The following is a 57671-nucleotide window of genomic DNA, read 5'->3' on the forward strand; positions in this document are numbered from 1 at the left end:
GGAGTTAGATTCATCATACTGAAATCGCCACTTTCTGCCCCGTGTGAGCTGATTCTAGGCAGGCCAACGCACTTGCTAAAGACCATAAGCCGTCTTCGCCGCTGGCCGCAGGTTTGCCCGTGCCTTGGATGGCTGCGATAAAGCGCGCTACCCCTAGGCTATATACCTCATTGGCGGCGAGTTCTAAGCGTTGTTCGCTGTTGGCGGTACGCAGCAAAACTTCGGGTTGTGCAGCTGGATGCATCACATTTTTTGCAATTAATGAACCGTCTGTTCCATGCACCTCAAAGCCATTGCCTGCATAAGGCACGGTGAAGGCGGTATGGACTTGCGCAATCACGCCATTATCAAAACGAAACACGGCCATCGAACCGTCTTCAACACTACCCGCACTCATCCCAAACTGCTGGGATAAGCTAATCACTTCTGTCGGTTCGGCTTGGAGTACAAAGCGGAGGGTATCGACATCATGCACGACAATATCTAACACCACTCCGCCGCCAGCTTCAGGTTTATCTAAACGCCAACCTTGTAAGGATTCCCGCAAATAAACAGCATGAAACACCCGAGCGGCAATGGGTTTACCGATTGCTCCGTTGGCAATCAAGTCACGCATGGCCTGATGGGCATGGGCATTGCGCAGATGATGATTAGTGGCCAAAACTACCCCCGCTTCCCGACAGGCGTCAAGCATTGTTTGCGCTTCTAGCTGCGACATGGCCAGTGGTTTTTCGCAGAGCACATGCTTGCCTGCTTGAGCAGCTGCGAGAGTTTGTGCATGGTGTAATTCATTCGTGGTGCTGATATAGACCGCATGCACTGCTGGGTTAGCGAGTAAATCTTCCAGTGAGCTAGCTGCATGGGGAATCTGCGTTTCAGCGGCATAGGCACGCCCTCGTTCAAGATTACTGCTGTAAACGGAGACGACCTCACAATCGGGGGTATTACGAATCGCAGCCAGCATTTTGTGTTTGGCAATGTCACTAGCGCCAATAAAGCCGAAGCCAATTGTCATAACGAGATCCTTACTGTGGTGATAGGCAGGGCAGTTAAAACGCTTTGAACGTGAGGGTCGTTAATGAGCGCTCAATATGCTCAATATTCAAAATATGATCATTGATATACTTACCAATATCGTCTTCTTCAGGGATGTAGATTTTCATCAATAAATCCCATTCACCACTGGTGGAGTATAATTCTGAGACAATCTCACGCTCAAAAATTTCATCCGCAACCAGATAAGCTTTGCCGGGTTTGCAACGGACTTGAACGAAAACGCAGGTGGTTAAAGCAGTCATACAACAACTCTCTTGGCTAAATGAAGCCTTTAACTGTAGCAAGAATAGCGCTATTCGGAAATCTTCGATCTAATTTCAGGGTACTTAACATTATTTTTTCATCAGTACAATGCAGCCTCGCTGAGCGCATAACCTTTATTAAGCTGCTCTTGAATAGGTTTGATTGTTTTCAGGCGATGAAGCACTTAAGAGGGGTGGAATAGTTCCTATGATGATATGTTCTTTAGGTACACCTAATGATAGTAAACTATCTTCTAATAATTCTTCGGTATCGTTCCACTGAATCACTATCTTGTCATTGATGATGTCTATATGAATAGCGCATTCATGAATGCGTTTATGTCCATTCCAGCCAAGCCACAGAACTAAATAGTGTCCACGCTCATCATCAAATACTAACTATGTGGTTAGCTGCGCTGTTTGTAATAACGCATACTCATTGAGTATTTGTTTAATACAACGTTGATAAAATACTATTGAGGTTTCCATTGAAGCTGCTCCTCTTCCGTTAGAGAATAAACAACCACATTGACTTTTAGCCCTTCTATTGCTACCCGCCCCACCTCTCGGCTGAGAATGTTATCGAGTGCATGACGGGGTACAGCCAAGTAGAGTTGACGTTCAGGATCTTGCTGACGAAGGAAAAGCTGGTACAGTGCATATTGTCCAATCGCTTCTTCTAAATCAACAACTTGAGATGATCTCAGAAAACTCTTGACTTCAACTGCAATGCGTTCATAGCCGCGCTCAGCAGCCAATAACCGCTCTGCTCCTAAGTCGGTGGCTAGTTTAGGATCGGTTTAAAAAAAATACGGATCATGAGTAATCGTCCAACCTTCCTTGATAAGGGCTAGCTTGACAATATCATGCTATTTATCCCGTTTTGACATTCAATCCTCTATATTTGTATGAGTCTCAGTCTAAGTATATCAACAATGTCTTGAACGGTATTGGCTTATCACAAGTCATCATAAGTTTGGGCTTAAAGTGCTGATTAAAAGTCCTATTCATTGCACCCGCATGAATTGCTCAGAGCTAAGATCACGCAAAGACGCACACCCCATTAAAATCATATCGCGTTCAATTTCATCACGGAATAAAGTTAAAGCACGCTCTACACCGATTTGCCCCCCAGCGGCGAGTGGGAATAAATAGCTGCGGCCAATTGAACAAGCTTTGGCTCCTGCAGCGAGGGCTTTGAGTACATGCGAACCACGGCGAATACCGCCATCCAGAATAATTTCGAGCCGATCACCAACCGCATCAGCAATGCGCGGTAGCATGTCAAAAGGTGCTGCACAGCCATCTAATTGCCGTCCGCCGTGATTGGAAATCATAATCGCCGAAGCACCAATATCCGCCGCACGCTTAGCATCTTCCACCGACATAATACCTTTAATCGCGAAAGGTTGGTTCCATTGCGCAATAATCGCTTCGGCATCTTTCCATACCACTGTGCGGTCGAATTGGCTGTTCACATAATTCATCACAGATACCAAACTATCAGTGCCTGTGCTAATGCGATCAGCCACATTGGCCAGCTGAAATTTTTCACTGCGCAAATAGTGATAAGCCCAACGCGGATGCAAAGCAAAGCTGAGCATACTTTGCAGGGTAAGATGAGGTGGCATCACCAAACCAGTACGCCGATCCCGCTCACGATTGCCAGCCACCAGCGTATCAACGGTTAAGCATAAGGCATCAAATTGCGCTAGTTGACAGCGCTCGACCAATTCATGGGTTAGACCACGATCCTTATGAATATAAATCTGGAACATTTTCGGCTGATCGCTGACTTTGCCGATATTCTCAATGCTGACCGTCGAGAGGGTTGATAGGCTATACAGGGTACCTGCTTGAGCGGCTGCCCGTGCCACAGCATATTCACCCTCAGGATGAAATAAGCGTGTCATGCCGGTGGGTGCGCAAAACAGCGGCATAGCGAGCTTGCGCCCGAATAACGTGGTGCTTAAATCTAAATGAGACAAATCCGCTAAGGCATTGGGAATCAGGGCAACTGAGTTAAAAGCCTCGGTATTACGCTTAGCTGTCCATTCATCATCGGCTGCGCCATCAATATAATGAAACAGAGGAGCAGGTAACCGACGTTTAGCTAAGCGGCGAAAATCTTGAAAATTATAGCAATCTTGCATGCTCATCTTGATACTCCCAAACTAGCCTTCAGTGTAATGAAAGCGGGAGTCTTGAACTAGCTAACGGAAGTCAAGAACCTCCGTTAGTAGAGAATAACTTGCCTATAAACTGGCGCGTTATTTCTTTTTAGGCATAGCCTTTTTCTGCATCGCACATTGCTTGCAGTCAGTGATGACCTTAACCACAGGCGCTGGAGCTGGTGCTGGTTTAGCAGGTTCGGTTTTAGCACCACACTCACTGTAAGGGGTTTCATTAGCAGCCATAACACAGCCATAAGTTCCGTACAAAGGACCGCCGTTAGCGCCTACATAGAAAGTTCCTTCAGCAAAAGCACTAGAAGAGAACGCGAGTACCGACACAGATAAAGCCAAAACCATTTGACGGATTTTCATAGAATGCTTCCTTTGTTAACAGATTAATTGAGGGGTATGCACTGCTCTGCGAGCAAGAAGTAAGAGTCTCTCTATTCCGCAAATATTAACAGAAAGATCTTAGCTAGCTATAGTGTCTGTCCGGTTTTTTGTCAAGAACCCTGCCGATCGAGCGTCACTAAGCGACTATCAGGCGCTTATGCTTATATTATAATCACGGGAGCTGCGAGTTGGGTTAAGGTACCACGACCTCACGATCTTTCTACGATTACACCTCTAATTCAGGAGGTTTTCTAGCGTGTGGAGTAAACTTTGCTATAAGGTATAAGAAGATGCACCTCTTCATTGTTTATGTCTGATTGACTACTTTATTTTACTCATTTACTGACAGGGAGATTAGCGATGGCCAAGCCGCAAGAGTCCGAATTTGATGTACAGGCTGAGTTTGAAAAAATGAAATCACAGCTGGCTATGTTGTTAGAATCATTGCAAGAAAAGGGTGAAGCGCAAGCCGTTACTTTGAATAAAAAATTGACGAATGAACTAGAGGATTATAAAGAGGCTGCTTTGAAAAAGGCTCAACAAGTACAAGCGGTCGGCAGTGAAGGTGTTGAGCAAGTGACCCACTATATTAAAGCGAATCCTTTAGCTAGTTTGGGCATCGCGTTTAGCCTAGGGTTTGTGTTATCACGGTTACTCAGTGGCAAAAACAGCTAACTAACCTTAGGTAAGCAGCGTATGAAGGCAATAACAGAGGTGGTCATTAGTTTATTCGATTTGGTGGAGGCAGAAGGACGTCTATTAAGACAAAAGACTCTGAAAACAATTGCTATCTCTTTATTGATGACCGTAGCTGCTGTTTTATTCCTAACTAGCCTCGTGTTATTAATGGCCGCTTTGTATAATTTCTTGATTCAATATTGGAGCTTGCCAACGGTCTTATTAGTCACTGCGAGTGCAGGTTTAGTGCTAACAGGAGGCGTGACATGGTACGTTCGACACCTAAGCCAACGTCTGTAGAAGAAGCTAAAGCTCGTTTGCGAGCTAATGTCGCTAGCGTGGATTATTTAGAGCCATTGCGCCGCCGTCCTTTACCCATCGTTGCTTTAGGCTTAGTGGGTGGTTTCCTCGCTTTTCGTGTACTGAGGAAGGGCAAGGTCAATACCAATACAGCGACTGGCCTCTTTGAGTTGGGGATGGCAGTTGCACGTAAATTGCTCTAGCGTTTTAATAAACCATAGCCTAGCAGAGCCAGCCCTAGCAAAGCTACACTCCAGCTCAAAGCGCTCAAGGCTGGGTCTAAGCTTAAATCGGCGGAGCTAATCAGTAGACTCGCACCCACCATTAAACTTCCGCCCGCAATAATAAAGCGCAGCTGAGTTTGTGAGTGTTTTAACTCCTGTTGCAATTGTTCTAGTTGTTTGGATTCATATTGCAGTTTTAATTGTTGCTGAGTTGCTTGCTTGAGAACTTCATGCCATAGATTCGGCATATAGGGGAGGTTTTCCAAAAGTTTGGGTAGATTAACTTTTACACCATTCAACAGGGCGCGCACACCGACTTGCTCATCCATCCAGCGTTCAATAAAAGGTTTAGCCGTTGACCATAAGTCTAAATCAGGATAAAGCTGACGGCCTAGACCTTCAATATTCAAGAGGGTTTTTTGTAATAAGACTAATTGTGGCTGCACTTCCATATTGAAGCGTCTTGCGGTTTGGAATAAGCGCAGCAAAAAATTGCCGAAGGAAATATCTTTAATCGGTAAATTAAAAATCGGCTCACAAACAGAGCGAATCGCTGATTCAAATTCATCCACTCGAGTAGTCGGTGGCACCCAACCCGATTCCACATGTAGTTCAGCGACTCGCTTATAATCACGATTAAAAAAAGCGTAGAAATTTTCGGCCAAATAGCGCTTATCTTCAGGCGTTAAAGTGCCGACGATACCAAAGTCGACTGCCATATACTGTGGCTCATTCGGCTGTGTCGCATCCACAAAAATATTCCCGGGATGCATATCCGCATGGAAGAAATTATGGCGAAACACTTGCGTGAAAAAAATTTCCACTCCTAATTCACCAAGCCGCTTAAAGTTCACGCCTAGATCTTTTAAGCGTTGAATATCGCCGACGGGAATTCCATAAATCCGCTCCATCACCATGACATTGGTATGCGTGTAATCCCAGTAGATCTCTGGCACATACAACATCGGTTCTTGTTCAAAGTTGCGTCGTACTTGACTCGCGTTGGCGGCCTCGCGGATTAAATCCAGTTCATCGAAGATGGTTTTTTCATATTCGGCGACAATTTCTACTGGGCGTAAACGCCGCGCATCTTTCCAATAACGTTGGACTAATTCAGCCAATAAATACATGACGGCTATATCTTGGCGAATGGTTTTTTCAATCCCCGGCCGTAATACTTTCACCACGACTGCCTTGCCATTCCAAAGGGTAGCTGCATGGACCTGAGCGATGGAGGCCGAGGCCATTGGATCGGTTTCAAAATGCTGGAATACGTCTGTGACTGGGCGACCATAAGCTTTTTCGATCAATTGGCGGGCAGTTGCACTCGAAAAAGGTGGTACGCGATCTTGTAAGCGAGTGAGTTCGATGGCGATATCATCGGGCATTAGATCACGGCGGGTGGAGAGCATTTGCCCGAATTTAATGAAAATAGGCCCTAATTCTTCCAGCGAGAGACGAATCCGTTCACCGCGTGGCCCAAAGTCTTGACGTTGCCGCCGCCAATTCCACGGAAATAAATAATAAAGAAAAGCGACAGGGCGAAACAGCGGAATACTCAAGACAAGTTCATCCAGACCATGCCGGATAAAAACTCGTTGAATAGCCCAAAGGCGCAATAAGCGAGTGATGGATTTCATAGCTACCTTTGGAATAAATGGATGGGGACTTAACGATTTACCACATTAAGTCGTCAGGAATTTGATAAGCCGCGTAAGGATCATCTTCGGTGGGACTTGGGTTGCTATTGAGATTTAAAACGACGATAGCACTGGGATCACGCTGGGCAATTTTTTCAGCCACAACACGGGGTACCAATTCGTAACCCTCGCCAAAACGGACTACCGCTAACATGCCATAGGCTAAACGGTCTTGGAGCAGTTCAGTGATCATCAGGGTTTTGACTTTGTTCTGGTCGGCAAATTGATAACGCAACTCACCCTGTCGGCGATCCACCCGATTCATGGTAATTAATTGGCGAATCTGCGCTTGAATCGCTTTTTGCTCAGCTTGCTCGCGCTGTAGGCGGTTGAGTTCTTTAGAACGTTCGGCTTGCTCTTGGCGGGCTTGTTCAGCGAGCAACTTAGCTTCATCGACTTTGACCTCACCCGTGCGCTTGGCTTCTTTTTGTGCCTTGGCAGTTTTTTGATGCGCCGTTTTACGCTCTTCACGGTTAGCTTTTTCGGCTTTGGCTTGATCAATCAAACCGGCTTTAAGAAGTTGGTCTTTTAAGGAACTCATGTTTTCAGTATCCGCAGTGGCTGCAAGAGGGGGATAGTATAGCATTGCTTGGGCTGGGTCGGGAAAGACTACGTATTTGTATTGCAGTTAGTCTAAAGGCATGATGTGTGAAGATAGTTGTTCTCTACCAGAGAATTAAAATGTTAGCAGTAAAACTTTTATAGGAACGCTTGGTAGAAGAAATTCACCAGATTCCCGATACCAAACTTGTCCAAGTATTGGATTTCATTTATTTAGAATTTCTTGCCGTTATGATAATTGTAGCTAGAGATTAAGAGCAAAGAACGGAGTGCCTTGGTTTATAATGGTTCGCTTTTAGCGGGGCAACTGAAATATATCTTCCTACTTGTAATCAGGTCAAAAATAAGTAATCTGGCATAATTTATTGCAGATTTAATTCTTCATCAAGAAACTTAGATGCGCCGCCCCAAAGTTTTTATTAGCCATAGTAGTAAGACACCAGAAGGTATTACTTTTCTGGAGCAAGTCTATACTGCATTGGATCGGCATGGGGGTGGACAAAGCTTTGATGTTTTCCTTGATCGTGAGGAAATCCATACGGGGGAAGAATGGCACAAGAAAATCCTGCAAAACCTTTGTACCTGCGATGCGGTTGTCATTTTGTTATCGAAAGCTGCCTTGAATTCCCATTGGGTGAGGCAGGAAGCCGCGTTTTCTGCGATGCGCAGGTATGGCGACCTTGCGTTGAAGCTGGTGGTGGTGACATTGGACGATGTTACTGCCCAAGAAATTCAGGCTTGCCCCTATCTGGGCGGTGTTGCCCGGTTGCACGATCTCCAATTTGCGCCTAAACACAAAACACCAGAAGACATCATTGAGGAATTGGCTGGTTTAACCATTCGACCTTATTCCCCATTGGGTGACTTGTTGCTCAAAATGAGCGAAACGCTGGAGTACATCAAGCCCGCCACACTGGAACGTGCTATCAGGCTGCTGGACTGTGACTGTGTTGCCACACTCAACTGGAATACCCATCTTGCCCACACGCTGGCACTTTCGGTTGCCAGTGAACAGTACAAGGCACTGAAAAACCTGTCAGCCTTGATGAAAGACATCGGTCACGTCGTAGGGCAAGAGAAAGCCCGCACTCTGCTGCACATGGTCAAGCATTTGTGGGTTAATCCTGACGCTGCTACTCATCTTTCCAATGCGCATACCCAACGGATACCGATTACTGTCAATGGCTTTAACCCGGAAGATTTCACTGCTGGGAGTTATGCCGATAGGGCGTGGGGTAAAGGCAATCATTGGCTCGTACCTGTTGGTAATTGCCGTGATATGGGGTCGATTGAAGAAGTGATGCGGCAAAGTGTCGGTCTGCAAACCATGCCCCAGCGCTACAAAGATAAACTGCTGAAAACCACCTCTGAACCCATTTTACTGGTTTTCCCTGCACCCGATGAGGTTGCACCCGACATTGATCTTTTGCCTGACGAAAATTTGCTGAAAGACATCATGGGGAAATACCCGACGACAGTCATTTTTATTCCAGTCGGAGAAACTTCTCCCGATTGCAGACCAGATTTGCAACCCATTGAACCCGCCTTGGATGTGGCAATGGAAGATGAGCAGTACTTGAACTACTGTAAAGTGAAGCAATACATCGAGAGCATGTAAAGGACTAAAGCTATGAACAACATACTGAAAGATTTTAAATTTCCTGATACCAATGTCTGGCTAGGCAACACGGATGCAGGGATACCGCCGTATGTGCTATCCGATGAGATCAAAATTGCCCTGCAAGTTGCTTTGGTGACAAAACGCCCTTTATTGGTTTCCGGCCTACCGGGTAGTGGCAAGACTACGTTGGCAAAAGCGATTGCTGAATCCCAGGGTTGGAGTTATTTGAAACATACATTGACCTCCCGTAGCCGTTTGGAGGATTTGACAGGTGAAGTAGATCAGTTGCAACGCCTGCACGATGCTCATGTTGTGGTGGGGAACAACAACGGGCTGATGCCAGATTGGGCATATTTGAAACCGGGTTTGTTCTGGTGGGGATTCGACGCAGAATCAGCCTTAGCCAAAGGAAAATCAGAAAATGAAATCACCGTATTAGGCGATGGTTTCCGGCCACCCAGCAAACCTAAAACACTGAAAGATCAGGGTGCTGGTATCGTTATCTTGCTGGACGAAATCGACAAGGCAGAACCTGACTTGCCCAACGATTTATTGGAGCCGCTGGATCGGCGCAGTTTCCAGTTACCGGATGGTACAGAAATCAAAGCCACTGGTGATTTGCACATGTTGGTAATGATTACGACCAATGGCGAACGTGATTTGCCGCCCGCCTTCTTACGCCGTTGCATTCATCTGGAATTGCAAAGCCCGGATTCGAAAGCCTTACAACGCATTGCGACTTTTCATTTCAAGGAAGAATATAAGTATTCGGATAAAGCAGTGATATTTTCCGCTGTTGCAGACAAATTTGCTGGCTTGGTAGTGGATGCCAAAAACACAGACCGCCGTCCACCCGGTACGAGTGAATATCTGGACGCAGTGCGAGCTTGCTTGGAATTGGGCATTACCCCGGACAGCGAAGTATGGGGTCAGGTTGAGCAAGCCACCTTACGCAAACAAGCCAAGCAAGCAGAGGACGCATAATGGCAACCCGGCGGGCTGAAATTGGTTTAGGTGATTGGGTACGGGTCTTGGCAGAATTACCCACGATAACACCTACTGAGCAGGTGTTGGTTGCGCGTTGTTTAGGCTTGCAGGCAGACAAGCTGGAGAGCACACATAACGAACGCTCAACACGGGGAGCGTGGCAGCGTAGCCCACGTAAGCCGGAAGCTCGTGCAGACAAACCCGCCGATAAACCAATTACTACGCCCGACACAGAATCACAGCCTAAATTGCCGGATGAAATCTTGCCCATCCGCATAGAGAAGCTACCGAATACCTTGGAAGCGGGACTTGCGCCTCCTTTGCCAGCGGAAATTGCCAGCCAAAAGCCACTGGAGCTTGGCGCATCCAATCATCCACCTGTACCCCGCCACTCCCTGTTTCCGCAGCGCACGGCGCGGGGTTTGTTGGCAGCAAGTGTTGCCCAGCCTTCACGCGGGTATGATTTGGATATGCCTCGGCTGATTCGGGCTTCAGTACAACGCAAACCCTTACGAAGTTTGCCATTACTGCCACGTTTCAGTACCCAACAAGGTTGCCAATTATTGCTGGATTTCAGCGAGGCGTTAGTGCCGTGGTGGGACGACATGCGCGATCTGATCCAGCAATTTCATGCGGTGTTAGGGGAAACCGCTTGCCCAGTATATGAATTCACCGATAATCCACGCCACGCAGTCCGTTGGACAGAAACAGGTGAACAAACTTGGCAAGCAATTGCTGGAAAACCCGTGGTGATTGCCACTGATTTGGGGCAAGTCCGTACTGCCCGCCACGAATTACGCCCCGGTTTATCCGTCTGGCGTGATTTTGCCTTGCACTGCCGCCGCTGGCAGATTCCCGTGATTGCGTTGACGCCATTGGGGCATAAGCGTTGCCCTAAAGAATTGGCGCATCTTATGTCTATCATCGACTGGAATCCACACACCCGCGCTTCTGATGTCAAACGCCTGATCAACCACAAACAAGGCATCCGGCAATGAGTTGGTTGCAACCCACCCCCGAAAATAAGCAAGATATTCAGCAATTGCGGGAAGAACGACCTGAACTTTATGCGTATGCACAAGTGCTGGCCTTGGCTTTGCGGATAGATTCACGGTTGTTGCGGAACCTCCGTCTGCGCTTTCTCCCCAAAAGCAGCGTGGAACTGGAAACCGAACTTTGGTTTTCACCGTTAATCCATACCCGGAATGTACAGGCAGCAACGATGTACTCCGGCATTGCCCGTGCTTTGTGTGATGCTTTGAAAAATGAGAATTTGGAACGCTTTGCATCAGCCAAAACCGAGATTGGTAAACTGACACGTCACTGGCCTGAAACCGACCGGATCGAACAGGAAATGCGTTGGGCTGTGCTAGAAGGTGATGAGCAGGCATTAAAAAATAACGTGCAACGTATTTTGAAGACTTTAACAGTGGCAGAGGGAGATGTTGAAAAGCGGGAGTTGGCACGTTGGGTGAAAGGTACATTACCCATACTAAATGGGACAAAACAAGCTGATACCGGGCAACAATGGCTTTCGCAGTATGTGGTAGCATCTTTGGGATTGGCTGGTAATTGGTGGGCAGAAAATGCTGAATTACAGCCTTTGCCAGCAGTCTTGGTCAGTGCATTACCCACAGTAAAAAAGCAGAAAATAGGATTACGTCTGCGTCCCGGTATTTTAGAGGTATTGAATCCAGAGAAAGGGCTGGAGATGATTGAAATTTCCGTGCCATTGCCAACTACAGTAATACTTCGTCCCAGTGAAGACACCAAATACTCTGATATTGAATTATATCCATTCTGGATAGGTGAAAAAATTTACATACCTAGAAATATTAACAGTTTAGATCTGCAAATGATTGATGGCAGTTTATTTCAAATTATCCATACAACTACAGAAGAGTCATTGATTTACCGATGCAGGAAATGCCAACATATCCATACAGTGCTCAAATCTGATTTGATTTTAGATTATGAAGTGGTAGGTTCTGACCCTGATCGTGGTATGGGTACAGAGTATCAGTATCAAACCATTGAGTATGTTAACTGCCAGGCCTGTGATAATGGCATGACATTTATATTTAATGTTTGGGAGTATCCTATTGGAATAAAAAACCATGAAACGATTGAGTCTGAGGATGCGGATATAATTGAAAGTTTTTCTCAGAGTATTAACTTTTACGAGGAAGATGATTGGCATGACAGTTCTCAGGCTATTGATCCAATGAACGAAGAAAGAAATCTTTTAAGAAAATTTGAAGACAAGCTATTAAACACAAGCCAAAAAGACATCAATGATATTCTTCATCTCACCAAGAGTTTTATATCAGAAGTAATATTTGCTGATAATTTGTATATTGCTCTTTATGATGAAGGTAAAAATGAAATACATTTCCCTCTTATTTTAAAAGATGGAAGTCCATTGGAAATTAGCTCAAGGTTACTTGATGAGAAAAAAAGAGGAAAAACAGAGGAAATTATTTTAACAGGACACCCAATACTTCATAGAACATTGAAAGAGAGTTATGATTTTTATCAAAATCCTTATATGGAAGAGTTTATAGGAAATCCATTGGCGTCTTGGATTGGAGTTCCTATAAAATCACTTCAAAGACAAGTTATTGGTGTTATTGCAGCATATCATCCAGACAAAGAAAATATTTACTCAGAATCAGATCTGCTTTTCCTCGAGAAGGTTGCTGAAATTCTTTCCGCCAAAATGAGTGCGCTGTTTGAAGAAAAACGCTCTAATATTAAGCCTAATCTTCTCGTATTTGGAAAAGATTTTGATTTATTAAATTCAGTGATTGGACAAATAGGAAAATTATACAGATCAGTAACGCTTGATGTAACACATAATCTAGAAGAAATGCTGGATAAAATAGAAGTTAATGTTTTCGATGCAATTATTCTTATCGAAGAAAGATACTTGAGATACATCAGCAAAGAAAGTAAAAAGCCCATAATATTGATTCAGAATAATATGAGAAAAAAAGAAATTGAATACGATGAGGCAACACGAATATTTAGAGTCGATTTGTCTAAAATGGATTCAATCATTCCGATTTTATTAAATGCAATTTTAAGGCCGATGAAAATTGGTTTTAGCTATAGTGCAACAGAGTATAAAATAGAGGGGAAGGATATTTTTTTTCAGATCGAGAGCTTATTAATTCAGAAGCTCCCTTTTATATCGTTTGCAAATGATTTTAATAAACAATCATCATATTCTTCGCTCAATGAGTATATTGACATTTTATCAAAAACTGGTTTTTTAATTGTTTTTATAAGTCAAAAATTCCTTCATTCAATATACGGAATGTTAGAGTTAATTGAATTGACTAAAAGCGAAAATAAAGAAGTGTTTTTCATTATATTAAAATCCGCCATTGATTTTATTCACGATCCAAATAAACAGGATCTTTTAATTGAACACTGGAAATCTCAAGAAACCAAACTTAAAAAAGACCTAGAGCATTCATCATTAAGTCAACATGATGCTTTTATGTTATCAAAAAATCAAGAAATTATCACATCAATACCTCAGATTATTAAATTCATACGTTATGCTCATATTAGCATAACTGAAGAGATGATAGATGGTGACTTTATTGATCTAATTAAGGCCATTCACAATAATTTGAAAAAAAATCAGGATTATGAAGCTATATATAATATACTTGATGAACCATATTTTATATCGTGAGATTATATACATTTGCCATGATCATACAATTACTGGCTTCTATCAGTCAATTCCACTCCCCAACATCCCGCAACACAGCCTCCACCAAATTCTCAGCCATATAAATATTATTCGCCCGCAAATATTCAACATGAGGTCTTATCACGGCAATCAATCCCTGCTTTTTTGCCTTGCGCAAGATACCCAAAGTCCCTATACGCGGAATATGGAAACGTTCCGCCACCCGTCGAGCCTGAGAATCATCCAGTAGTACAATGCTATCGGCGATAGTTTGCGCCAGCGCGATAGCTTCTGCTTCACCCGGATCAACCAAAATAGATAGTGGCTGGAGTACTTGTTGTTCCGGTTTACGAATTTCCAGCCAAGATAATTGAGCAACAGCCTGAGCACCTGGCATCCCCAAACCTTTCACCGTCACCTCATGCCATACAGCAGGTGGAACTAAAACTCGCTGATACAACTGCCTTAATAAATCCAGTTGCCCAATAATGGCCAGTGAAATCAACGGGCCGCTGTCCGCAACGATAGCTGGTCTAATCATCCTGCAACTCGTCTGCAATCTGGTCATTCTGCAAATTAACCACTGGAACACCCAACCGCCCCAGTTCAAACATGAATTTCAGCTTCGCCATCCCGCAGAATTCCGCTGCCTTGCCTAGTGACAAGCGGTGCAGTTCAAACAACTTGAGAGCCAGTAAAAAGCGTAATTCTTCCTCTAACTCGCGTGGAGCCTTGCCGGATGTGACCAATAGGTCATCAGCGTAAGGTATTGATAAACAGTGCATGGTGCTATTCCTGATACAGTTGTGTTCATAACGTTTAGCCTAGACAACTCAGCTCAAATACCCAACCCACCCTATTTAGGCGGGTCAACCATCCGCTTTTCCGCAGAGGAAACGGGGGTTTCGGTGGGGTTGGCTTCATCGCCTAGCCATTTTGCCAAAGCAGGGGCAGTACGCAGGTGCAAATCCCGTTGTGGGAAGGGCATTTCAATATGGTGTAATCTTAAGGCTGTTTCGATCTCCCAGCAATAATGTGCGTGTACTGCGCCCGGGCGTTTGACTGCATCAGGAGTTAACCAAACCACTAAGTCAAAATTCAGTGCATTATCACCAAAGCCAGTCAGCCATACTTGTGGCTTACGGTTCGGCATAACAAGGGTGTAGGGAACTTTTTCTGCCGCTTCAATCAAAATGCGCCTGACTAGCTCTTTATCGGTACCGTAGGCGACACCAAAGGGGATGCGGATTCGGCGGTAGGCCTCACGCATTGTCCAGTTAACCACGCGCCCGCTAACAAATTCAGAGTTAGGCACCACAATATCGACATTATCATTCGTGGTAATAACAGTACTACGCACCCGCATTTGCCGCACTTCTCCGGTGACACCGGAAGCTAATTCGACAAAATCACCGATTTTTAAACTTTTCTCAAACAGCAAAATAATGCCAGAGACAAAGTTATTAATCATATTCTGCAAGCCAAAACCGATACCGATACTCAAAGCAGAGGCAATCAGGGCAAACTTGCTTACATCCACACCAATGAAAGACAGAGCTACCATAAAACCGATGATAATGATGAGGTAATGCAAGACCCGCCGGACAATAAATAAAGGACCATCATATTCACGTCCCCGCGCCCGGGCTAATTTACGCAAACCATTGCGCAATAACACTGACAGTAGCCAAGCCACCAGCAAAATAATCGCAAAGCGCAAGATACTTAAAGTGGTGATCGGGACTTGATTAATTTCAAACAGGGGTTTACGTAAGCTATCCAATGAAAACTCCACGACAGTACCTGCTGTATCGGTGACTGCTGATACGGCTGCCCTTGCCCCACCTTGCTCTTTAAGAATCTGACTATGCAGTAAATCCAGTAGCAGGGTATTAGCACTTAAGTTAGTTTCCAGCCGCACAACGGCAGCTAAAGCGGTATCACTGAGGCTGCGGTTTTCGGCTTGTAGGCTTTGGATTTGCTGAGGATCTGCGGTTTTATCGTAGACTTCAGGCTCTATAGAAGGGTCTGCCCGCTGATTGCTCAATTCAGTGCGCCATTGCCCTGCCGTTTCACCTAGGGTAACAGTGCTATCACGGGCTTCGCGCACAAACTCTCGCATCAATCCATAATCGGGATCAGATTGGGTCGTGGTTGCGAGTAGTTCATACAGGTATAAGCCGGTTTGTAGACGAATGACTTGAGCTTGTGCTTGAGCAAGATCCACTGCAAGTTGCCGACTTTGTAAGCTTTGTCCTTGCTGTTGCAATTTCCCCATTAGACTAGTGTCATCTAACACGTTCTTGGTCAAGTCTTGCTGTTCGACTTGGGTTTGTAGCTGAGTAAGGGTTTGTTGTGCTTGGGCTAAAGCATTGGCATTGATCGGATCATTGTCCGCTTGTGCTAAATGCTCTTGTGCATAGTTGAAGTCTTCGCGCAATTGGCGGGTGCGATCTTCCAATAAGTCACGAGTATGACTGATATGGCTAAGTTCCGCTGTCACGGTGGCTAAGCGCACTTGTTTATACAGCCAATCCAATACTAAATCAGTACGAGCAGGGTCATCTGGCTTAGTTTCTAAGTAACTCAGTTTTAAGTCAGCTAGTTCACTGTGTAAGCGGCTTTGGGTTTGGGTGGTTTCTTGTACCTGTTCAGTGCGAGCGGCTAGATCATTGCTACGCTCTGCTAGGCGTGCATGTAATTGTAAGAGCTCGGTGATACTGTAATAGGTTTGGCGAGGGGCTAAGGGCGGTAAATCTAAGGTGGTTTTGGTTTTTTGCTCCACCATAGTTTGCCAGCGTTCAAAAGCTTGCTCCACACGTTCGATGCTTGCTTGATGAGCCGGATTAGTTATTTTTTGGATTTGTTCTAGTAAGGTATTGACCCGTTCAGTGCGCTCAGCAGGGCTGGCTTGCTCGAAATAAGTCCACCAATCTGGGGCTAGCTCTTGCAAATCGGGAGCGCTAGCGGGTGTGGAAGCTTGATCAGCCGCCCTTGCCATACCCCATAGGCAGCAACACAAAAGACTAACTAAGCCCCAAGTGAATAATGCTCTGTAGCCCATTCGATCCCCTCGCTCAATTTGCCAGATACTGATTCTGATTAGCTACCTTAGGCTGCTAGCCTCCGCTCTGCAAGTTGACTCAAGAAATACTGGGTAGTTGATTTTCAACGATCTAACTCCTGACAGATAAACAGTCGCTTATTCAATGCTCGCTACCGGTCATGAGGCGAGTGCATGGCAGACTGACCCCTCCTTTTGTGTATATATCACTTCTTTTTACTATGCTTTTGGCTTTGAATTAACTGAATATCCTAGATTCAGGCTAGTTGCTTTTCTGGTTTTAACTCAAGGCAGCGCCCCTGTATGCTGCGATTATTCAGCATCATTAATTAGTATTATTAATCATAGTAAGGAGAAAACATGTTCAACTCTATCGAGATCCCTTTCGGCTGCTCCATGTTGTTCAATGTGGTTGACTTAAAACAGGGTGTTACTGTTGAGGATGTAGAGCTGTTATTAGGTGAAATGTGTAATGTTGTTAAAAATAATTATGGCGATGACAATGGAGGCTTTATTGGCGGACAGGTCTATCGCAATGCAGGTTTTATTTCGGAGGAGGGCAGTGTGCAACCAGAATATGAGGGCAAAAAGCGTATCAAACAAAACATGGGAGATCTTGTGATCGTCACCTATTGGAAATCTTTCGAGCAGCATGAAAAATCCCATGCTGATGCGCTTTTTAAAGAGAAATTCTCCAAATTAGCAGCCTATTGTGATAATACCTTTGAAGTGGGCTATGAAATGTTATGGCAGGGTGTACCCGAAAATCACTAAATTTACCCGATAAACTTAGGCTTTTAGTAGTTTTTGCACACTAACCTATAGGTTAGCGTTGGGCAGTGAGTCTCAAACTGCCCAGCCTTTTTTAGGGGCAAGTTGGGGCAATACAATAAGTCTCGCTGGCTGCTTAATATAGTGCGAAAAACTATAGCGCAGTATACTATCCTTCTTTGCAGGAAATAGGCTGATACCTACCTGTTCCGGTTTATTCGTTGTCCGCCTTGTTATCGGGAGTAACAGCCGCTGGCAGCACCGGTTCAAATTCAAACTAACACCCAATACGAACAGAAAACTGACCCAATGCTGTGAGGAATCATGCCGATACGCAATGGCTATGCGACTGCTTTCTGAATAAACTGCTTGAAGTAAACCCTTGAGATTTGTCTTAAATGTTGTCCTATGGATGCTAGCTTGTTTGCTATTAGCCATGCCTGCATTGGCTAAGCCAACGGTTATCTTGACTGATCAGCAAGCAGCCATTCGGGTGGATACTGGGCTAGATTTTTTGCATGATCCTGATGGAAGTCTGACGATCAACGAACTGACTTCAACGGCCTTCAGTCAGCAGTTTAGTAATACAGGTACAGCGGGATTCTATGTTGGCTTAACGGATGACACCTATTGGCTCAAGCAGCGCTTTGATTATCAATCCAATGTATTGGCTTGGTATTTACAAGTACTCGGCATGGATGAGGCTTGGGTTGAGGTCTATTTGCAGCCAGAGGGTGCAACCCCTATCAGGCTTGATCCAGAGCCGTATTTTCTGTATCACACCTATCCTTTAGCGGTGGCAGCACCAGGGCTATACACCCTGTATGTACGGGTACAAGACCGCAATGATGGTTTGGGCTTAGGCTTTCGTTTTACGCAGGCTGAGCAGCGCGTCAATATCCATCACATTATTTTCTATACCTTGATCAGCGGTGGTTTACTGGCCTTAGGCTTATATAACCTATTTTTATTTGCTAGTTTACGGCATGCGAGTTATGGCTGGTTGGGATTAGGCATTCTGGCGATTAATCTTGAAAATAGCCGTTACACCGGATTACTGCATCAGTATTTACCGGTATGGCCTGAATATGCTCAATTTTATGCAGCTTTTAGTTTTCTTGCCCTCTTAGGGTATATCGAGTTTTTTCGGGATTTGTTGGGAACACGCCATTATTTTCCTCTCCTTGATCAAGCCTTTCGAGTGTTATTTTGGCTGCTTGTGGGCGTGTTAATTAATTTAGCGTGGCTGCCATTTGCTGCCTTGTGCTATACGATATTAGCAGCCTTAGTTTTTACGCTTACCGCTTTCACGATGATTAGGTTGTTCTTTACCCCAATCAAGCTCAATAAAAAACTCAGTTGGGGTTTCGTAGTTTTTATTCTTGGTAGCTTACCTGCGTTGTTAAATGGGCTTTATATTCAATTGGGGTTTGTTTTTGGCTTGCCACTATTACTCCTGACTATTTTTCTGTTTGCCTTGTTGTTATCGCTGGCACAGACAGATCATGTCCGCCTGCTGCGTGAAGAGGCAGCTAGTGCTAAAGCAGCGAATCAGGCTAAGGGGGATTTTCTGACGACGATGAGTCACGAGTTGCGCACGCCGATGAATGCGGTAGTGGGAGCAGGTAGTTTATTACGAGATACAGGGCTTACGGTACAGCAACGCAGCTATGTGGATAAGCTGGAAATTGCTTCCCGTCACATGCTAGCGCTGATTGGTAATATTCTAGATGTGTCTCGGATTGAGCAGCAGGCTTTAAGTTTTGAGGAGATTCCCTTTGATCTCACAGTTATCGCTGCCGAATTGGAAGCTTTATTTGCGGGGCAAGCTAAAGACAAAGGTTTAGCTTTCAGTTTAAAAGCTCCTGCTGCTTCGCTTTGGTTGCAGGGTGATCCAACTCGCTTGAAACAAGTTTTAATGAATTTATTGAGTAATGCGATTAAATTTACTGAGCAAGGTCGGGTTGATTGTAGCTTGCTGGTGGAGGAAGAGCGTGAGGATCTGAGGGTGGTAAATTTTGCTGTCACTGATAGTGGCATTGGCATCACCCCAGAACAGCAAGCACACTTATTCCAGCCATTTTCACAAGCCGATAGCACAACCTCACGGCGTTATGGGGGCAGTGGCTTGGGGCTGGCGATTAGTGCGCAACTGGTGAAACAGATGGGAGGAAGTTTGCATTTAGAGAGTGCATTAGGACAAGGGAGTCGTCTTTGGTTTAGGTTGGAGTTTCCAATTGCCAAAACCCTAGCTACAACCCTAGCTACAGTACCCTCCGTGGTGGCTAGTCAGCGTTTAAACTTAACCGCAGCGGCTATTTTGTTGGTTGATGATGATGTGTTAAACCAGTTTTTCACTCAAGCGGTCTTAGAAAAATTGGGCATGCAAGTCACGATAGCAGGCAGTGGAGCAGCCGCTATTCAGCAAGTTCAACAGCAGAATTTTGCACTGGTATTGATGGATGTGAGCATGCCGGAAATGGATGGCTATGAGACGACTCGTCGCATCCGAGTCATGCCTAATTTAGCTGATTTACCGATTATTGCCTTGACGGCACATGCCATTGCTGGCGAGCGTGAACGTTGCCTAGCTGCTGGGATGAGTGATTTTTTGTGTAAACCCTATCAAATAGCAGATTTGCAGATGACCTTGCAGCGTTGGTTGCGTTGAGGCTGAAGCTTATCCAAATTTAACTCGATTTTGACTGAAAATACTGTCATTTTTTTCTATAGGCTCAGCTACACTCAGTAAATTAGAGTGTGAAGACTAAAAAACGATAATCAGAATGAAAAAGTATTGTTTATATCTGTATTTAGGCTGTCTTTGCCTAATACTGGCAGGTTGCGAGGTGCGTTCTGCAAGTCCTGTCACGGCGACTAAATTGGTTGGCGGTTTAGATCATCCGTGGAGTATGGCTTTTTTACCGAATGAAGAAATTCTCATTACAGAGCGCAGTGGGCAGTTACGTAGTGTGCAAAAAGGTAAGCTGTCTGCGCCTATTCAGGGCGTACCGCCTGTGTTCGCACAAGGGCAGGGTGGTTTATTAGGGGTTGCGGCTCATCCTAATTTTTCAGAAAACCGTTTAATTTATCTGGCTTATAGTGGAGCAGGTCAAGGTGGCGCAAGTACGGAACTCGTGCAAGCTCAATATCAAGAGGGTCAGCTGAATAACCTGCAAAAGCTTTTCGTTTCTTTACCCAAGTTCAAGACGAGTCACCATTTTGGCGGGCGTTTATTGTTTGACCAGCAAGGGTATCTCTATTTAACTTTGGGTGATCGTGGTCAGCAGGACTTAGCTCAGGATCTGAGTAATTCGATCGGTGGTGTTTTGCGTTTCAATGCAGAGGGTAGCGTGCCAGAGTCTAATCCTTTTAAAAATAATCCAGCAGCACTACCTGAGCTTTATACTTATGGACATCGTAATGTGCAAGGTATTGCTTTGAACCCAAGTAATGGTCAAGTTTGGACGCATGAGCATGGTCCACAAGGGGGCGATGAAATCAATCTGCTCAAAGCTGGGGCTAATTATGGCTGGCCCGTGATTACTTATGGTGAGCAATACGGTGGTGGACCGATCGGGCAAGGGAAAACTCAGCAAGCGGGCATGGAGCAACCCTTGCATTATTGGACTCCCTCGATAGCACCCTCAGGGATGACTTTTTACAATGGGGATAAATATTCTGGTTGGAATGGTAGCTTATTTGTTGGCTCATTGAAGTTCGCTAAATTAGTTCGCTTGACCCTCGTTGGTGGCAAAGTGGCGGCTGAAGAAAGCTTATTAGAAAATCAAATTGGGCGGATTCGTGATGTGCAGCAAGGCCCTGATGGTTATTTATATCTCCTCAATGATGAAGCGCAGGGCGGCCTATACCGATTAGAACCGAGCTAGTCACTCGCTAATCCGGCTCTAACCCCTGTTGACTGAGTTGATTTTGCGCTAGGATGCGGGCTTCATTATTTAGGATCTAATCATGCTGTTGATTCCCGCTATCGACCTGAAAGACGGTCAATGTGTACGCCTGCGTCAAGGGCGAATGGATGACTCGACTATCTTCTCCTCTAATCCGGTTGATGTCGCCCAGCGTTGGGTGGATGCCGGTGCACGACGTTTACATTTAGTGGATTTGAACGGCGCATTTGCAGGTAAACCCATGAATGCTGAGGTGGTGCGTGCTATCGCAGCACAGTTTCCGCAGTTACCCGTGCAGATTGGGGGTGGGATTCGTGATGCTGATACGATTGCAGCTTATTTAGAGGCTGGGGTACAGTTCTGTATTATCGGGACGAAAGCGGTCCAAGAACCTGCTTTCGTAGTCGATGTATGTCGGCAGTTTCCGGGGCAAATTATCGTCGGCATTGATGCAAAAAATGGCAAAGTCGCGACCGATGGTTGGGCAGAGGTATCTCAGGTCGATGCGATTGATTTAGCCAAGCAGTTTGAGCAAGCAGGTGTGACTGCCATTGTGTATACCGATATTGCCCGCGATGGCATGATGAACGGGGTGAATGTGAAGGAAACCGCTCGGCTAGCAGCGCATATTTCTATCCCAGTGATTGCTTCCGGTGGTGTCACTGATCTAGAGGATATTAAAGCCCTGCTCGCTGTTGAGGATCAAGGCGTGATGGGGGCTATTCTTGGGCGTTCGATTTATGAAGGTAGGATTGACCTAGCAGCCGCACAGCGCTTGGTGGATGGAGTCTAGTCATGGGGTTAGCTAAGCGCATTATTCCTTGTCTTGATGTAGACAATGGCCGTGTCGTTAAGGGAGTCAATTTTGTTGATATTCGTGATGCAGGCGATCCCGTAGAAATTGCCGCTCGCTATAATCGCGAAGGTGCAGATGAAATCACCTTTCTTGATATCACCGCAAGTTCCGATAATCGCGAAACGATGGTGCATGTAGTTGAAGCCGTTGCCTCTCAAGTGTTCATTCCCCTCACGGTCGGTGGAGGGATTCGTAAATTAGACGATGTACGCCGGATGTTGAATGCGGGTGCAGATAAGGTAGGGATTAATACCGCTGCGATCACTCATCCTGAATTAGTGCGCGAGGCGACAGATTATTTTGGTTCGCAATGTATTGTGGTGGCGATTGATGCTAAGCGCGTCAATGAGCCGGGTCAGCCTTTACGTTGGGAGGTGTTCACCCACGGTGGTCGTAAACGCACAGGCCTAGATGCAGTGGCTTGGGCAGAGAAAATGGCGGCGTATGGTGCGGGTGAGCTTTTAGTCACGAGTATGGATCGAGATGGGACAAAAAGTGGTTTTGATTTAGACCTAATGGCGGCGATTAATCAGCGCGTTTCTGTACCCCTAATTGCTTCGGGTGGGGTAGGTAATTTGCAGGATTTAGCGGATGGCGTATTAAAAGGTGGCGCTGATGCGGTATTAGCGGCTAGTATTTTCCACTTTGGTGAATATACTGTGGGCGAGGCCAAAGCATTTATGGCCGCGCAAGGTATTGAGATGCGTTTATAAAGAATGATGAAGGAGTCTGCATGCTGCAAGTTGATAAACAGTTAATTGCCGAAAGAAAAGAACAATTAGAGTTAGTCCGGCAAGCACTTAAGCAGCATTTTATCGGTATTGATAAAATCATTGATGATTTAATTGGTTATATTCAAGTCTGGTATTTAATGCCAGAGTTGTTGCAGCGCCCCGTCATTGTCAATCTGTGGGGAATGACAGGTGTAGGGAAAACCGATTTAGTTCGTAAATTAGTGCGTGCTTTAGGTTTTCAGGAGCGCTTTGCAGAAATCGAATTATCCAATATTGATCAAACCTTTTGGCATTCATCGGTTTCGTCGATTTTAGACAAGCGTGAGCTACATGATAGTCGGCCTTGTATCTTATTATTTGATGAAATTCAACGGTTTAATACTATTGATTTAGAAGGTAAACCGCTAGCACAATCGCGGTTTATGGATTTCTGGAGTTTATTATCAGACGGTTATCTCACCCGTTATGATCAAGAAGTCAATGATATTGACAATTTCTTAGGGCGGTATTTCTGGGAACGTAAACGCAAGAAAAAGCGCTTGGAGGCGGGTGAAGAGCCAGAGTCCTATGATCATTATGAGCCGTATATTAGTTCTTATGATTTATTGTCGTTCAAAAAAACGCTGAATTTAGATATTGATTTAGAGTCTTTATTTGATTTGCCTGAAAATGAGCTGGTCAACTTGTTGCTGAACGCTAAAAAGAAAAAGACGCTGTATGAACCGATTAATCATGCTCAAACCTTGATTATTGTGTCGGGTAATTTAGATGAGGCTTTTTCAGTAGCACGAGATGCCGCTGAAGCCGATGTGGATGCGGATATTTTTCATGCGATTAGTAGCAAAGTCACCTTAATGGATGTGAAAAATGCGTTGCTACGCAAGTTCCGCCCAGAACAAGTTGCGCGCTTTGGTAATATTCACCTGATTTATCCCAGTTTGCGTAAGCAAGATTTCCAAGCGCTGATTGCACGTGAAGTGCGGCGAATTCAGCAAGAAACAGCGACACGTACAGGCATTCAGCTGAGCGTTGATCCTAGTATGGAGGCTTTGATTTATCGGAATGGTGTTTTTCCTGCTCAAGGTGTGCGGCCGGTATTTTCTAGCGTGACGGATATTTTAGAAGTCAATTTATCGAATTTTCTCTTGCAAGCTTTAACGACGGAGGCGGATAAGGTTGCTTTGAGTTATGATAGTACGCATAAGCAGATCATTGCGGAGGTCGGTGAGCAGCCAGTCAAGCTGGCATTTGAAGGGCGAATTGATCAGATTCGGGCGAGCAATCAAGCCGCAGTGACCGCCAATATCAGTGTGCATGAAGCCGGGCATGCAGTACTTTATATGGTGCTGTTTAATTTAGTACCTATGCAGCTACAAAGTCGGATTGCGAACAGCTATGCGGGGGGCTTCACTTTTCCTCATCAAATTTATCGGACTAAACAAACTATCTTGGATATGATCAAGATTTTCCTAGCCGGTGGTTTAGCGGAGGAGTTGCTCTTTGGAGTCAGCGAAGCCTCGATCGGCCGTTCACAGGATCGTGAAGAGGCAACGATTTTAGCGATTGATTATATGCGCCGCTATGGTTTTGGTGATGCTTTTCAAGCGAACTACGTGATGGAAGATCATGCCCATCGAATGAAAAAAGAAATTACCGACACTGAAGTTGAACATATGATTGCCGCTCAAGTTGAGCTAGCACGCGGCTTATTACAAAAGCATGAGGTCCTACTGATTGAGTTGGCGCAGAAATTATCCCTGACAGGCAAGTTAGAAGTGCAAATGATTGCTGATTTAGCCAAGCTACATGGCTTGGTGGTGAGTGTACAGAATGAGCACTATCTCCATGTGCCAGCTTACGATACGCAATTAGATTCTGCTAATTTATCTGTAGGCAATTGTTCTTAAGCCGTTTCTTCCCGCATAATGCGCGCATGATGAATGAGCAGATACTTTCACAATTAGCGTTGGTGCTAGAAGAACGTAAGCAAGCCCCACCAGAGAGTTCTTACGTGGCTAAGTTGTATAGCCAAGGCTTGGATACCATTTTGAAGAAAATTGGTGAAGAGGCCACTGAAACAGTGATTGCCGCTAAAGATGGTGACAAAGAACAAATTGTCTATGAGCTGGCTGATTTATGGTTTCATAGCTTAGTGTTATTAGCCCAGCAAAATTTACAGCCGCAAGACGTACTTAACGAATTAGGTCGTCGTTTCGGCTTATCAGGCTTGGCAGAGAAAGCCAGTCGACCCTCTTAAACGATAGGATGATGAACTACGATGCATTTTAGTCCTTTACAATTAGTCCTGATCTTAGTGATTGTCATTCTCCTGTTTGGCACTAAAAAGCTACGCAGCATGGGTGGTGATTTGGGTGAAGCCTTCAAAAATTTCAGAAAAGCTGTGAAAGATGGCGATGAAGCCACCGCTCCAGAGGCTGAAAAAACCGCTCAGCAGATTCCACCTGCGAATAGCAATCCTATACAAGGCAATGTGATAGATGTGCAAGCCAAGGAAAAAGATAAAGTTTAAGCTTAGGCACTCGCATGTTTGAAACTAGCTTTCTGGAAATGTTGGTGATTGGGATCGTTGCTTTATTAGTGATCGGTCCTGAGCGCTTGCCTACGGTCGCCCGCACTATTGGTTTGTGGGTAGGTAAAGCACGCCGTTTAATCGCTCATACCCGTGCTGATATTGAAAGAGAGCTAGGCACTGAAGAGTTACGCTCGATGCTGTATAAGCAAGAAGAAGAATTGCGTAATTTGCGGGTCATGATGAATGACCAAGTTGATACGGTGAAAAAGGATATTGAAACGCATGTTAAATCAGAGTAAAGGGGCTGAAAGTGCCGGTGAAAAGGCATTTTTAGAGCATCTGATTGAGCTGCGTGATCGTCTACTGCGCATTGTGATGGTCTTAGGCTTCGTGTTTATTTGCCTGACGCCCTTTGCACAAGATTTGTATAATTGGCTCTCTGATCCCTTGGTTCGCAATTTGCCAGAAGGTGAAAAACTGATTGCGATTGGGGTGGCTTCGCCGTTTATTGTACCTTTTAAGTTGGCGTTGATGGTTGCCTTCTTATTGACCCTCCCTTATACCTTCTATCAAGTCTGGGGGTTTGTTGCGCCCGGTTTGTATCAGCATGAAAAGAAAATGGTGACTCCACTCCTGTTATCGAGTGTAGGGCTATTTTATGTGGGGATGGCCTTTGCCTATTTTTTCGTTATTCCCATGATTTCAAAAGCAGCGGTAGCCTTTGCACCCGCTAATGTTAATCCGACACCAGATATAGCCACGTATTTAGATTTTACCGTGGCGATGTTTTTGGCTTTTGGTTTAAGTTTTGAAACACCTGTGGCCACTATTCTCTTGATTCGGATGGGCATAGTCAGTGTTGAATCGCTGGCCAAAGCTCGTCCCTATATTATTGTTGGTGCTTTCACGATTGCGATGTTTTTGACTCCACCTGATGTGGTTTCACAAATTATGATGGCTGTACCGATTTGGTTATTATTTGAGGTTGGCTTATTTTTAGGCCGAACTGTGGCTAAGAAAAGACCCGATGCAGAGGCCTTTGATGCTGATGTGTTCGGTTCAAATGCTCTAGTGCCTGCTGCCGCCGTGGGTACGGCCAGTGTTTTCCAAGCGGGTGAAGATATTGAAAGTTTAGATCCAGCAGAATCCTCATCCAACTCTGCAGAGCATTGGCAAGACGAGCATTATAGTTTTAAAGAAATGGATGATGAATTTCGTCCTTTGACGGATGAAGAATTAGAAGCCGAGCTAGATAAAGCTGCCAAAGAACAAGCTGCCTTGGATGAACAAGGTCGTTATGCAGCAGGCGAAACCATTCAACCGAGTGATGAGCCAATACCACCCAAAGATTAATGGGCAAGCTTTGCTGCCCGCCTAGATGTATTAAGTGATCATGACACCAACCACCACCGTATTGCCACCGCGTCGCAAAACTATTCTGATTATTTTGGATGGCTTTGGCGTGAATCCCAGCAAAAAATATAATGCTGTTTATGAGGCGGAGACGCCTCGCCTTGATGAGTATTTTGGGCGCTATCCGCATACCACCTTAATGGCCTCAGGGCGGGCAGTCGGCTTGCCAGATGGACAAATGGGCAATTCTGAAGTCGGGCATTTGACGATTGGCTGTGGTGCGATTTTAAAGCAAGATTTAGTCCGCTTAGATGATGCCGTGGCTGATGGCAGTTTAGCGACTAATCCAGCCTTACTCGCGGCCTTGCAAGCCGCCAAGCTCGCCAATCGACCTTTACATTTAATTGGCCTTGTGTCGGATGGCGGGGTACATAGTCATTTAAATCATTTGGAAGGTTTATTGCGTGCTTGCGAACAGCATGGAGTCACCCCTGTGGTGCATGCCATCACGGATGGGCGTGATACCGCGCCCCGCGCCGCCAAAACCTTTATTGCACGGGTTCAAGCCATTTTAGCGGAAACAGGTGGGCAAATTGCAACGATTTGTGGGCGCTTTTATGCGATGGATCGAGATAAGCGTTGGGAGCGTACACAGTTGGCTTGGAATGCTTATATACGGGGGATAGGAACTGCGGCGACTGATCCTTTATCGGCTATTGATGATGCTTATGCCGCCGATCAAGGCGATGAGTTTATTACACCGCGCTTGATGCCACAGGCCGAACTCATCCACGCAGGTGATCAAGTACTCTTTTTCAATTTCCGTAATGATCGTCCCCGGCAAATGTCTGAAGCCTTAGCTTTAAATGATTTCTACGGTTTTGAGCGTGGTGATTTTACGCCAATCGCACTCACTACCTTGACTGAGTATGACGAAAAATACCCTATGCCGGTCATGTTTGCACCCGAGCGACCTAGTACTAATATCGCTGAGGTTGTGAGTGCTGGGGGGTGTAAACAGTTTCATTGCTCAGAAACAGAAAAATATGCACATGTGACCTTTTTCTTTAATAGCGGTCGTGAGCAACCTTATCAGGGGGAAGAACGTTTGGTGATTCCGTCACCGAAAGTAGAAACCTATGATTTAAAGCCAGAAATGAGTGCAGCTGAAGTCGCGGATGCAGTGGTTGCCGCGCTGAATAAGAATGAGTATGGTTTTATCGTAGTGAATTTCGCTAATGGGGATATGGTGGGGCATACAGCGGTTCCGGGGGCTGTGGTCAAAGCTGTAGAGGCCTTAGATCGGGAGGTGGGGCGAGTATTAGATGCAGCGGTTGCCAATAATTATTCGGTGTTATTAACGGCTGACCACGGTAATTGTGATGAGTATATTGACCCTTTAACCGGTGAGCCTAATACCCAACATACGGTTTATCCTGTGCCATGTTTGTTAATTGATCAGGTGAATTGGCGTTTAAGTAGTGGTGGCGGTTTAAGTAATATTGCTGCTACTTTATTGCAATTGATGGGCTTACCCAAACCGCCTGCTATGACCGGAACTAGTTTATTGCTGGAGCAGATTTAAACGGCTGTAGAGCGATTTAAATCAACGAATTAATCACAAAACCAGAGGCCTAATTGGTAAAACTTAGACTTTAGTTGGTTTATCCGTGCGGCAATTTAGTATAATCCTAGTATCTAAAAGCTAATTTATAAGGATACAGCTATGCGCTCTAGCGGACGAACCCCGGATCAAATGCGCCCCGTGCGATTTACTCGACATTATACTTGCCATGCAGAAGGCTCAGTATTAGTCGAGTTTGGTAATACTAAGGTACTGTGTACGGCCACTGTTGAGGATCGAGTACCGCCCTTTTTAAAAGGTAAAGGGCAAGGTTGGGTAACGGCTGAATACGGTATGTTGCCACGCTCTACCAATACCCGTGTGCAGCGAGAGGCAGCTAAAGGTAAACAATCTGGGCGGACGATGGAGATCCAGCGCTTAATCGGACGTGCCTTGCGAGCAGTGGTGGATTTAGAGGCTTTAGGTGAAAAGCAAATTACTTTAGATTGTGATGTGATTCAAGCGGATGGTGGTACACGCACGGCGTCGATCAGTGGTGCGTATGTGGCTTTGCAAGATGCGATGACGAGTTTGATTAAACAAGGCAAACTGAAAAAAAATCCCATCTATGGTCAAGTTGCTTCGGTTTCGGTCGGTATTTACCAAGGTGCACCGGTCTTAGATTTGGATTATGTGGAAGATTCCAGTGCAGAAACTGATATGAATATTATCATGAATGATGCAGGGCAGTTTATTGAGCTGCAAGGAACAGCGGAAGGGCATGCATTTCGCCGTGAAGAGCTAGATGCTATGTTGCTGTTAGCGAATAAGGGGATCATTGAAATTATGGAAGCCCAAAATAGAGCCTTAGCCGAATGAATCAGCGCCTCGTTTTAGCGAGCAGTAATGCGGGTAAATTACGTGAGTTTAATCGCTTATTGGTGGATTTTGGTTTTGAGGTTGTGCCTCAAGCCGCTTTAGGGGTAGTGGATGCTGAAGAAACCGGTTTAAGTTTTGTCGAGAATGCTTTGCTAAAAGCTCGGCATGCTTCTCAAATCACTGGACTGGCAGCTTTAGCAGACGACTCTGGCCTAGTGGTTGATGCCTTAGGTGGGCAACCGGGGATTTATTCAGCGCGTTTTGCCGGGCAACCGACCGATGATGCGGCCAATAATGCTAAATTACTCGCTGCGCTGCAGGATCTACCGGCTGAGCAACGCACAGCGCATTTTTATTGTTGTATTGTTTTGCTGCGCTATCCGACTGATCCAGTGCCAGTGATTGCCGAGGCGCGCTGGGATGGTGTTATTTTAACAACGCCCCAAGGTCAGCAGGGTTTCGGTTATGATCCTTTGTTTTATCTACCTACGCAGGGTTGTACTGCTGCTGAGTTAGCCGCGAGTGAAAAAAATCGCTTGAGTCATCGTGGTCAAGCGTTCCAGCGTTTGCGTGCTTTGTTAGTGGCCTAGTTCAGTCTACTGGGTCTCATTTATCATCGTTTAGGGTTGAGGAGAACGGCTTGAGTATTTTAAAGCTATGGCTGGGTTTGCGAGCCACGGTATTTTGGCTTGGCTTTCTGGTCAGTACTTTAGCCTATGGCTTGATAACTCCTTTGTTAGCGTTGCTAGCCTATGAGCCGCGTTATCAAATTCTCGTTGGCTGGTGTCGGTTTAATGTTTGGTGGTTGGGTGTCACTTGCGGTGTACATTATGAAATCAAGGGCTTAGAGAATATTCCGACTGAACATGCGGCGATTTTAATGGCTAATCATCAATCGACTTGGGAGACTTTGGCCTTTGCGACTATTTTTCCGCCACTAACTTGGGTATTAAAACAAGAGCTGATGAAGATTCCTTTTTTTGGTTGGGGGTTAAGGCTGATCAAGCCTGTTGCGATTGATCGTTCAGCAGGGCGGAGTGCAGTCGATCAAGTGCGTAACCAAGGCAAGGAACGCTTAGATGAAGGTATTTGGCTGGTGGTTTTTCCTGAGGGGACACGTGTATTACCCGGAGTGAAGGCAAAGTATAAAATTGGTGGGGCAGTGATGGCGGTGGCGAGTGAATATCCTGTCGTTCCTGTTGCGCATAATGCAGGGGCTAGTTGGCCAAGACATTCGTATATTAAAAAGCCGGGTACGATTACGGTTAGCATTGGTGAACCGATTCCTAGTCTAGGTAAAGCGCCGGAAGTCTTAATGCAAGAAGTTGAAACTTGGATTGAAACTGAAAAAGCTAAATTGGTTTTTCATTAAGATAAACTGAAAAAATATGATAAGCCAATCATGAGCTAACCATGAATCCATGATAGCGCAGTGATTGGCTCACCATTTAAGGCTTATAAAAAGCTAAAATTCACTCCAGCAGAAATGACATCCACATCGGTTTCTAAGGTATTAATCTTAGCAGCGCTGCCATCTGCGTCGTATTCTAAAATTTCATTTTTTTCACCCACATCGTAATAACGCTCCCAGCCGGCACGCAAGCTAACATTATTATTCATATCATATTGCAAACCAGCACCGAGCATCGGTGAATAGCCCTCTTCCGTAATGGCTAGACCATGAATAGCCGGGTTATCGCTAGCAACACGGGTCTCTGTGCTCCAACGGACTACACCCGCTTTCCCATAGGCTGAAACGGGTGAGGATTTGCTCAAACGCTGTTTGGCCACACCGCTTAAGGTAACCGCTGTGGTTTGTTGCTGAATCTTAATTGGGTCTGAATAGTGGTAATTTGCGGTGTCACCCATATTGACATAACCAAGCTCTACACCTAAACCCTCGCTAATTTGGAGGCCGCCATAGAGATGGCCGACTTGATCGCCCTCTTCACTGCTACAAGTTTGATTATGTGCTGCGGCGCTTTTACAAATATCGAGATTGTCCATTTGCTCAGCTGAATTATCATAATAACTCACGCCATAACTGCCGCCCACATAAACGGGTGCACTCGTGCCACCTGCGAGCGCATTCGCAGCGATGAGCGAGCCAAGCAGGATGCTTGCCGATTGAGATACTTTTTTCATTGCCCATTCCTTAAGTAAATAAAAGATCCAACAGATAGTCAGATCATGAGCAGAGTCACGCAGAGAAGCCGTTGAAAAAAGATTAATGGATTTTATTTTTCGATAATTGATTTAAAAGGCTTAGGCATCTTCTCGATTGCGCATATGATCTGCTGTGCGGGCAAAAGCCATTTTCAAAGCGCGATTGAGAGGTAAATCTGTGATTTGCTCGTCAATTGCTTGATTCATACACATCAACCATTGATCGCGCATGTTAGAATCAATAGGGAAGGGCAGATGGCGGGCGCGTAGGCGTGGATGGCCGTAAATATTTTCATAGAGAGGTGGGCCACCTAGCCAACCTGATAAGAACATAAATAGCTTATTCCGTGAGCTTTGTAGATCCTGTGGATGCAGTTTGCGCAACTCCCAAGTTTCCGGTTGGGTGTCCATCAGATCGTAAAAGCGATCAACTAACTGGCGTAAACCCGTTTCGCCGCCGATTAAATCGTAATGTGGATTGATTAAGTCAGTCATAGCTCAGTTAAACTTGTGGATATGAAAAAAATCATGAATTTAACACATGCTATCGGTATAATCCGCATCCTTAATTTTCTTTGAGTATAGAAGTTGTGATCCAAAATCTCCGCAATATAGCGATTATTGCGCATGTTGACCACGGCAAGACAACGCTGGTGGACAAATTGCTGCAACAATCGGGTACGCTCGATGCGCGTGCTGAAGTTTCCGAACGTATGATGGACTCTAATGCGTTGGAAAAAGAACGCGGGATCACCATTCTTGCGAAAAACACCGCGATCCGCTGGACCAATCCTAAAGATGGCGTGACTTATCGGATTAATATCGTTGATACCCCCGGGCATGCTGACTTCGGTGGCGAAGTCGAGCGCGTGCTGTCGATGGTGGACTCGGTACTCCTGCTGGTCGATGCAGTCGATGGCCCAATGCCACAAACCCGCTTTGTGACGCAGAAGGCCTTCTCACATGGCTTACGCCCGATTTTAGTCGTGAATAAAATTGACCGTCCGGGTGCACGACCACATTGGGTGATGGATCAAGTCTTCGAGCTATTTGATAATTTAGGGGCTAGCAATGAGCAATTAGATTTCCCCGTCGTTTATGCTTCCGCTTTACATGGTTTTGCAGGTTTAGATGAAAGCGTCAATAGTGGTGATATGGCTCCACTGTTTGAAACGATTTTAAATCATGTGCTGGCTCCAGATGTGGATATTGAAGCACCTTTTCAATTACAAGTCAGTCAGCTGGATTATAACCCTTACATGGGTATTATCGGTATCGGTCGGATTACGCAAGGCAAGATTAAAACCAATACCCAAATTAAGGCGATTGATATTAATGGTAATATCCGTAGTGGGCGTATTTTAAAGATTCTGGGTTTTAATGGCTTAGAGCGGGTTGAAGTTCCAGAAGCGCAAGCAGGCGATATTATTGCTTTCTCGGGGATGGATGAGCTGTATATCTCGGATACTTTGTGTGACCCGAATAATGTTTCGGCACTGCCACCGTTAAAAGTGGATGAGCCAACTATTAGCATGATTTTCCAAGTTAATGATTCGCCATTTGCGGGCAGAGAAGTGAAAACGGGTACTTCTTCACGTCGCTTAAAGGAGCGTTTAGAGCAAGAACTGCTGCATAACGTTGCCTTGCGGGTTGAGCCAACCGATGACCCTGAAAAGTTTAAAGTATCGGGTCGGGGTGAACTGCATTTAGGTATTTTGTTGGAAAATATGCGGCGTGAAGGTTATGAATTAGCCGTTTCTCGCCCACAGGTGATTATTCGTGAAATTGAGGGTGAGAAATTAGAGCCTTATGAAACCGTCACGGTTGACCTTGAAGAACAACATCAAGGTAAAATCATGGAGGCTTTAGGGCTGCGTCGCGCTGACCTAAAAGATATGTCACCAGACGGTAAAGGTCGGGTACGTTTACAATATATCGTGCCTTCGCGTGGTTTGATCGGCTTCCAAAGTGATTTCATGACCCTGACTTCTGGCACAGGCTTGATGTATCACACCTTTGATCATTATGGCCCGTATAAACCGGGGTCTATTGGTCAACGGATTAATGGTGTTTTGATTTCAAATGCGACTGGTAAAGCCTTAGCCTATGCCATCTTCAACTTGCAAGAGCGTGGACGTATGTTTATTGGGCATGCGGAAGAGGTTTACGAAGGCATGGTGATTGGGATTCATAGTCGTGATAATGATTTGATTGTGAATCCGCTCAAGGCTAAGCAATTAACGAATATTCGTGCTGCGGGTACGGATGAAAACTTGATTTTGACTCCGCCGATTCGCATGACCTTAGAACAAGCCCTCGAATTTATTGACGATGATGAATTAGTCGAGATTACCCCGCAAAGTATTCGGGTGCGTAAACGCCATTTATTAGAGCATGACCGGAAGCGTGCGAATAAATCGGTAGAAGTAGCGTAAACTGCTCCATTTGAACCGGTTTGGAAAAGCCTGCTGTTGCAGGCTTTTTGTTTGGGGCGAGTGTAGATAAGTTGAAGCAGTACTTGCGATAAGCCGGATTTTTATTCTGATCAGATAGCAAGTACTTGTTCGCTAGGAAGCTCACTCAAAGCATTGAGTGCTAGAGCTTTTATTTCCCTACCTATATTAAAATCATGATCTGCTATTCATTGCTAGTTGTTTAATCGTTGTCAAAATTAATGGAACACGCTCTTGACTGACGGTATCTGTCGGCATGTGTCCTGAAATGGCTTCGATAAACTGTCTATCCTGCAACAAATGACTAAAACGAGTTGCCAATTCATTGGCAAGCACCAACGATGCACTCTTTACTTCCGCTACGATAGTCGGTCGGCCATCCAATACGGCAATAATGTCTTCAATATCATGGCTCATGAGATAATCACCATAGCCACGACCATCAAATGCTTCTAGTTTCGTTACCAGAAAATAAGGTGCAGATACGATACGAATGTATTTGCCTGATGATAGCTGAATAGCATTAGCATGCTCGCTGGCAGCCGCATACCACCGATTACCAAAGCCTAATATTTTCGGGTCTGTTGGCATAATATCTAAGACAAGCTCTCCACTTATCCAGCGACAAATAGGCGCATCTGTGCGGTTATCCTCTCTAAAGCCACGTATCCTTAACTGCTGTTCTAACTGATGATAATCCCCAAGTGATAGCACTTGTACGATAGCATCGACATCCCGTGTCATTCGAATTGGTGGTGCTGCTGGGTCAGTGATCAGTAAGCCTGTCGCACACCCCCCCAAAAACACCATGACATCGGTTAAATCCTCCAGTTGCTCCACTGCAAGAGTCAATAATTCAAGATTAGGGTTTTGTATTTTGGGCATAAGCTTCTAATCGTTGGGTTAATTCTTTGGTAGCAAAGCTACGCTCTCTAGCACGCCCACCACGAATCGCATCTACTAATACCAATAATTCATACAGGATAGGATCAGCCAGAGCTGCTTTAGGGGCAGAGGCATACAAGGGCGAAAAAGACATGCCTCGTACTAAGCCTTGTGAGTCAGGCCATACAGGGGGAGGATCTCCATCAGACAAAAACACACTGCTTAACGGTGGTGCAGCATGGCTCGTAGGTATTCCACGAATGATGCCGCCATGTTCTGGTATAAAAACAAACCGTAAGCCATGTACGATAAACTCTTGCAAGTTACGTATGTAAGGGATGCTCTTATCGCCTTGGGGAATAGCTAAGTTGGCAAATACAGCTCTTTTAATCGCAGCGTGTACTTCTGCTGCACTCATGCCAAGATCAATTGCCAGACTGTGGTAAGACCAATTGTTTCGACTAATGGCTACCAGCTTTAGTAATACCAAAATATCTTGTGGCTTCAGTATCATCATATATTCTTTATTCGTGATTCGCGAATAAAGAATATCAAAATTTAACTAAGAGTCAAATTTGTGTCGATCTGGTCTTTTGAGCTTGTTGACTTATTTGCGGTTGAGTTGTGCGCTCAGCTGCTTAATATCATGCTCAGATAAGGTTCCCGCTGATTGGCGTAATTGTAGGGTACTCAATAAATAATTATAACGGGCATTGGCATAATCACGCCGTGCTGCAAAGACATCCCGCAAGGCAGTTAGTACATCAACGGCGGTGCGTGTCCCTACTTCAAAGCCCAGTTTAGTCGCTTCTGCGGCAGTTTCAGAGGCAGCCAAGGCACGTTGCTGAGCTTTCACTTGGCTAATCGCCGATTCAATACTCAAATAAGCACTACGCACTTGTTGCTCGATTAAGCGCTCTTGATAATCATATTCTTGCTGAGCTTGACGGAATTGATGTTGAGCTTGGCGAATTTTTGAGGTTTCAGCTCCCCCTTGATACAGCGGAATATTCAGTTCAACGCCTACATTAGCGCCTAGAGTACGGGGATCGAGAGCTGAACTACTGCTTTCAGTGAGGCTGCCAGTATGCCGTGCATATAAATTCACGACAGGGTTGCGGGCACTGGTGCGCTGGATTTCAATGTCTTTTTGAGCGACCTCAATCGCTTGGCGCACTGCTTGCAGTGATTTGCTAGAGCGCTTAGCCATTGCTACCCAAGCTTCCATATTCTGGGGCTGGGGAATGGTTAAAGGTAGATTAGTTTGAGCACCGAATAAATTTTGATAAGACTTGCCCGTTAATACTCGCAAATTCTCACGGGCAATATCTAGGTTTTCTTTGGCTGCTATTTCACTGGCTAGGGCTAAGTTATAACGTGAATCGACCTCTTTTACATCGGTGATTGCTGAGCGCCCTACATCAAAGAAGGCTTGCGCTTGAGCAAGTTGGCGTTTGATGGCATTTTTTTCGGTAGTCGCGACTTGCAAATTTTCTTTTGCCAGTAAATAGGAGAAATAAGGTTGGGCGACCCGCAAAATTAAAGCTTGGCGTTGGGCATCTAATTGCATGCCTGCTTGCACAATTTGCGAGTCAACCTTATCAACTTGGGCATCTAAAGCACGATTATATAAAGATTTAGTAAGGCCTAAAGTATAAGTTGCTGTCAGTCCATTGCTATTTTTACTGAGGCCATCATAAGGAGTGTATTGCTCACTAAAATTTGCGTTAGCATTAAAAGTCACTTGAGGCTTTTTTGCGGATAGCACTTGTGGCTTATTTTCTAAGATGGCTAAGTAGCTGCTTTCTTGTGATTTAAGCTGGGCATCATAGGTTTTAGCTTGTTGATAGACTTGAAGGAGTGTCTCCGCTTGAGCAGCAGATGCCATCCCTAACAAGCTGGCTGCTATAGTTGTTGTCAAAAATACTCTGTTCATGGTCCTTCCAATCTTAAATAGGCTGACATAGATAGCCAAATGGCTCAGCATTATAAGGATTATAGGGTTTTAGCACGGGTTTGTTTTAGTCTTTAATAAATGGGTAGGGACGGGTCGACTTCACGCGCCCAACGGTCGATACCCCCGGTCAGATTAATCGCCTGAAAACCTAAGCGCTCCAATAAATAACACGCATGTGCACTACGAATTCCATGATGACAAATCACGACGACTGGCAAAGCTTTATTCAGGTTATTTAAACCATAAGTCAATTGACTTAAAGGCACTAAATGTGAGTTTTCAAGGTGAACCAGCCGATATTCCCAAGGCTCACGTACATCCAACAGCTGAATCGCCTCAGGTGCGGTCGACAGTTGCTTAGATAAATCTTGGGGTAGCCAGTTTTGCATGATTAAACCGGATTAAAAATGAAATTGAGTTGGGGGTTCAGCACCTTCTAGGGGTTTGATCACAGTCTCGAATAAGACTTGGTGACTAAACTGATGATGATCTTCACGTGTGATTAGCATGGCATGCATGGTCGGTGCTTGTCCAACCACCACAAATAAACGCCCACCCACGGTTAAACGCTGTTCAAAGGCAGGATTATATTCAGGGATTGAACCAGTGACTGCGATCACATCATACTGTTTGCCAGCATTTCCCTCCCATCCGTAACTTGCATCATCGACATAAAGATTAAAATTGTTAATATCAATGGTATGTAAGTGTTTTTCCGCCTGTTGGGAGAGATCAGTATAGAGGTCGACACTATCGACATGCTGACCGAGATGTGCAAGGCAAGCGGTGACAAAACCACTGCCAGTGCCAATTTCAAGGCATTCATCATGAGGTTGAACCGCTAAATCTTGTAGCATCCGTGCCTCAACCCGTGGAAACATCATGGTTTCACCGTGGCCTAGCGGAATCTCCGTATCGGCGAAGGCAAGGCTCTGCCACTGCGCGGGAACAAATTTTTCGCGAGGAAGAAACCTGAAGGTATTTAACACAGTCTGATTTAACACAGCCCAGGGACGAATCTGCTGCTCCACCATGTTATTGCGTGCTCGGTCCAGATTCAGATTCATTATAAACTCCCTAATGATGGAAATAATGAGCCGTTTAGAGTACGTGTTCCCTGTTGAGGCTGCAAGTAATCAATGTACGAAAAAATGTACGAAAAGAGTAATGCTTTAGCGAGGTGAATCATGAATGGGGTTAGCTCTGGGGGGGTAGGCCTATTATTGGGCTTATTTTTGAGCATCAGTACAGCGGATGAGCCATTATTTGTTCCTAAGATCCCTACAGTATTAGTGACTAAGGCAAACTTTGTAACTTGTAAAGAACCACGTCCAGAAATTTGTTATGAGGTGTATGCACCTGTCTGTGCAGTGCGCAAGCGGTCGGTTCAATGTAGGTTAGCACCTTGCCTGAACACAGAGCAGCAGACTTATACTAACGATTGCGAAGCTTGCTCCGACCACAAAGTACTTGGCTTTGTAACCGGAGGTGAATGTGCGTAGTGGCAAAGTCAGTTGCTTGCGCGATAGTCATCGAGACTAAGGTCGTGCTGCATTCAGTAGTTGTCGTTCCGCTTCGGTTTGTAGCTGACGTAAATGAGCTAGTGTCACAGGCGAAGTATTAGGTAATGCCAAAGCTTGTTCAGCCGTTGCGAGGGCATGCTTATATTCACCTAGACGTAAGCTACGAGAGGCATTATAGAAACTGGCTTCGGCGGCTTGCTTGGCTTGTTGAGCGAGCTGTTGTGCTGCTTCGAAGAACTCTAAACTGGTCGTTTCGGTTAGACGCAATTTAGCTAAGGTTTGTAAACCCAGTGCAGTTTTATTTTGACCGAGTTGGCTGGTAGCAAGGGCTAAATTGAAAGCTGCTTGAGTGCTGATTTGCTGAGCAAAACCGTGTAGGCGTTGCTCAGCTTCTGCATAACGCTTTAACTCATTCAAGGCTTGGGCTTGCAGAATTGCGAGTATCGGGGTATTTGCGTTTAAACGGGTAGCCGGTGTTGGATTGCCGGAGCGTAAAGCTTGATAAGCCTGTGCATACTGTTGGGCAGTAGGTTTCAGTTGAGTAGCCATTAAGGTGGCTGCGTTTTGTCCGGTCATCAACCGGAGCTTTTCGCGGGCAACGACATAAGCTAGATCATCTTGAGGTTTGCGCTTAGGTAGCTGAGTGACCAAGCTGCGAGTATCGCTGAGGCGGTCAATTGACATCGGGTGAGTGTAGAGATATTTGGTGAGATCACCATAAGCATTGGTTTCACTGCGCTCAAGTTTTTCTAAAAAATACGGCATGGCTTCGGTATTAAAGCCCGTGTTGGCCAGAATCCGTAGGCCTACACGATCAGCTTCGGCTTCCGCCCGCTGCGTAAAAACAATCTGTTGATGTGCCTGCATTGCCAGTGTACCCGTCACAATCGCTTGAGCCGCATCTGGGCTTTGACTGGCCACCGCAGCACCTGCGAGCACGCCTAAACCCGTCATGAGTGGGCTATTTTTACCCGCTTCTTGCATCCGAGCTAAATGGCGCTGTGAGACATGGGCAATTTCATGGGCGATCACCGCCGCTAATTCGCTTTCGGATTGAGTGTTTAAAATTAAACCCGAATTGATCACGATTACGCCTCCAGTCAAGGTGTAGGCGTTGACGAGATGATTCTTCTCAATCATAAAATACAGAGGGTTGCGATTAGGGCTGCGGCTACCTAAGCGTTGACCTAGCTGATTAATCCAATCCACTAACTCGGGGTCTTCAATCATAGGACGGCGCCGACGTAGCTCACGCAGTAAGGCTAAACCCGCCTGTTGCTCTTGGGCGGTGCCTAGGCTACTTGCATTAGCCATCACTTCAGGCAGCTCAATATCAGGAAGATTTAAATTAAGATCCGTCGCATAGCTCAAAGGAGCCGTCAACGTAGTCAGGCTCGTCATCAAAAATAGCGCAAGAAACAGCGCGAATTGGTTAAGCATAGCGTTTTTTACCTAAGTAACGAGAGCCGATGGTCTAACTATAGATGAAATTTAAGAGATTTAGTTGCAAATCCTGAACTTAGCCAGAGGCCTTAACTTGACAAAAAAGACCGATTATTAGAATATTATTATAGTTTAATGTTTTGTTTTTAGAGAGACACCATGTACGGAATCAATGAAGTTGATGCATCAGAACTAAAGAGCATGCTGAGCAGCGGTGAAAAGCTGCGCTTAGTGGATGTGCGCTCTGAGGCTGAATTTCAACAGGGGATTATCGAAGGTGCAGAGTTTTTGCCCTTGCATGTTTTGCCGCTGCGGATGAGCGAGTTTGCAAGTGATGAAAAAATTGTACTGTATTGCCGCAGTGGTGCCCGTTCAGCACAAGCCTGTATGTATTTAAAGCAAAATACGGGTATTGATGCGATTAATTTACGCGGTGGCATTATTGGCTGGTATCAGTCGGGTTATCAGATTGTACGTCCTGCCGCTTAAAACCTTGGGTTTTAATGGGTAGCTTTGGAGAGGTGGGTTTCCGCAGTTAGCAGACACGGAAGCTCAAGGTGGAAATGGAAAGGAACAGGTTATGGCAAAGAAATTAGCAATTATTGCAACTAAGGGTACTTTGGATTGGGGTTATCCACCCTTTATTCTGGCTTCAACTGCGGCTGCCCTCGATTATGATGTAAAAATTTTCTTCACTTTCTATGGCTTACAGCTTTTGAAGAAAGATATGAAATTAGCGGTGACTTCATTAGGTAACCCGGCTATGCCGATGCCTTTTCCAGTGCCGGTTCTACTGCAAGCCCTACCTGGCATGCAGGGCATGATGACCAGTATGATGAAAAAGCAAATGGCAGGCAAAGGGGTCGCTGATTTAGGTGACCTGCGTGATTTATGTTTAGAGGCGGATGTAAAATTTATCGCCTGCCAGATGACCGTTGATTTATTTGATATGGAGCACTCTGAGTTTATTGATAATGTCGAATATGCAGGTGCGGCCTCTTTCCTAGAATTTGCAGGTGATTCAGATATTTGCTTATTTATTTAAATCGCTAATTATTGAGTTCTGATGTGAAAATGAGAAGCCGGGCATTATGTCCGGTTTTTCTTTTTCAATGAGCTCCCTGCTAAAATATTTAACAAGTTTCAGTCAAGGGTTCTGTATGCAATTCACGATCATCAGTGGCAGTCACCGCCATAACTCCCAAAGCGAAAAAGTTGCCAACTATGTACAAACTGTCTTAAGCGCACAGGGTACTAAAGCGGATATTTTTAGTTTGGCAGGCAATCCTTTGCCACTTTGGGATGAATCCATTTGGGAGGGTAACCCTAAGTGGCAGCAATTACTTGATCCGTTATCCGCGCAACTAGCCGCTAGTCAGGGGTTTGTGATTGTCACACCAGAGTGGCATGGCCAAGTTCCTTCAGGCTTGAAGAATTTTTTCTTAATGTGGGGGCGAAACGAGCTAGCGCATAAGCCAGCATTAATTATTGCTGTGTCATCCTCAACCGGTGGAGCTTATCCAGTGGCTGAATTACGCATGAGCAGTTACAAAAATAATCGTATTTGTTATCTTCCAGAGCATATTATTATCCGTGAGGTGACTCAGGTATTAAACGAAGACGCCACTATGAATACTCCAGAGGCTGATCGTTATTATCGTCAGCGGATTCAATGGGCATTAGGTATTTTAGAGCGTTATGCGCAAGCCTTAGCACCCCTTAGAGCAGGCGACGGTTTATTTAATGAAGAATTTCGCAATGGAATGTAAGCCATTGATTCAAGAGGTCTAGTTATGCTTAAAGCGGGTAAAACCCCTCAAAAAATGCTCAATCAAATTGGCAAGTTTGATTATTTCAATGACGAGCACCATGCTGTGCGGCGCAATGAAATCCGTTGGCTGGTTGAGGAGTTTACAGAAATCCCGATTGCCCATTTGCCACCCTCAATAGAGGGTTTCACAATCGTGCAATTGACGGATCTGCATTTACGCCCGTTTACGCAATTAGAGCATATTGAGCGGGCAGTGGCGCGCACGAATTTATTAAAGCCTGATTTAATCGTCTTAACGGGTGATTATGTCTGGCATGATGAGCAAGATATTCTGGATTTAGCCCCCGCCTTAGCTAAGTTAAATGCGCGGTTTGGTTTATTCGCGGTCTTAGGCAATCATGATATTAAAGCGAATGCAGCTTTGATCACCCAAGCCTTTGAGCGTCATGGCATTAAGGTGCTATGTAATCAAGGTTTGGATATTCAAGTGGGGCATTATTGCCTGCATCTAGCGGGCATTGATGATGGTTGGCTTGGAAAACCGGATATTAAGGCCACGTTAGCCGGGCATCGGGGTAATATACCGGTCGTATTGTTGGCTCATGAGCCGGATATGATTGATTGGTATGCGGATGATACGCGGATTTCTCTGCAGCTATCAGGGCATACCCACGGGGGGCAAGTTCAAGTAAAACCGGGTAAACCGTTTATTCGGCCTTACTTGGGGAAAAAATATGTCCAAGGCTTGCATCGTGTGAATCAGTCTTGGGTCTATACCAGTCGTGGAATAGGAACAACGGGGCTGCCGATTAGACGCAATTGTGCGCCAGAAATAACGCATCTTACTTTAGTGAGTGCATTGACAGCGACCATCCAGACTGCAGCTTGATGCGCTTGTCCGAAGAATCTTTGTGAGTGACAGGGGTTTCTTTAGACTGAGTATCAGCTTTAATGGTTATGATGCGAGTCAGTCAGTATCTGTCAGTAGATAGGCCTTTTGCAAGTTAGAGGCTTGCTGACATGATCAGCTGACCTTTAAAAAACATAAATAAAAATACATAAAGAGCGACGCGCGTGAATACGTCAGATCCAAACCAAGTTACTCCAGGTCGAGACCTGTCAGGCCTGAAGGTACTCATTATTGATGACAGCAAAACGATTCTGCGTACAGCAGAGGCCTTGTTATCCGAATATCAATGTTGGGTAACGACCGCTTCCGATGGTTTTGAGGCTTTGCCTATCATTGCCACGTTCAAACCAGATGTCGTATTCGTGGATATTATGATGCCCCGTTTGGATGGTTATCAGACATGTGCGCTGATTAAAGCCAACCGTAATTATCGAGACATTCCTGTGATTATGTTGTCGAGCAAAGATGGTTTGTTCGATTTAGCACGGGGGCGTTTAGCGGGTTCAGATAAGTATCTGACTAAGCCGTTTACTCGTCAAGATTTACTGTCAACGATTTATAGCCATGTTTTGCCACATCTCCAAGCGACACATGAAAGAGTCGGAGATGGTGCAGCTGTCGCTCGGGAGTAGTGAACTGTGGCTAAGCATGTGCTGATTATTGATGATTCTTTAACAGAGACGCGGATATTTAAATCTCTGTTAGAGCATCATGGCTATAAAGTCAGCATTGCATGTAACGGGCAAGAAGGTATTGAAGTGGCGCGTGTTTGTAAACCCGATTTGATTCTAATGGATGTGGTGATGCCATTAGTCAATGGGTTTCAGGCGACACGTGATTTAAGTCGTAATCCAGATACTCGGCATATCCCCATTATTGTTTGCAGCTCCAAATCAACGGAGACTGATCGTTTGTGGGCAATGCGCCAAGGTGCGAAAGAGTATTTGATTAAGCCGGTTAAATTACCCGAGCTTTTAGGTGTAATCAGCAAGTATGCGCCGGGGGGATAAAACATGGCCAGCCCTTATGAACTGCTGGTCGGTTTAGCTCTGCTAAGAGAGAGAAAACGTCAGCTTGAGGCAGAACAACATCAAGGACCGATCGAAGCGTGGTCTGCTTTGGTGGTAAAAATTGGTACTTGGCGTTGTGTACTGCGTCAAGACGAGGTGGATGAAGTGATTGCACCCGGTAAATTAACCAAAGTACTCGGTGCACCCAACTGGATGTTAGGCCTTACTTATTTTCGCAATCAGTTATTGAATGTTTTAGATGGGCGTCAGCTGTTTTTAGGGCAATCGAGTGGTTCGATTAATCAATTGTCAGCGCGGATTCTAGTCGTACAAGGGCAAGAGGAATGGTTCGGTATTAAAGTGGATGAATTAATTGGGATTCGTCACATTTGGTCAGATAGTGCTGAAATTAAAGTTTTAAGTGATAGTCTGGCCGTCTGGCGCTCATATGCCACACAATGCATTGTAATGAATGGTGAGGTAATGCCAATCTTGCAAGCGAGAAACTTAATGCGTGGTTTAGAGTTACAGCGTTCTGTGCTCTCGACTTCAACAGTTTAATGAGCGAGCTTGAATAAAAGAATAAAAAAAAATGGATAATTCAACGCAACTCTCAAACAGTTTTTTTACTGGCAAAATGATCTGGATACCGATCGGCTTGTTGCTATTTAGCATCATGGGCATGATCATCCTGTTTGTCATTGGGTCAGCGTGGCTTGATTATCAACAGGCTATGCATATTGGCATGTTAGGCTGTTTTGTGATGCTCTTGAATGTACTTTGGGTGACTTATCTATTTTATCGTTTTTATACCCAACAAACGGCTTGGAGTAAGGTGGAGTCAGAGCAGCAAGAGTCGATTATGTGTTTGTTGGATGAAATGAGTACCCTAGCCGAAGGGGATTTAACCATCCGAGCGACGGTTTCGGAAAATATTACCGGCACGATTGCGGATTCGGTGAATTATGCGGTCGATGCTTTGCGCGAATTAGTCATTAAAATTGATGATACTTCAGGACGTTTAACACGTTTTGCACAGATTGCAGATAAACGCATTACCCAACTCTCACAAGCCAGTACTCGCCAATCGGAAGAAATTTCAATGGCCTCCTCAGCGATTGCGGCCATGACCCATTCGATTCACAAAGTTTCCCGCAATGCGGCAGCATCAACTGAGGTTGCCCGTAAATCTTTAGAAATTTCTCAAGCAGGTGCACATACGGTTCGCAGTGCAATGGCAGATATGGTGACCGTGCGCGAACAGATTCAATCAACCTCAAAACGGATTAAACGCTTAGGTGAAACCTCGCAAGAGGTAGGGGATATTGTGCGCCTCATGAATGATATTGCTGAGCAAACCAATATCTTAGCCTTGAATGCTTCCATTCAAACTTCATCAATCGCTGGAGGTGGGCGGAGCTTTGAGCGTGTCACGGATGAAGTGCAACAATTAGCTCAACGTTCTGCAGAGGCAAGTCGCAAGATTGATTTATTAGTACGTGCAATTCAAACCGATACCCAAGAAGCGATTGCCTCGATGGAGCAAACCACGGCTAGAGTCGTGACTAGCTCGCGTAATGCAGATTCAGCGGGTGCAGCCTTAGATGAAGTTGAAGAGGTTTCGACCAGTTTAGCCCGCTTGATCGCTAATATTTCCGATGCTTCTTTTAAGCAAGCAGATATGGCAACCCGAGTGACTAGTACGATGCAATCCATTCAAGAAGGCACGCTACAAACTGAGCAGTTCAGTAAAGAAACTACGGAACTGGTTTCCAACTTGAACGAAACAGCGAGTGAATTGCGGCGCTCGATTGCCGATTTTACTTTGAATAAGACAGCGCCGATCAAGTAGAAGGCAGAAAATGATGAATAATAATGATTATAAAAAAGTGAACAGACGTATGGGGGCACAAGTCGCATGATTTCCGATAAATCGAGTCTAGCTAGTCGTCTGGGATGGGTGCTTGGGGAAACTGAAAAGTTATTAGCTGAAACCCGCCAATCATTTTCTCAGTATGTAGGCGACACAGCTTTAAGTCATTTAGAGCTAGCCATTGGTAAAGCCCGGCACGCGCTTGGGGTGTTGGACATCTTGGATACCGAAGGCGCTTATATGTTAGGGCGCGAGGTTGTCCTATTAATGGATGCCATTCGCCAAGAGAAGGTGAAAAACTGGCAAGAAGCCTGCACGGTGACAGCGGATGGTTTATTACAATTATCCGAATATTTGAAGCATTTACGGGATGGCTATGCTGATTTACCCGTCATTGTGTTGCCGATGCTGAATAATTTACGTGCCGCCCGTGAGGCCGAACTATTATCTGAGCATTTGGTCTTTTTGCCGGCTGAGGGTGTAGTGACTAATGAGCAAATCGGTACGGATAAATATATCGCTTTGCCGGCGGATAAATTGGATCAAGCCACCAAGCGTCTGCGCTTCTATATGCAAAAAGCCCTCTTAGGTTGGTATAACAATGACCGCCCGGCTTTCCACTTGCAAGCGGCTCGTAAGGTCGCGGCTAATATGCTGACCCTGCATGAAAAAGAGCGTTTACGCGCCTTATGGTGGGTGACGGGTGGGTTATTACAAGCTTTAGAAGAAAATAAATTAGAAGATAGCGCGGCCGTTAAATTGTTGATGGGGCGGATGGAGCGTGAAATTCGGCGGTTTGGGGATTTACAAGAAACGGCTTATAACGAGTCCTTGCCTGATGAGCTATTGAAAAACTTACTGTATTACGTGGGTTTAGCCGAGGAAAGTGAGGGTACTTTAGGCGCGGTTAAAGAGGCTTATCATTTAGATTTGTATCTGCCTAAAGGCGGTACTTTGCAAGAGTTACGTACTTATTATACCAAGCCCGGACGTGAACTATGGCAGGCGGTTTCTTCGCAGTTGCAAGATGAATTAACCTTATTAATGTCGCAGGTTGAAAGCCTCGGTCAGCGTGAACATCCTGCTCCGGTATTAGGTGAGGTTGCTAAACGGACGGGGAGTTTAGCACAAACTTTGGGGATGTTAGGCTTAGGTACGGCTGCTGAGCTGACGGATCAAATTGCTACAGAGCAGCAAGCTTCGGTGGCTGCTAATCTACAGCTAAGCCCTGATCTGTTAGAGCGTATGAGTGAGCACTATTTAAAATTAGAAACCGTGCTACATGAGTATGCTGAAACCGGCTATGACCGTACTCAAGAAATTTTCTTTGGGGAGGGGCAAAGCGGGAGTGAATTAAGTGCAGTGCGTGAAGCGGTGCGTACTTCCTTAACGGCTTTGGCAAAAGCACAAACCGAATTAGCGGCCTTCCATCAAGAGGCAGGTAATTTCACTCATTTGGAGGAAATTACCAAGATTCTGCGGGGTATTTCTGGGGCTTTAGATGTTTTAGGCCACCAAGAAATTCAGCCCTTAGCTCAAGGTGTGAAAGCGTATCTAAGTAAAGACTTACAAGTTTCCAAACGTAAACCAGCCTTAGAAGAGATTTATTGTGTTGCCGATATTATGACTTTGCTGGAGGCAGCCTTGTCATGTATTAGTAATAATGAAGATCACTTACCCTTAGTACCCGTGGGTTTTGAGAAGCTGCGTGAGCTAGACGATTATACCAAGGTGGATTTGTTAGACGAGGCCAATCTTGCTCAAGGGCAGGCTGAGCTGGAGCATAAAAAAAAAGCCAAACAGCAAACACCGCAGAGCCTTTTTGTGAAGTTACGCAATCAGCGTCTACTCACGGAAGCTTAAGCCCACCGATCCTAGCGGTCACTGCTCCAGCTGCCGTTCTTGAAACGAGTAGCTTGAGCAGTTCGAGCAGTCTAAATACAGAGACTTATGATTCGTCAGCTTTACGTGAGAAAGTTGGCGATGACATCTACGAAATCTTCGTGGAAGAAATCACCGAAATCCAAGCCAATTTCCAAGAGTGGATTCCACAATGGTTGCAACAGCAACAGTATTCTGAGCTGCTGAAAGACATTCGCCGTGGCTACCATACCTGCAAGGGCAGTGGGCGGATGGCAGGTGCTTTAGCCCTTGGTGATTATGCTTGGGCGCATGAATGCATGCTCAACCGCGTGTTAGAAAAAACCTTACCGATTAATGAGCGCTGTTGTGAACTCTTAAATCAATCAACCCAGTATCTGACTAAGCGCTTGGATTTTTTCCTGACTGCCACGCAAACTGATGCGGATGCTAAAGCCGAAATTAAAAAGGTTGAAGATTTTATTCGTGATCCGAATATCGTAGTGAGCGCTGAGCCTGATTTGCTCTTGTTTGATTCGATTATTCAATTAGAAGCCAAAGCGCCTGCGAGTGCTGTAGAAGAGCCAAGCCCTGAGCTGGCTAATGCTGCGTTTATTATCACGGATGCCGAGATTATTGATGAAACTCTACCTAGTTTCTCCGCGAAGCTAGACTACACTGATGACTTCCTAAGCCCTAGCTTAGATGATGGTTCTAGTGATAGTTTCTTGATGGCAACGGATGTCTTTGAGTCAAGTTTACCTGAATTGACTCAGGCAGCCGAGATGTCCAGCACCATTAAACCTGAACCTCAACCTGAATCAGAATTAACGCTATCAGCTGCTCCTATTGAAGAATTGACATGGTTGGCAGCACATCAACCCGAAGCTGAATCCGAACCTGAGCTTGCAGCTAACGAGGTAAATCAGCGGACTGAAGATCCAGTTCCTTTGGAAACACCCACTAGTCTGCCACCGAAATTTGATGATCAAACTGAAAATCAATTGGTATGGACCATGTTCCGTGAGGAGCTGCCCGATCAGTTGCGGAGTATGGATCATTGGATGCAAGCCCTGAATGCTAAGCCAGCCGATTGGGAGATTAGACGTTCTTTAGAGCGGGAGCTACATACCTTAAAGGGTGGAGCACGCATGGCACGCTTAACCGATTTAGGCGACCTAGCCCATCAAGCGGAAACTTTGTTAGAAAAATTGGGGCGGCATGCTAGCCCGCAAGAGGTAGCGACTAAGCTACGCTTGCTCCAAAGTCTAGTGGATCAGATTAATAGCCTAGCAGAAACTTATCTGCATTTAGAGCAAGCACCCGCATTAGAGGCGCTTGTGCCTGAAGGTGAACCTAAATCTAAACCAGTTATTCAACCGTCAGTGCCTACTGAGTCGCAGCAACAAGCAGTAAGCACTAGCCTTGGTACTTATTTGAATGCACCGAGCATTCATACACCGGTTAAAACGTATGATAGTTTATTAGAGCGTTTGCTAGCAGAAAAAGCACTCTCCTTGCCGGACAGCTCCGTATTAATAGAGAAAAAACCTGAAACTAAACAAGTTACGCCTAGCCTGAGTGACGAGGCAAGTGCTGCCTTAGCACAAGAGCAAATTCGTTTACCTGCCGTTTTCTTAGATAAGATGATTGACCGCGCCGGTAGCTTGAATATGCAACAAAATACTTTAAGTGAACGTCTGCAACTCATGACGGATGATGTGGGTGAGTTTAGTCGCACCGCGTCCCGCTTAAAGCAACTACTGCGCTCTTTAGAGCTAGAAACCGAAGCGCAAATTCATGCAGGTTATCGCCAATCAGCAGCGGCTCAGAATAAAGGCGCTGATTTTGATCCACTCGAGATGGATCAGTATTCTGAATTACAGCGCCTTTCAAGAGCCTTGGCTGAAAGTTTAAATGACTTGGTGAATATCGAAGCCGATTTAGGGGTGCAGTTACGCAATAGTAATGCTGTACTAAAAGATGCCCTTAGCTCAAGTCGTTATTTGCATCAAGATTTACTAGAAACGCGCTTAGTTGAAGCAATGGTGATTGTGCCACGCTTAAAGCGGATTGTGCGTCAAACCTCGTCTGAATTAGGGCGTGAGGTGAATCTTGAGGTCGAGGGTGAATCGTTTAGGCTCGATCGGCATTTATTGCAACGGATGACAGCCCCCATTGAGCATTTATTGCGGAATGCAGTGTCACATGGAATTGAGCCTCCACAAGAGCGGCTGATTCTCGGTAAGGCTGCTCAGGGGATGCTGAGTTTAAAAGTATTCCGTGAAGACACCGAAATTGTTTTCCAAGTACAAGATGATGGCCGTGGTCTGCATCGCAAGCGCTTGCTGGCTAAGGCTGAGGAGTTAGGGCTGATTCGTGCGCAAGAGTCTTTATCGGATCAGGAAGTTCTGCGCTTGATTTTACGGCCGGGGTTTTCTACCGCGCATACCCTTAGCCAAATCTCGGGGCGGGGTGTTGGCATGGATGTGGTCAGCTCAGAGGTGAAAGCCTTGGGCGGGCATCTGCAAATTAGCTCGGTCGAAGGACAGGGCACACTGTTTACCATGCGCTTACCGTTTGCAATGGCGGCTAACCCAGTTTTGTTTGTCGGCACACAGAGCCAAACTTATGCCTTACCTTTAGGTTATGTGCAGGGTTTGGCACGCTTAGATTTGAATAAAGTGCGAGAGCATCTGGATCAGACCGATAAATTCATTGCCTTTAGTGGCCATGATTATGTAGTGCGTTATTTAGGTGCTCTGTTAGAGCCGGGTAGCCAATTAGTGTTACAGGATGAGCATGTCTATCCGGTGGTTTTTGTTCGTACCAGTGGTGGGCATTGTATTGCTTGGATCGTTGATAAGATCTTTGGCCGACGTGAGGTGGTCTTACAGTCTTTGGGGAGTTTATTTAAAGAAAGTCGCTTCTATTCATCTGCGACGATTACCAGTGATGGTGAGGTCGTATTGCTCCCAGATATGGCTGATCTGGCTTTGCGCGTGAGTGGAACAAGCAGTAGTAAGAGCAGTGTTGAGGCAACCGATAAAACATTTGCGATGAAGTCGTCCGAGCAGCACGAGCGTCCGCATATTTTAGTGGTGGATGATTCAATTACTGTGCGTAAGGTCACAGAAAAGCTTTTGATCAGCGAAAATATGTTAGTAGGCACCGCTAAAGATGGGTTAGAGGCTTTGGAGATGTTGGATAAATTCGATCCTGATTTAATTTTAATGGATATTGAAATGCCCCGGATGGACGGTTTTGAAGTGTTAGAAACTGTGCGCCAAAATCCAGACTGGAATCATGTGCCGATTATTATGATTAGCTCACGTACTGCAGACAAGCATCAACAAAGAGCCGAGCAATTGGGAGCGAATAGTTTCTTAGGTAAACCTTATCAAAACCAAGAACTCATGGCTTTAATCCGGCGTTATTTAGCTTTGAATCCAGACTGGGCTGAGGAGATGGCTGTATGAATCCTATCAAACCAATGATTAAATGTGCCGTCTTACGCTTACAACATGGTAGTTTGATTGTACCGTTTAATTTAATTGCTGAATTAGTGACTGCCGAACATTTAGCATCCTCGGAGCTACCGGGGATTCTTGGTTGGCTGAGTTGGTTAAATCGCCCTGTGCCAGTGGTCTCTCTTGAATCCTTATGTATGCTCGGTGAGGGTAATATCGAAACCGCAAGTAACTGTTTAATTTTACATACGGTTTCTGATTGTGATGATCTGCCGTTTATTGCCTTACAGGTGCAAGGTGGTTTGCAGACGGTCGAAATTAGTGAAGATACTTTACGCGATGACTATAGTGGCAACACTCAACGTTGCCCTTATGTGGCGCGGCAAGTAAGGATTTCACAGCTGGTATGTTTGATCCCCGATTTGCCAGCTTTGGAGGCTTCGGTGGCAGAAATTCTGGTTCACGCCTGATTGACCATCAGCACAGACATCACTAAAGCCAGTACAATAACAATTACAAAGGCAGATTTTACCGGGCTAGTTTTAGCTTGTTGCTCCATATAAGCAACGCGCTCGGCCGCATTACGCATAATCTCCACTCGGGATTTGACGTGAAAAGTCTCTGCTTTCTCAAACACTGCATGACCCCCGCGCAAATTAATCAGTGGAATCAGAATATTGATATTGATATGTGCCATGATGGCATTTTGCGTGGGGCTATCGAAATTAACCAGCATCGGTGGTTTGAACATAAACATCTGATCAATGACCGCTGCTTTCATTTGTTCTTGAGCTTGCCCAATTAGCCCACGATTGTGTTTCAGTGCTCGTTCGAGCTCTTCTAAGCTAGCACTCATCGGCGGAGTACTAGTTTGTACATAATAATCTTTGCCTAAGATATTGACTTTAACAGTGCCCAAATAGGTTGTTGGTTGGGGCACATTATCCTTTTTCTCGTCGCTCATAATCGTGACAAGCCTGCCCAATACGATTTTTAGTATCAATATTTAACGCAGTTAAATGGCCGCCCCATACACAGCCAGTATCTAGCGCTATTATATTATGCTCCCGATGATACCCTAAAGTAGACCAATGCCCAAACAGTATTGTATAAGGAATAGGCAAACGTTTGGGATGGCGAAACCAAGGGATCAGTTCTGCTTGAGACTGACTAACGGCGATTGGGTTCAATTTTTGCTGAAATTCCAAGCTTGCATCAGGATAGCAGAAGCGCATGCGGGTGAAGGCATTTAAGCTATAACGATCTTGATCGGCTGGGGTTTGGCAGTTGTGCCAAGCTGCGGGTTGATTTCCATAAGCGGTGGCTAACCAAGTTTCTGGATGCGCTTGGCGCAAGGCCTGCTCAAGTCGAGTGGCTTGTTGTTGTGCTAGGGCTAAATCCCATTCAGGCGAAATGCCTGCATGGACTAGGATCATTTGCTGGTCAGGGTCGACGTGTAAACAAGGGCATTGACGTAGCCACTCGACTAATTCAAATAAATCAGGTGCATCCAGCAATTTACGCAGACTTTTATGTGGCTCTATCAGGCCATAAGCGGCGGCAATTAAGCTGATGTCATGATTACCCAAAACGCTCAGTGCAGCATGGTCTAAGGATAAAGATCGCACGAAGCGCAAAGTTTCTAAGGAATGTTTACCGCGACTGACTAAATCACCTGTAAACCACAATTGATCATAGCGGGGATCAAAACGTATTTGATCCAATAAACGCCGTAAGGGTTCATAGCAGCCTTGAATATCACCTATTGCATAAATGCTCATAGATTAATCCTCATAGATTAAGGTTTTATCCAGTAGTTGATTAACTAACTGATGCACTATTTTTATTAGCCAGTAAAAATAAAAAAGGCGCTAAAACTAGCGCCTTTATGGAAATGGATTAATTTAATCGCTGCTGCCAAGGCTCATCAGGAATTGCACGATGTACCAGAAAATTAAGGCAACGCTAGAAAATAGGCCTAAAGAAGCTGCTACATATTGTTCACTATTATATTCGTGGATGATTTGTGAAGTTTGATAGAGCATGACTGCCCCTGCAAAAATCACCATCGCTCCGAAAAACACTAAACCTAAGCTAAAGCCGAAAATAATACTGGCTAAAATCAAACCTAAAGCGACAAAGCCACCGACAGTAATGAAGGGCGCTAAGAACGAAAAGTTTTTCTTAGTGCTGAAGGCAGTAAAGGTAATCCCACCAGCTAACATGACGGTCATTAAGCCTGCACTGAGCAATACATTAGAGCCAGTCGATGCTGTAAATTGCAAGGCCATATAAATAAGTGGCATAAAGACAATCGCTTCAGCAACCACGAATAAGCCGAGCCCCGCATATTGCATGCCACGAGAAATGGCCGAATGTGCCCAACGGTCCGCGATGTAAGACACACCCATAAACAAAGCCATGACGATCAGCCATGACCATTTACTGCCACTGAGCATCACGACAAAAGACTCAGCAACACCTGAGCGTATCAATAAAGCTTCCAGCAAAGCGAAAGCTAAAATAGCCCCACCTAAATGCAGATAGGTGCGGCGAATAAAGGTGCTGCGTTCAGCTTCAGACGCTTGGGCAACGACTAAACCAGTTCCGGTATCTAAATAAGCCATGAATACTCCTTTAACTTTTACCAACCGTTATTCTATTAAATTTTATCTGCGCTATTATTACAAACGAATTTCCATTGCGCTAATTCCCATACCTGAAAGCATCTGTTTCCAGCGATTCGCTGTCTTAGCATCGTTAGTCGGGCCTAAGCGTACCCGATACCAGCGCTCACCTTTAATTTCAGTCGCCTCGATTCGGGTATTTAAGCCTTTTTGACTGGCCAAACGTTGAATTTGGCTGGCCTGAGCTTCCGATTTATAAGCACCGAGTTGATACATGATCTTACCCTGAGTAGCCACTTGCGGTTTTTCGACTGCTGGTTCTGACTCAGGTTTAGATGCGGTTAGCTCCGCTGTTTTGACTGGTTTTTTCTCTTCAGTAGTGGCTGCTTTGGTCGTTTCACCATCAGGATTATCTTCATGTACCGTCATTGGTACGGACATTTCCAATTGTGGTAGGACTGCATGATAACTAAAGCCGGGGCGATTATCGGTCGTTGAGGGCTTATCCTGTAAACTACTGGTTGCCGTACTCGTAGAGCTGTTGTTTGTGCCGGGGTTAGCCGACACAGCTGTATTCGTCGTGGTAGGCGAGGGTGTCGCTGCGGATACCGTTGGCGGCTTGGGGCTGATTAAGGCATAAACAACCCCACCTGCTAATAAGCCGACCGCGATCCCACCTAAAACCCAGCTAATTCCGTATTGAGAAGCAGCAGCAGTCTCTGTCGTTTTGAAATCTTTAGTCATGATCATTATTAATCCATTATTAGCGCAGTGAATGTACGCGATCCTGAGGTTTATTTAATGTCTAGTAGCAAGAAGCGCATCCAGCATTATGATAATTCTACAGGATCTATGTCTATAGACCAGCGAAGGCTTTTTTGGTTTGGGCTATTTTTTTCTTGGTTTGTTAAATAGTTTAGGCAAAGATGCCGCAATTGCCGACTCTCCGCCTGAATTAGCAGTTGTGCTCGGTAGCGTTCAGCGCGTTTTTCTAAGGGTGCTGGCACCGGCCCCATCAAAAACACACCGGCTTGTGCGGGTATGCTTAGGCGCAATTGTTCTAAATACTGTAAAGCTTGGTCCATTTCAGCGGCTTCTGCACGAATCAAGGCTTGATAACTAAAGGGCGGAAATTGCCATTGCTTACGCTCTTCAATTAATTGGCGAGCAAAGGCTAGGTAACCCGTGTGTAGTAAGGTTAATAACTTAGGGTGTTGGGGCTGGGTGGTTTGCAAAATGACATGCCCGGCTTTATTGCTGCGTCCTGAACGCCCTGCGACTTGTGTAAACAATTGCCCAAAACGTTCCAAAGCATGGTATTCCGAACTTAATAAAGCAGCATCCACATCCAAAATAACGACCAAAGTTAAATTTGGAAAATCATGTCCCTTAGCCAACATTTGTGTTCCCACCAATAGCAAACGCTCGGTGTTACGTACAGTTTCTAGATGGCGTTCGAGTGAGCCTTTCCGACTAGTGGTATCCCGATCAATGCGTACTACGGGGGTTTCTGGAAAATACTGCTGGAGAACTAATTCAATGCGTTCAGTACCTTGGCCTTGGGTTATCAATTGTGGATTCTGACAGGCTGGGCAAGCCGCTTCTGCGCGCTCATCAGCTCCACAATGGTGGCAAATAATACGATTTTTCCGCGCATGATAGGTCATATTTGCGCTACAGGCCGGGCAATGGGCAAGCCAGCCACAAGCAGGGCAAAGCAGCATCGGGGCAAAGCCACGTCGATTAATAAAAAGCATAGCTTGTTCATTGCGCTCTAAACTGCGCTGAATAGCTTGTAAACTGAGCTTGCTTAAACCCGAGTGCAAATGTTGCCCACGAATATCTTGTACTTCTAAACTGGGTGGGCGTGCTTTACCTGGGCGCTGTTCAAGACGCAGGTAGTGATAGCGGCCTTGATCGGCATTCTGCAAAGTTTCTAAAGCGGGGGTTGCAGTACCTAGTAAAATCGGAATATTTAGCATCTGCGCTCGCTTAATCGCCAAATCCCGCCCGTGATAACGAAAGCCTTCTTGCTGCTTGAACGAGGTATCATGCTCCTCATCAATGATAATCAGCCCCAAATCGGCAAAGGCTGTAAATACCGCAGAGCGGGTGCCAATCACAATATCGGCTTGTCCTGAACGAGCATCCATCCACGCTTGCAAGCGTTCCGTATCATTTAAGCCCGAATGCAAGCAACTGATTTGCTGCTCAGGAAAATGATCGCTAAAGCGCTGTACGAGTTGCGGAGTTAAGCCAATTTCGGGGACTAAAATCAGGGTTTGCTGACCACGGGCTAAATAAGTTTCGATCAAGCGTAAATAGATTTCTGTTTTGCCGCTGCCTGTTACCCCTTGCAATAAAATGGGTTGTAGGGTCGATGCTTGCATCCAAGTTTCACATTGGAGCAGGCATGCTTGCTGTTGCTCACTTAACACGAGTTTGGGAGTCAGTTTACCCAAGCTAGAACGCTGTATTCGTGTCGGACTGAGGTTTTCTGCTACCAAACCCTTATCAACCAAGGCAGCTAAGATCGGCCGCCAACTCGCCCCTAGCTGCGTATGAATAGCTTGGGCAGAACTCGGCTCAGTTTGTTGGCTGAGCCATTGATATAACTCGGCTTGGCGCTTAGCCCGTTTGAGTTGAGCGGCTGCATCGGGTGTCGGGATTGCTTGCCAAGTGAGGACTTGCGGTAAAGGTCGACCTGCTCGCAAGGCATTGGGAATAGCACTAAAGATAACTTCACCAATCGCATGATGATAATAGCGCGCTGCCCATTGTAGAAATTCGAGTAAGTGAGCATCCAGTAATGGCTCTTGGTCTAACAGTGCTTTGATTGGTTTGAGTTGATAGGGCGTACTCGCAGCATTTTCTGCTAATGCTATAACTAGCCCGATACTACGTCCATGCCCTAGAGGTACAGCGACGCGGCAGCCTAGAGTGATTTGAGCTGTTGCTGGATAGGTATAAGTGAGCAGGGTGCGCAATGGGCGCGGTACAGCGATGAGTAATCTTGCTTCCATAAATGAGCATTTTACAAGATTGGCGATCTTGGGGGCTGAATATATTTTTTGGGGCTTAATTTTAATGACAGAACGGTGACAAATCCTTGTTGCTCAAAGGAAATTAGCGGTTATGCACAGAAGCTGTGGATAAGTCTGTTGATAACTTGCGGATAGTCTTCTGGATGGCAGATGAATCGCGGCTATTAACAGATTGATCAAAAATTAATCAATATTTTTTATATTTTAAAATCAAGTAGTTATAGAAAGTTTCACTCAATAGTATTCGTGTTGCTCGCAGCTCACTACCACTTGACAAGTGGATAATTTTTTTGGTTTAGGGTGTGGAAAACTTTTTAAAAAATGCTTGCATTTTTCTATAAATTTGGTTTTAAAGTGGCTATAACTTGTAAGCAATCGCCCATTTTGATTAACGAAGGTAGATGTCGCGCTAAAACTAGGCCACTAGAGCGAGCGTAATAGGCCTGTGGCTTGACAGCGGTTCGCTCAATGGTATGTATATAGGCGATTAATTGTCCTTGCTCGACCTCATCACCTAAACTCACACACGGCTCTAATAAACCCTGATGTTCAGCAAACACATAACTCTGCTGATTCATGTCTAAACCTTGGCTGGGTTGAGGGTCGTTTTGTAATGCTCCTTGGAGAATTCCTGCATGAATTAAAAAATTATCAAGGCCACGTTTAGCCAAGGCGATAGAACGTGGATGGGTTGTACCGCCACCGCCTAATTCGGTTGATACAAATACTTTACCCATCATTTCTGCTTGGTGATCATACATGCCGCGTGTGTCTTCTAAGAGTCTTAAGTGATAAGGTGCAGCGAAGGCTTGCATTGCAGCTTCGCATTGAGCCTGTTGTGCTGGGTTGGATAAAGCATGGCAAGCCGCAAAGGGCAAAAAATCCAGAGTCTTACCACCAGAGTGCAGATCTAACACATAATCAGCCATCGGTAATAACCTACGGCTAAAATAATCGGCTAATACTTGGGTGACTGAGCCATCGACTTTACCCGGAAAGATTCGGTTCATGTTCAGTTGATCCAAGGGTGAAACCCGTGTACCTGCCTGAAAAGCAGGGTAGTTCATCGCAGGGATCAAGATAACCCGCCCTTGAAAGCATTCTAAATCAGTGCGTTGAGCAAAATTATATAAAGCAATCGGTCCTTCATATTCATCGCCATGATTGGCGCCAGTGATCAGTGCTGTAGGACCTACACCGTTTTTGAATTGCACAATGGGAATTAAAATCGCTCCCCAAGCTGAATCATTACGTGAATAGGGTAGGCGTAAGAAACCGTGTTGAATACCGTCTTGTTCGAAATCAATACTGCTACTGATGGGGTGATCTAATTTGCTCATTGAGATTACCTATTTCACCAAGATTTGCCGTG

58 protein-coding genes and 2 pseudogenes (2 of these 60 cut by a window edge) are annotated in these 57671 nt (G+C 45.3%); 33 read left to right on the forward strand and 27 right to left on the reverse strand.

Annotation, left to right across the window (positions count from 1 at the left end; all coding sequences use genetic code 11):
* The 7 genes and pseudogenes from B5D50_RS07885 to B5D50_RS07915 all read right to left on the reverse strand — a co-directional run.
* On the reverse strand, window positions 1-17 hold the 5' end (the start) of the coding sequence (locus B5D50_RS07885; RefSeq protein WP_078922044.1) for an AGE family epimerase/isomerase. The gene continues 1183 nt to the left of window position 1, outside the view; the window shows 17 of its 1200 coding nt (coding positions 1-17); it begins with the start codon at window positions 15-17; its stop codon lies beyond the left edge, outside the window.
* Window positions 14-1015 (reverse strand): Gfo/Idh/MocA family protein, encoded by a 1002-nt coding sequence (locus tag B5D50_RS07890; protein WP_078922045.1) that lies wholly within the window; start codon window positions 1013-1015, stop codon window positions 14-16. The genes B5D50_RS07885 and B5D50_RS07890 overlap by 4 nt, the downstream gene beginning before the upstream one ends.
* Before the next feature lie 34 nt (window positions 1016-1049).
* On the reverse strand, window positions 1050-1298 hold the full coding sequence (locus B5D50_RS07895) for an Lrp/AsnC family transcriptional regulator (RefSeq protein ID WP_078922046.1): 249 nt from the start codon (window positions 1296-1298) through the stop codon (window positions 1050-1052).
* A 138-nt stretch (window positions 1299-1436) separates the two neighbouring features.
* Window positions 1437-1685: pseudogene (locus B5D50_RS20835) on the reverse strand (element excision factor XisI family protein); the annotation flags it as partial.
* A gap of 86 nt (window positions 1686-1771) precedes the next feature.
* Window positions 1772-2161, reverse strand: a pseudogene (locus B5D50_RS07905) (element excision factor XisH family protein).
* A 144-nt stretch (window positions 2162-2305) separates the two neighbouring features.
* Entirely contained in the window at window positions 2306-3457 is a 1152-nt protein-coding gene (locus tag B5D50_RS07910; protein ID WP_078922049.1) for an alpha-hydroxy acid oxidase, read from the reverse strand.
* A 111-nt stretch (window positions 3458-3568) separates the two neighbouring features.
* Window positions 3569-3844 (reverse strand): hypothetical protein, encoded by a 276-nt coding sequence (locus B5D50_RS07915; RefSeq protein ID WP_078922050.1) that lies wholly within the window; start codon window positions 3842-3844, stop codon window positions 3569-3571.
* Between the two features lie 381 nt (window positions 3845-4225).
* Here B5D50_RS07915 and B5D50_RS07920 point away from each other — a divergent pair, with 381 nt between their 5' ends.
* The 3 genes from B5D50_RS07920 to B5D50_RS07930 are packed head-to-tail and all read left to right on the forward strand — an operon-like array spanning window position 4226 to window position 5046.
* On the forward strand, window positions 4226-4540 hold the full coding sequence (locus tag B5D50_RS07920; protein ID WP_078922051.1) for an ElaB/YgaM/YqjD family protein: 315 nt from the start codon (window positions 4226-4228) through the stop codon (window positions 4538-4540).
* A gap of 21 nt (window positions 4541-4561) precedes the next feature.
* Window positions 4562-4843 carry a hypothetical protein gene (locus B5D50_RS07925; RefSeq protein ID WP_078922052.1) on the forward strand — a complete coding sequence of 94 codons (282 nt, stop codon included), beginning with the start codon at window positions 4562-4564 and terminating at the stop codon, window positions 4841-4843.
* Window positions 4810-5046, forward strand: coding sequence for a hypothetical protein (locus B5D50_RS07930; protein WP_078922053.1), 237 nt, complete (start codon window positions 4810-4812; stop codon window positions 5044-5046). The genes B5D50_RS07925 and B5D50_RS07930 overlap by 34 nt, the downstream gene beginning before the upstream one ends.
* Here B5D50_RS07930 and ubiB read toward each other — a convergent pair.
* Both ubiB and B5D50_RS07940 read right to left on the reverse strand, forming a co-directional pair.
* Complete coding sequence (gene ubiB, locus B5D50_RS07935; protein ID WP_078922054.1) at window positions 5043-6707, reverse strand: ubiquinone biosynthesis regulatory protein kinase UbiB; 1665 nt, start codon at window positions 6705-6707, stop codon at window positions 5043-5045. The two genes, B5D50_RS07930 and ubiB, sit on opposite strands and share 4 nt — an antisense overlap.
* 37 nt (window positions 6708-6744) lie before the next feature.
* A complete protein-coding gene (locus B5D50_RS07940) occupies window positions 6745-7308 on the reverse strand; it encodes a DUF2058 domain-containing protein (RefSeq protein WP_078922137.1) in 564 nt (187 codons plus the stop codon).
* Window positions 7309-7725: 417 nt separating this feature from the next.
* Between B5D50_RS07940 and B5D50_RS07945 the strand changes: the two genes are divergently transcribed.
* Genes B5D50_RS07945 through B5D50_RS07960 form a run of 4 tightly spaced genes read left to right on the forward strand, consistent with a single transcriptional unit; the run spans window position 7726 to window position 13642 of the window.
* Window positions 7726-8946: a toll/interleukin-1 receptor domain-containing protein gene (locus B5D50_RS07945; RefSeq protein WP_078922055.1), complete on the forward strand. Its 1221-nt coding sequence runs from the start codon at window positions 7726-7728 to the stop codon at window positions 8944-8946.
* A 12-nt stretch (window positions 8947-8958) separates the two neighbouring features.
* Window positions 8959-9933: an AAA family ATPase gene (locus B5D50_RS07950; RefSeq protein ID WP_078922056.1), complete on the forward strand. Its 975-nt coding sequence runs from the start codon at window positions 8959-8961 to the stop codon at window positions 9931-9933.
* Window positions 9933-10934: a hypothetical protein gene (locus B5D50_RS07955; protein ID WP_078922057.1), complete on the forward strand. Its 1002-nt coding sequence runs from the start codon at window positions 9933-9935 to the stop codon at window positions 10932-10934. The genes B5D50_RS07950 and B5D50_RS07955 overlap by 1 nt, the downstream gene beginning before the upstream one ends.
* Complete coding sequence (locus B5D50_RS07960; RefSeq protein WP_078922058.1) at window positions 10931-13642, forward strand: GAF domain-containing protein; 2712 nt, start codon at window positions 10931-10933, stop codon at window positions 13640-13642. Before B5D50_RS07955 ends, B5D50_RS07960 begins: the two co-directional genes overlap by 4 nt.
* A gap of 46 nt (window positions 13643-13688) precedes the next feature.
* Here B5D50_RS07960 and B5D50_RS07965 read toward each other — a convergent pair whose 3' ends face one another.
* The 3 genes from B5D50_RS07965 to B5D50_RS07975 form a co-directional block, all read right to left on the reverse strand.
* Complete coding sequence (locus tag B5D50_RS07965) at window positions 13689-14183, reverse strand: PIN domain-containing protein (RefSeq protein WP_078922059.1); 495 nt, start codon at window positions 14181-14183, stop codon at window positions 13689-13691.
* Window positions 14176-14427, reverse strand: a complete 252-nt coding sequence (locus B5D50_RS07970) for a UPF0175 family protein (RefSeq protein WP_078922060.1) — start codon at window positions 14425-14427, stop codon at window positions 14176-14178. Before B5D50_RS07970 ends, B5D50_RS07965 begins: the two co-directional genes overlap by 8 nt.
* A gap of 71 nt (window positions 14428-14498) precedes the next feature.
* Window positions 14499-16706, reverse strand: a complete 2208-nt coding sequence (locus tag B5D50_RS07975; protein WP_078922061.1) for a mechanosensitive ion channel family protein — start codon at window positions 16704-16706, stop codon at window positions 14499-14501.
* A 360-nt stretch (window positions 16707-17066) separates the two neighbouring features.
* On the opposite strand from B5D50_RS07975, the gene B5D50_RS07980 reads away from it, so the two are divergent.
* The 14 genes from B5D50_RS07980 (at window position 17067) to B5D50_RS08045 (ending at window position 30679) form a co-directional block, all read left to right on the forward strand.
* Window positions 17067-17480 (forward strand): hypothetical protein, encoded by a 414-nt coding sequence (locus B5D50_RS07980; protein ID WP_078922062.1) that lies wholly within the window; start codon window positions 17067-17069, stop codon window positions 17478-17480.
* A gap of 379 nt (window positions 17481-17859) precedes the next feature.
* Complete coding sequence (locus B5D50_RS07985) at window positions 17860-20148, forward strand: hybrid sensor histidine kinase/response regulator (protein WP_143594293.1); 2289 nt, start codon at window positions 17860-17862, stop codon at window positions 20146-20148.
* A 115-nt stretch (window positions 20149-20263) separates the two neighbouring features.
* A complete protein-coding gene (locus B5D50_RS07990; protein WP_078922064.1) occupies window positions 20264-21367 on the forward strand; it encodes a PQQ-dependent sugar dehydrogenase in 1104 nt (367 codons plus the stop codon).
* A gap of 82 nt (window positions 21368-21449) precedes the next feature.
* The gene (gene hisA / locus B5D50_RS07995; protein ID WP_078922065.1) at window positions 21450-22181 is read left to right on the forward strand and encodes a 1-(5-phosphoribosyl)-5-[(5-phosphoribosylamino)methylideneamino]imidazole-4-carboxamide isomerase; all 732 of its coding nucleotides are present in this window, start codon (window positions 21450-21452) and stop codon (window positions 22179-22181) included.
* Between the two features lie 2 nt (window positions 22182-22183).
* Window positions 22184-22957, forward strand: coding sequence for an imidazole glycerol phosphate synthase subunit HisF (hisF, locus tag B5D50_RS08000; protein ID WP_078922066.1), 774 nt, complete (start codon window positions 22184-22186; stop codon window positions 22955-22957).
* A 20-nt stretch (window positions 22958-22977) separates the two neighbouring features.
* A complete protein-coding gene (locus B5D50_RS08005; protein WP_078922067.1) occupies window positions 22978-24885 on the forward strand; it encodes an AAA family ATPase in 1908 nt (635 codons plus the stop codon).
* Between the two features lie 29 nt (window positions 24886-24914).
* On the forward strand, window positions 24915-25235 hold the full coding sequence (locus B5D50_RS08010) for a phosphoribosyl-ATP diphosphatase (protein WP_200807061.1): 321 nt from the start codon (window positions 24915-24917) through the stop codon (window positions 25233-25235).
* 21 nt (window positions 25236-25256) lie between these two features.
* Window positions 25257-25508: a twin-arginine translocase TatA/TatE family subunit gene (gene tatA, locus B5D50_RS08015; protein ID WP_078922069.1), complete on the forward strand. Its 252-nt coding sequence runs from the start codon at window positions 25257-25259 to the stop codon at window positions 25506-25508.
* A 14-nt stretch (window positions 25509-25522) separates the two neighbouring features.
* Window positions 25523-25810, forward strand: coding sequence for a Sec-independent protein translocase protein TatB (tatB, locus tag B5D50_RS08020; protein WP_078922070.1), 288 nt, complete (start codon window positions 25523-25525; stop codon window positions 25808-25810).
* The gene (gene tatC / locus B5D50_RS08025) at window positions 25794-26864 is read left to right on the forward strand and encodes a twin-arginine translocase subunit TatC (RefSeq protein WP_078922071.1); all 1071 of its coding nucleotides are present in this window, start codon (window positions 25794-25796) and stop codon (window positions 26862-26864) included. The genes tatB and tatC overlap by 17 nt, the downstream gene beginning before the upstream one ends.
* Window positions 26865-26904: 40 nt before the next feature.
* Window positions 26905-28449 (forward strand): 2,3-bisphosphoglycerate-independent phosphoglycerate mutase, encoded by a 1545-nt coding sequence (gene gpmI, locus B5D50_RS08030; RefSeq protein ID WP_078922072.1) that lies wholly within the window; start codon window positions 26905-26907, stop codon window positions 28447-28449.
* A gap of 141 nt (window positions 28450-28590) precedes the next feature.
* Window positions 28591-29307, forward strand: coding sequence for a ribonuclease PH (gene rph / locus B5D50_RS08035; RefSeq protein WP_078922073.1), 717 nt, complete (start codon window positions 28591-28593; stop codon window positions 29305-29307).
* Window positions 29304-29897 (forward strand): RdgB/HAM1 family non-canonical purine NTP pyrophosphatase, encoded by a 594-nt coding sequence (rdgB, locus tag B5D50_RS08040; protein WP_078922074.1) that lies wholly within the window; start codon window positions 29304-29306, stop codon window positions 29895-29897. The genes rph and rdgB overlap by 4 nt, the downstream gene beginning before the upstream one ends.
* 50 nt (window positions 29898-29947) lie before the next feature.
* A complete protein-coding gene (locus tag B5D50_RS08045; RefSeq protein WP_200807057.1) occupies window positions 29948-30679 on the forward strand; it encodes a lysophospholipid acyltransferase family protein in 732 nt (243 codons plus the stop codon).
* 83 nt (window positions 30680-30762) lie between these two features.
* Here B5D50_RS08045 and B5D50_RS08050 read toward each other — a convergent pair whose 3' ends face one another.
* A complete protein-coding gene (locus B5D50_RS08050) occupies window positions 30763-31452 on the reverse strand; it encodes an outer membrane beta-barrel protein (RefSeq protein WP_078922075.1) in 690 nt (229 codons plus the stop codon).
* A 120-nt stretch (window positions 31453-31572) separates the two neighbouring features.
* Window positions 31573-31968: a group II truncated hemoglobin gene (locus tag B5D50_RS08055; RefSeq protein WP_078922076.1), complete on the reverse strand. Its 396-nt coding sequence runs from the start codon at window positions 31966-31968 to the stop codon at window positions 31573-31575.
* A 95-nt stretch (window positions 31969-32063) separates the two neighbouring features.
* Between B5D50_RS08055 and typA the strand changes: the two genes are divergently transcribed.
* Window positions 32064-33908, forward strand: a complete 1845-nt coding sequence (gene typA, locus B5D50_RS08060) for a translational GTPase TypA (RefSeq protein ID WP_078922077.1) — start codon at window positions 32064-32066, stop codon at window positions 33906-33908.
* 192 nt (window positions 33909-34100) lie between these two features.
* On the opposite strand, the gene B5D50_RS08065 is transcribed toward typA, so the two are convergent.
* The 6 genes from B5D50_RS08065 to B5D50_RS08095 all read right to left on the reverse strand — a co-directional run bounded on the left by B5D50_RS08065 (window position 34101) and on the right by B5D50_RS08095 (window position 39731).
* Window positions 34101-34811, reverse strand: coding sequence for a hypothetical protein (locus tag B5D50_RS08065; RefSeq protein WP_078922078.1), 711 nt, complete (start codon window positions 34809-34811; stop codon window positions 34101-34103).
* A complete protein-coding gene (locus B5D50_RS08070; protein ID WP_200807058.1) occupies window positions 34789-35328 on the reverse strand; it encodes a hypothetical protein in 540 nt (179 codons plus the stop codon). Before B5D50_RS08070 ends, B5D50_RS08065 begins: the two co-directional genes overlap by 23 nt.
* A gap of 90 nt (window positions 35329-35418) precedes the next feature.
* Window positions 35419-36747, reverse strand: a complete 1329-nt coding sequence (locus B5D50_RS08075) for a TolC family outer membrane protein (RefSeq protein ID WP_078922080.1) — start codon at window positions 36745-36747, stop codon at window positions 35419-35421.
* Window positions 36748-36839: 92 nt separating this feature from the next.
* Complete coding sequence (locus B5D50_RS08080; RefSeq protein ID WP_078922081.1) at window positions 36840-37157, reverse strand: rhodanese-like domain-containing protein; 318 nt, start codon at window positions 37155-37157, stop codon at window positions 36840-36842.
* A gap of 12 nt (window positions 37158-37169) precedes the next feature.
* The gene (locus tag B5D50_RS08085; RefSeq protein ID WP_234975833.1) at window positions 37170-37835 is read right to left on the reverse strand and encodes a protein-L-isoaspartate O-methyltransferase family protein; all 666 of its coding nucleotides are present in this window, start codon (window positions 37833-37835) and stop codon (window positions 37170-37172) included.
* 471 nt (window positions 37836-38306) lie between these two features.
* The gene (locus tag B5D50_RS08095; RefSeq protein ID WP_078922083.1) at window positions 38307-39731 is read right to left on the reverse strand and encodes a M48 family metalloprotease; all 1425 of its coding nucleotides are present in this window, start codon (window positions 39729-39731) and stop codon (window positions 38307-38309) included.
* A gap of 162 nt (window positions 39732-39893) precedes the next feature.
* On the opposite strand from B5D50_RS08095, the gene B5D50_RS08100 reads away from it, so the two are divergent.
* The 11 genes from B5D50_RS08100 (at window position 39894) to B5D50_RS08150 (ending at window position 51098) form a co-directional block, all read left to right on the forward strand.
* On the forward strand, window positions 39894-40223 hold the full coding sequence (locus tag B5D50_RS08100; protein WP_078922084.1) for a rhodanese-like domain-containing protein: 330 nt from the start codon (window positions 39894-39896) through the stop codon (window positions 40221-40223).
* Between the two features lie 91 nt (window positions 40224-40314).
* Window positions 40315-40779: a sulfur carrier protein DsrE2 gene (gene dsrE2 / locus B5D50_RS08105; RefSeq protein ID WP_078922085.1), complete on the forward strand. Its 465-nt coding sequence runs from the start codon at window positions 40315-40317 to the stop codon at window positions 40777-40779.
* Window positions 40780-40894: 115 nt separating this feature from the next.
* Window positions 40895-41503 carry an NADPH-dependent FMN reductase gene (locus B5D50_RS08110; RefSeq protein ID WP_078922086.1) on the forward strand — a complete coding sequence of 203 codons (609 nt, stop codon included), beginning with the start codon at window positions 40895-40897 and terminating at the stop codon, window positions 41501-41503.
* A 24-nt stretch (window positions 41504-41527) separates the two neighbouring features.
* Entirely contained in the window at window positions 41528-42394 is an 867-nt protein-coding gene (locus B5D50_RS08115; RefSeq protein ID WP_078922087.1) for a metallophosphoesterase, read from the forward strand.
* Window positions 42395-42579: 185 nt separating this feature from the next.
* A complete protein-coding gene (locus tag B5D50_RS08120) occupies window positions 42580-43047 on the forward strand; it encodes a response regulator (RefSeq protein ID WP_078922088.1) in 468 nt (155 codons plus the stop codon).
* A gap of 6 nt (window positions 43048-43053) precedes the next feature.
* Window positions 43054-43425, forward strand: coding sequence for a response regulator (locus B5D50_RS08125; RefSeq protein ID WP_078922089.1), 372 nt, complete (start codon window positions 43054-43056; stop codon window positions 43423-43425).
* 3 nt (window positions 43426-43428) lie between these two features.
* Complete coding sequence (locus tag B5D50_RS08130; RefSeq protein ID WP_078922090.1) at window positions 43429-43986, forward strand: chemotaxis protein CheW; 558 nt, start codon at window positions 43429-43431, stop codon at window positions 43984-43986.
* A 31-nt stretch (window positions 43987-44017) separates the two neighbouring features.
* On the forward strand, window positions 44018-45277 hold the full coding sequence (locus B5D50_RS08135; protein WP_078922091.1) for a methyl-accepting chemotaxis protein: 1260 nt from the start codon (window positions 44018-44020) through the stop codon (window positions 45275-45277).
* A gap of 66 nt (window positions 45278-45343) precedes the next feature.
* Complete coding sequence (locus B5D50_RS08140) at window positions 45344-47161, forward strand: FimL-related protein (RefSeq protein ID WP_078922092.1); 1818 nt, start codon at window positions 45344-45346, stop codon at window positions 47159-47161.
* Window positions 47162-47214: 53 nt separating this feature from the next.
* Window positions 47215-50637, forward strand: a complete 3423-nt coding sequence (locus B5D50_RS08145; RefSeq protein ID WP_078922093.1) for a hybrid sensor histidine kinase/response regulator — start codon at window positions 47215-47217, stop codon at window positions 50635-50637.
* The gene (locus tag B5D50_RS08150) at window positions 50634-51098 is read left to right on the forward strand and encodes a chemotaxis protein CheW (protein ID WP_078922094.1); all 465 of its coding nucleotides are present in this window, start codon (window positions 50634-50636) and stop codon (window positions 51096-51098) included. Before B5D50_RS08145 ends, B5D50_RS08150 begins: the two co-directional genes overlap by 4 nt.
* On the opposite strand, the gene B5D50_RS08155 is transcribed toward B5D50_RS08150, so the two are convergent.
* The 7 genes from B5D50_RS08155 to B5D50_RS08185 form a co-directional block, all read right to left on the reverse strand.
* Entirely contained in the window at window positions 51089-51568 is a 480-nt protein-coding gene (locus tag B5D50_RS08155) for a hypothetical protein (RefSeq protein ID WP_159448597.1), read from the reverse strand. The two genes, B5D50_RS08150 and B5D50_RS08155, sit on opposite strands and share 10 nt — an antisense overlap.
* Before the next feature lies 1 nt (window position 51569).
* Complete coding sequence (locus B5D50_RS08160) at window positions 51570-52409, reverse strand: symmetrical bis(5'-nucleosyl)-tetraphosphatase (protein ID WP_078922096.1); 840 nt, start codon at window positions 52407-52409, stop codon at window positions 51570-51572.
* Window positions 52410-52532: 123 nt separating this feature from the next.
* Window positions 52533-53255 (reverse strand): Bax inhibitor-1/YccA family protein, encoded by a 723-nt coding sequence (locus tag B5D50_RS08165; protein ID WP_078922097.1) that lies wholly within the window; start codon window positions 53253-53255, stop codon window positions 52533-52535.
* Window positions 53256-53312: 57 nt separating this feature from the next.
* Window positions 53313-53999, reverse strand: coding sequence for an SPOR domain-containing protein (locus B5D50_RS08170; RefSeq protein ID WP_159448598.1), 687 nt, complete (start codon window positions 53997-53999; stop codon window positions 53313-53315).
* Window positions 54000-54085: 86 nt separating this feature from the next.
* Window positions 54086-56278 (reverse strand): primosomal protein N', encoded by a 2193-nt coding sequence (locus B5D50_RS08175; protein WP_078922099.1) that lies wholly within the window; start codon window positions 56276-56278, stop codon window positions 54086-54088.
* A 356-nt stretch (window positions 56279-56634) separates the two neighbouring features.
* The gene (gene doeB, locus B5D50_RS08180; protein ID WP_078922100.1) at window positions 56635-57639 is read right to left on the reverse strand and encodes a N(2)-acetyl-L-2,4-diaminobutanoate deacetylase DoeB; all 1005 of its coding nucleotides are present in this window, start codon (window positions 57637-57639) and stop codon (window positions 56635-56637) included.
* Between the two features lie 9 nt (window positions 57640-57648).
* On the reverse strand, window positions 57649-57671 hold the end of the coding sequence (locus B5D50_RS08185; protein ID WP_078922101.1) for a M24 family metallopeptidase. 1156 nt of this gene lie beyond the right edge of the window; only the last 23 of its 1179 coding nucleotides appear in the window; its start codon lies off the right edge, out of view — the gene reads right to left on this strand; the stop codon is at window positions 57649-57651.

The sequence above is a fragment of the Thiothrix eikelboomii genome (assembly GCF_900167255.1).
Lineage (GTDB): Bacteria > Pseudomonadota > Gammaproteobacteria > Thiotrichales > Thiotrichaceae > Thiolinea > Thiolinea eikelboomii.

Coding starts and splice junctions, on each gene's coding strand:
- B5D50_RS07890 (WP_078922045.1), bottom strand. CDS start 1,015: ATGACAATTGGCTTCGGCTTTATTGGCGCTAGTGACATTGCCAAACAC.
- B5D50_RS07895 (WP_078922046.1), bottom strand. CDS start 1,298: ATGACTGCTTTAACCACCTGCGTTTTCGTTCAAGTCCGTTGCAAACCC.
- B5D50_RS07910 (WP_078922049.1), bottom strand. CDS start 3,457: ATGAGCATGCAAGATTGCTATAATTTTCAAGATTTTCGCCGCTTAGCT.
- B5D50_RS07915 (WP_078922050.1), bottom strand. CDS start 3,844: ATGAAAATCCGTCAAATGGTTTTGGCTTTATCTGTGTCGGTACTCGCG.
- B5D50_RS07920 (WP_078922051.1), top strand. CDS start 4,226: ATGGCCAAGCCGCAAGAGTCCGAATTTGATGTACAGGCTGAGTTTGAA.
- B5D50_RS07925 (WP_078922052.1), top strand. CDS start 4,562: ATGAAGGCAATAACAGAGGTGGTCATTAGTTTATTCGATTTGGTGGAG.
- B5D50_RS07930 (WP_078922053.1), top strand. CDS start 4,810: ATGGTACGTTCGACACCTAAGCCAACGTCTGTAGAAGAAGCTAAAGCT.
- ubiB (WP_078922054.1), bottom strand. CDS start 6,707: ATGAAATCCATCACTCGCTTATTGCGCCTTTGGGCTATTCAACGAGTT.
- B5D50_RS07940 (WP_078922137.1), bottom strand. CDS start 7,308: ATGAGTTCCTTAAAAGACCAACTTCTTAAAGCCGGTTTGATTGATCAA.
- B5D50_RS07945 (WP_078922055.1), top strand. CDS start 7,726: ATGCGCCGCCCCAAAGTTTTTATTAGCCATAGTAGTAAGACACCAGAA.
- B5D50_RS07950 (WP_078922056.1), top strand. CDS start 8,959: ATGAACAACATACTGAAAGATTTTAAATTTCCTGATACCAATGTCTGG.
- B5D50_RS07955 (WP_078922057.1), top strand. CDS start 9,933: ATGGCAACCCGGCGGGCTGAAATTGGTTTAGGTGATTGGGTACGGGTC.
- B5D50_RS07960 (WP_078922058.1), top strand. CDS start 10,931: ATGAGTTGGTTGCAACCCACCCCCGAAAATAAGCAAGATATTCAGCAA.
- B5D50_RS07965 (WP_078922059.1), bottom strand. CDS start 14,183: ATGATTAGACCAGCTATCGTTGCGGACAGCGGCCCGTTGATTTCACTG.
- B5D50_RS07970 (WP_078922060.1), bottom strand. CDS start 14,427: ATGCACTGTTTATCAATACCTTACGCTGATGACCTATTGGTCACATCC.
- B5D50_RS07975 (WP_078922061.1), bottom strand. CDS start 16,706: ATGGGCTACAGAGCATTATTCACTTGGGGCTTAGTTAGTCTTTTGTGT.
- B5D50_RS07980 (WP_078922062.1), top strand. CDS start 17,067: ATGTTCAACTCTATCGAGATCCCTTTCGGCTGCTCCATGTTGTTCAAT.
- B5D50_RS07990 (WP_078922064.1), top strand. CDS start 20,264: ATGAAAAAGTATTGTTTATATCTGTATTTAGGCTGTCTTTGCCTAATA.
- hisA (WP_078922065.1), top strand. CDS start 21,450: ATGCTGTTGATTCCCGCTATCGACCTGAAAGACGGTCAATGTGTACGC.
- hisF (WP_078922066.1), top strand. CDS start 22,184: ATGGGGTTAGCTAAGCGCATTATTCCTTGTCTTGATGTAGACAATGGC.
- B5D50_RS08005 (WP_078922067.1), top strand. CDS start 22,978: ATGCTGCAAGTTGATAAACAGTTAATTGCCGAAAGAAAAGAACAATTA.
- B5D50_RS08010 (WP_200807061.1), top strand. CDS start 24,915: ATGAATGAGCAGATACTTTCACAATTAGCGTTGGTGCTAGAAGAACGT.
- tatA (WP_078922069.1), top strand. CDS start 25,257: ATGCATTTTAGTCCTTTACAATTAGTCCTGATCTTAGTGATTGTCATT.
- tatB (WP_078922070.1), top strand. CDS start 25,523: ATGTTTGAAACTAGCTTTCTGGAAATGTTGGTGATTGGGATCGTTGCT.
- tatC (WP_078922071.1), top strand. CDS start 25,794: ATGTTAAATCAGAGTAAAGGGGCTGAAAGTGCCGGTGAAAAGGCATTT.
- gpmI (WP_078922072.1), top strand. CDS start 26,905: ATGACACCAACCACCACCGTATTGCCACCGCGTCGCAAAACTATTCTG.
- rph (WP_078922073.1), top strand. CDS start 28,591: ATGCGCTCTAGCGGACGAACCCCGGATCAAATGCGCCCCGTGCGATTT.
- rdgB (WP_078922074.1), top strand. CDS start 29,304: ATGAATCAGCGCCTCGTTTTAGCGAGCAGTAATGCGGGTAAATTACGT.
- B5D50_RS08050 (WP_078922075.1), bottom strand. CDS start 31,452: ATGAAAAAAGTATCTCAATCGGCAAGCATCCTGCTTGGCTCGCTCATC.
- B5D50_RS08055 (WP_078922076.1), bottom strand. CDS start 31,968: ATGACTGACTTAATCAATCCACATTACGATTTAATCGGCGGCGAAACG.
- B5D50_RS08065 (WP_078922078.1), bottom strand. CDS start 34,811: ATGCCCAAAATACAAAACCCTAATCTTGAATTATTGACTCTTGCAGTG.
- B5D50_RS08070 (WP_200807058.1), bottom strand. CDS start 35,328: ATGATGATACTGAAGCCACAAGATATTTTGGTATTACTAAAGCTGGTA.
- B5D50_RS08075 (WP_078922080.1), bottom strand. CDS start 36,747: ATGAACAGAGTATTTTTGACAACAACTATAGCAGCCAGCTTGTTAGGG.
- B5D50_RS08080 (WP_078922081.1), bottom strand. CDS start 37,157: ATGCAAAACTGGCTACCCCAAGATTTATCTAAGCAACTGTCGACCGCA.
- B5D50_RS08085 (WP_234975833.1), bottom strand. CDS start 37,835: ATGAATCTGAATCTGGACCGAGCACGCAATAACATGGTGGAGCAGCAG.
- B5D50_RS08095 (WP_078922083.1), bottom strand. CDS start 39,731: ATGCTTAACCAATTCGCGCTGTTTCTTGCGCTATTTTTGATGACGAGC.
- B5D50_RS08100 (WP_078922084.1), top strand. CDS start 39,894: ATGTACGGAATCAATGAAGTTGATGCATCAGAACTAAAGAGCATGCTG.
- dsrE2 (WP_078922085.1), top strand. CDS start 40,315: ATGGCAAAGAAATTAGCAATTATTGCAACTAAGGGTACTTTGGATTGG.
- B5D50_RS08110 (WP_078922086.1), top strand. CDS start 40,895: ATGCAATTCACGATCATCAGTGGCAGTCACCGCCATAACTCCCAAAGC.
- B5D50_RS08115 (WP_078922087.1), top strand. CDS start 41,528: ATGCTTAAAGCGGGTAAAACCCCTCAAAAAATGCTCAATCAAATTGGC.
- B5D50_RS08130 (WP_078922090.1), top strand. CDS start 43,429: ATGGCCAGCCCTTATGAACTGCTGGTCGGTTTAGCTCTGCTAAGAGAG.
- B5D50_RS08135 (WP_078922091.1), top strand. CDS start 44,018: ATGGATAATTCAACGCAACTCTCAAACAGTTTTTTTACTGGCAAAATG.
- B5D50_RS08140 (WP_078922092.1), top strand. CDS start 45,344: ATGATTTCCGATAAATCGAGTCTAGCTAGTCGTCTGGGATGGGTGCTT.
- B5D50_RS08150 (WP_078922094.1), top strand. CDS start 50,634: ATGAATCCTATCAAACCAATGATTAAATGTGCCGTCTTACGCTTACAA.
- B5D50_RS08160 (WP_078922096.1), bottom strand. CDS start 52,409: ATGAGCATTTATGCAATAGGTGATATTCAAGGCTGCTATGAACCCTTA.
- B5D50_RS08165 (WP_078922097.1), bottom strand. CDS start 53,255: ATGGCTTATTTAGATACCGGAACTGGTTTAGTCGTTGCCCAAGCGTCT.
- B5D50_RS08170 (WP_159448598.1), bottom strand. CDS start 53,999: ATGACTAAAGATTTCAAAACGACAGAGACTGCTGCTGCTTCTCAATAC.
- B5D50_RS08175 (WP_078922099.1), bottom strand. CDS start 56,278: ATGGAAGCAAGATTACTCATCGCTGTACCGCGCCCATTGCGCACCCTG.
- doeB (WP_078922100.1), bottom strand. CDS start 57,639: ATGAGCAAATTAGATCACCCCATCAGTAGCAGTATTGATTTCGAACAA.